General features: G+C 52.7%; 47 protein-coding genes and 2 pseudogenes (1 of these 49 running past the window's edge). 18 read left to right on the top strand and 31 right to left on the bottom strand.

Annotated features, from left to right (window positions below):
- Positions 1-551: 551 nt before the first annotated feature.
- The 4 genes and pseudogenes from QZ280_RS01400 to QZ280_RS01385 all read right to left on the bottom strand — a co-directional run bounded on the left by QZ280_RS01400 (position 552) and on the right by QZ280_RS01385 (position 2,588).
- Positions 552-710 carry an EscU/YscU/HrcU family type III secretion system export apparatus switch protein gene (locus tag QZ280_RS01400; RefSeq protein WP_293440408.1) on the bottom strand — a complete coding sequence of 53 codons (159 nt, stop codon included), beginning with the start codon at positions 708-710 and terminating at the stop codon, positions 552-554.
- Positions 649-1,632: pseudogene (locus QZ280_RS01395) on the bottom strand (EscU/YscU/HrcU family type III secretion system export apparatus switch protein). Before QZ280_RS01395 ends, QZ280_RS01400 begins: the two are co-directional and overlap by 62 nt.
- Before the next feature lie 7 nt (positions 1,633-1,639).
- Positions 1,640-2,281, bottom strand: coding sequence for a flagellar biosynthetic protein FliR (locus tag QZ280_RS01390; RefSeq protein WP_293440406.1), 642 nt, complete (start codon positions 2,279-2,281; stop codon positions 1,640-1,642).
- Positions 2,226-2,588 carry an FHIPEP family type III secretion protein gene (locus tag QZ280_RS01385; RefSeq protein WP_293440404.1) on the bottom strand — a complete coding sequence of 121 codons (363 nt, stop codon included), beginning with the start codon at positions 2,586-2,588 and terminating at the stop codon, positions 2,226-2,228. Before QZ280_RS01385 ends, QZ280_RS01390 begins: the two co-directional genes overlap by 56 nt.
- On the opposite strand from QZ280_RS01385, the gene QZ280_RS01380 reads away from it, so the two are divergent.
- On the top strand, positions 2,521-2,910 hold the full coding sequence (locus QZ280_RS01380; RefSeq protein ID WP_293440416.1) for a hypothetical protein: 390 nt from the start codon (positions 2,521-2,523) through the stop codon (positions 2,908-2,910). The two genes, QZ280_RS01385 and QZ280_RS01380, sit on opposite strands and share 68 nt — an antisense overlap.
- Before the next feature lie 110 nt (positions 2,911-3,020).
- On the opposite strand, the gene ubiB is transcribed toward QZ280_RS01380, so the two are convergent.
- Positions 3,021-4,556 (bottom strand): 2-polyprenylphenol 6-hydroxylase, encoded by a 1,536-nt coding sequence (gene ubiB, locus QZ280_RS01375; protein WP_293440402.1) that lies wholly within the window; start codon positions 4,554-4,556, stop codon positions 3,021-3,023.
- Positions 4,557-4,559: 3 nt separating this feature from the next.
- Positions 4,560-5,312, bottom strand: a complete 753-nt coding sequence (gene ubiE, locus QZ280_RS01370; RefSeq protein WP_293440400.1) for a bifunctional demethylmenaquinone methyltransferase/2-methoxy-6-polyprenyl-1,4-benzoquinol methylase UbiE — start codon at positions 5,310-5,312, stop codon at positions 4,560-4,562.
- A gap of 100 nt (positions 5,313-5,412) precedes the next feature.
- On the opposite strand from ubiE, the gene mutM reads away from it, so the two are divergent.
- The 8 genes from mutM (at position 5,413) to QZ280_RS01330 (ending at position 14,636) form a co-directional block, all read left to right on the top strand.
- The gene (gene mutM, locus QZ280_RS01365; RefSeq protein ID WP_293440398.1) at positions 5,413-6,264 is read left to right on the top strand and encodes a bifunctional DNA-formamidopyrimidine glycosylase/DNA-(apurinic or apyrimidinic site) lyase; all 852 of its coding nucleotides are present in this window, start codon (positions 5,413-5,415) and stop codon (positions 6,262-6,264) included.
- 64 nt (positions 6,265-6,328) lie between these two features.
- Positions 6,329-7,105: an enoyl-CoA hydratase gene (locus tag QZ280_RS01360; RefSeq protein ID WP_293440396.1), complete on the top strand. Its 777-nt coding sequence runs from the start codon at positions 6,329-6,331 to the stop codon at positions 7,103-7,105.
- A 97-nt stretch (positions 7,106-7,202) separates the two neighbouring features.
- The gene (gene rpsT / locus QZ280_RS01355; RefSeq protein WP_293440394.1) at positions 7,203-7,466 is read left to right on the top strand and encodes a 30S ribosomal protein S20; all 264 of its coding nucleotides are present in this window, start codon (positions 7,203-7,205) and stop codon (positions 7,464-7,466) included.
- Positions 7,467-7,991: 525 nt separating this feature from the next.
- Positions 7,992-9,368, top strand: coding sequence for a chromosomal replication initiator protein DnaA (gene dnaA / locus QZ280_RS01350; protein ID WP_293440392.1), 1,377 nt, complete (start codon positions 7,992-7,994; stop codon positions 9,366-9,368).
- Positions 9,369-9,472: 104 nt separating this feature from the next.
- The gene (dnaN, locus tag QZ280_RS01345; RefSeq protein WP_293440391.1) at positions 9,473-10,591 is read left to right on the top strand and encodes a DNA polymerase III subunit beta; all 1,119 of its coding nucleotides are present in this window, start codon (positions 9,473-9,475) and stop codon (positions 10,589-10,591) included.
- A 9-nt stretch (positions 10,592-10,600) separates the two neighbouring features.
- Positions 10,601-11,707: a DNA replication/repair protein RecF gene (gene recF, locus QZ280_RS01340; protein ID WP_293440390.1), complete on the top strand. Its 1,107-nt coding sequence runs from the start codon at positions 10,601-10,603 to the stop codon at positions 11,705-11,707.
- Positions 11,708-11,797: 90 nt separating this feature from the next.
- Positions 11,798-14,215: a DNA topoisomerase (ATP-hydrolyzing) subunit B gene (gene gyrB, locus QZ280_RS01335; RefSeq protein WP_293440388.1), complete on the top strand. Its 2,418-nt coding sequence runs from the start codon at positions 11,798-11,800 to the stop codon at positions 14,213-14,215.
- A 55-nt stretch (positions 14,216-14,270) separates the two neighbouring features.
- Positions 14,271-14,636, top strand: coding sequence for a PaaI family thioesterase (locus QZ280_RS01330; protein WP_293440414.1), 366 nt, complete (start codon positions 14,271-14,273; stop codon positions 14,634-14,636).
- Here QZ280_RS01330 and QZ280_RS01325 read toward each other — a convergent pair.
- Positions 14,633-15,829, bottom strand: coding sequence for a hydantoinase/carbamoylase family amidase (locus QZ280_RS01325; RefSeq protein WP_293440386.1), 1,197 nt, complete (start codon positions 15,827-15,829; stop codon positions 14,633-14,635). The genes QZ280_RS01330 and QZ280_RS01325 overlap by 4 nt on opposite strands.
- A 96-nt stretch (positions 15,830-15,925) precedes the next feature.
- Between QZ280_RS01325 and QZ280_RS01320 the strand changes: the two genes are divergently transcribed.
- Positions 15,926-16,585: a histidine phosphatase family protein gene (locus QZ280_RS01320; protein WP_293440384.1), complete on the top strand. Its 660-nt coding sequence runs from the start codon at positions 15,926-15,928 to the stop codon at positions 16,583-16,585.
- A 12-nt stretch (positions 16,586-16,597) separates the two neighbouring features.
- Positions 16,598-17,644 carry a saccharopine dehydrogenase gene (locus QZ280_RS01315; RefSeq protein ID WP_293440382.1) on the top strand — a complete coding sequence of 349 codons (1,047 nt, stop codon included), beginning with the start codon at positions 16,598-16,600 and terminating at the stop codon, positions 17,642-17,644.
- Here the strand turns inward: QZ280_RS01315 and QZ280_RS01310 are convergent.
- From QZ280_RS01310 to QZ280_RS01290, 5 genes are read right to left on the bottom strand one after another with little or no spacing between them, the layout of a single operon-like run.
- Positions 17,641-18,372 (bottom strand): SDR family NAD(P)-dependent oxidoreductase, encoded by a 732-nt coding sequence (locus QZ280_RS01310; protein WP_293440380.1) that lies wholly within the window; start codon positions 18,370-18,372, stop codon positions 17,641-17,643. The genes QZ280_RS01315 and QZ280_RS01310 overlap by 4 nt on opposite strands.
- The gene (locus tag QZ280_RS01305; protein WP_293440378.1) at positions 18,369-18,932 is read right to left on the bottom strand and encodes a DUF3833 family protein; all 564 of its coding nucleotides are present in this window, start codon (positions 18,930-18,932) and stop codon (positions 18,369-18,371) included. The genes QZ280_RS01310 and QZ280_RS01305 overlap by 4 nt, the downstream gene beginning before the upstream one ends.
- Positions 18,933-18,936: 4 nt before the next feature.
- Positions 18,937-20,184, bottom strand: a complete 1,248-nt coding sequence (locus QZ280_RS01300; RefSeq protein WP_293440376.1) for an MFS transporter — start codon at positions 20,182-20,184, stop codon at positions 18,937-18,939.
- Positions 20,184-20,936 (bottom strand): DUF1365 domain-containing protein, encoded by a 753-nt coding sequence (locus QZ280_RS01295; RefSeq protein ID WP_293440375.1) that lies wholly within the window; start codon positions 20,934-20,936, stop codon positions 20,184-20,186. The genes QZ280_RS01300 and QZ280_RS01295 overlap by 1 nt, the downstream gene beginning before the upstream one ends.
- Positions 20,933-22,234, bottom strand: coding sequence for an FAD-dependent oxidoreductase (locus tag QZ280_RS01290; protein WP_293440374.1), 1,302 nt, complete (start codon positions 22,232-22,234; stop codon positions 20,933-20,935). Before QZ280_RS01290 ends, QZ280_RS01295 begins: the two co-directional genes overlap by 4 nt.
- Before the next feature lie 236 nt (positions 22,235-22,470).
- Here QZ280_RS01290 and QZ280_RS01285 point away from each other — a divergent pair, with 236 nt between their 5' ends.
- Together QZ280_RS01285 and QZ280_RS01280 are read left to right on the top strand one after the other, a co-directional pair.
- The gene (locus QZ280_RS01285; RefSeq protein WP_293440372.1) at positions 22,471-23,010 is read left to right on the top strand and encodes a sigma-70 family RNA polymerase sigma factor; all 540 of its coding nucleotides are present in this window, start codon (positions 22,471-22,473) and stop codon (positions 23,008-23,010) included.
- Positions 23,011-23,015: 5 nt separating this feature from the next.
- Complete coding sequence (locus tag QZ280_RS01280) at positions 23,016-23,663, top strand: ChrR family anti-sigma-E factor (RefSeq protein ID WP_293440370.1); 648 nt, start codon at positions 23,016-23,018, stop codon at positions 23,661-23,663.
- Here the strand turns inward: QZ280_RS01280 and QZ280_RS01275 are convergent.
- The 5 genes and pseudogenes from QZ280_RS01275 to QZ280_RS01255 all read right to left on the bottom strand — a co-directional run.
- Positions 23,660-23,959 (bottom strand): annotated as a pseudogene (locus QZ280_RS01275) (nuclear transport factor 2 family protein); the annotation flags it as partial. The gene QZ280_RS01280 and the pseudogene QZ280_RS01275 sit on opposite strands and share 4 nt — an antisense overlap.
- A 40-nt stretch (positions 23,960-23,999) precedes the next feature.
- Complete coding sequence (rmuC, locus tag QZ280_RS01270; protein ID WP_293440368.1) at positions 24,000-25,166, bottom strand: DNA recombination protein RmuC; 1,167 nt, start codon at positions 25,164-25,166, stop codon at positions 24,000-24,002.
- Positions 25,166-27,010, bottom strand: a complete 1,845-nt coding sequence (mutL, locus tag QZ280_RS01265) for a DNA mismatch repair endonuclease MutL (RefSeq protein WP_293440366.1) — start codon at positions 27,008-27,010, stop codon at positions 25,166-25,168. Before mutL ends, rmuC begins: the two co-directional genes overlap by 1 nt.
- Before the next feature lie 112 nt (positions 27,011-27,122).
- On the bottom strand, positions 27,123-28,445 hold the full coding sequence (locus tag QZ280_RS01260) for an ammonium transporter (protein WP_293440364.1): 1,323 nt from the start codon (positions 28,443-28,445) through the stop codon (positions 27,123-27,125).
- 24 nt (positions 28,446-28,469) lie between these two features.
- Positions 28,470-28,808 carry a P-II family nitrogen regulator gene (locus tag QZ280_RS01255; protein ID WP_072629553.1) on the bottom strand — a complete coding sequence of 113 codons (339 nt, stop codon included), beginning with the start codon at positions 28,806-28,808 and terminating at the stop codon, positions 28,470-28,472.
- A 244-nt stretch (positions 28,809-29,052) separates the two neighbouring features.
- Between QZ280_RS01255 and QZ280_RS01250 the strand changes: the two genes are divergently transcribed.
- On the top strand, positions 29,053-31,251 hold the full coding sequence (locus QZ280_RS01250; protein ID WP_293440362.1) for a transglycosylase domain-containing protein: 2,199 nt from the start codon (positions 29,053-29,055) through the stop codon (positions 31,249-31,251).
- Between the two features lie 17 nt (positions 31,252-31,268).
- Here QZ280_RS01250 and QZ280_RS01245 read toward each other — a convergent pair whose 3' ends face one another.
- From QZ280_RS01245 to QZ280_RS01235, 3 genes are all read right to left on the bottom strand, one after another.
- Positions 31,269-31,874, bottom strand: a complete 606-nt coding sequence (locus tag QZ280_RS01245; RefSeq protein WP_293440360.1) for an ABC transporter substrate-binding protein — start codon at positions 31,872-31,874, stop codon at positions 31,269-31,271.
- Between the two features lie 2 nt (positions 31,875-31,876).
- Positions 31,877-32,638, bottom strand: coding sequence for a VacJ family lipoprotein (locus tag QZ280_RS01240; protein ID WP_293440358.1), 762 nt, complete (start codon positions 32,636-32,638; stop codon positions 31,877-31,879).
- Positions 32,639-32,816: 178 nt separating this feature from the next.
- Entirely contained in the window at positions 32,817-34,748 is a 1,932-nt protein-coding gene (locus QZ280_RS01235) for a lytic transglycosylase domain-containing protein (RefSeq protein WP_293440356.1), read from the bottom strand.
- 152 nt (positions 34,749-34,900) lie between these two features.
- On the opposite strand from QZ280_RS01235, the gene dapA reads away from it, so the two are divergent.
- Positions 34,901-35,773: a 4-hydroxy-tetrahydrodipicolinate synthase gene (gene dapA / locus QZ280_RS01230; protein ID WP_293440354.1), complete on the top strand. Its 873-nt coding sequence runs from the start codon at positions 34,901-34,903 to the stop codon at positions 35,771-35,773.
- A gap of 181 nt (positions 35,774-35,954) precedes the next feature.
- Here dapA and QZ280_RS01225 read toward each other — a convergent pair whose 3' ends face one another.
- Together QZ280_RS01225 and QZ280_RS01220 are read right to left on the bottom strand one after the other, a co-directional pair.
- Complete coding sequence (locus QZ280_RS01225) at positions 35,955-36,335, bottom strand: hypothetical protein (protein ID WP_293440352.1); 381 nt, start codon at positions 36,333-36,335, stop codon at positions 35,955-35,957.
- Positions 36,336-36,551: a hypothetical protein gene (locus QZ280_RS01220; protein ID WP_293440350.1), complete on the bottom strand. Its 216-nt coding sequence runs from the start codon at positions 36,549-36,551 to the stop codon at positions 36,336-36,338. It abuts the gene before it with no gap.
- A gap of 727 nt (positions 36,552-37,278) precedes the next feature.
- Between QZ280_RS01220 and QZ280_RS01215 the strand changes: the two genes are divergently transcribed.
- Positions 37,279-37,950: a hypothetical protein gene (locus QZ280_RS01215; protein ID WP_293440348.1), complete on the top strand. Its 672-nt coding sequence runs from the start codon at positions 37,279-37,281 to the stop codon at positions 37,948-37,950.
- Between the two features lie 59 nt (positions 37,951-38,009).
- On the opposite strand, the gene QZ280_RS01210 is transcribed toward QZ280_RS01215, so the two are convergent.
- The 7 genes from QZ280_RS01210 to QZ280_RS01180 all read right to left on the bottom strand — a co-directional run bounded on the left by QZ280_RS01210 (position 38,010) and on the right by QZ280_RS01180 (position 46,575).
- Positions 38,010-39,317 carry a pitrilysin family protein gene (locus QZ280_RS01210; RefSeq protein WP_293440346.1) on the bottom strand — a complete coding sequence of 436 codons (1,308 nt, stop codon included), beginning with the start codon at positions 39,315-39,317 and terminating at the stop codon, positions 38,010-38,012.
- A complete protein-coding gene (locus QZ280_RS01205; protein WP_293440344.1) occupies positions 39,314-40,672 on the bottom strand; it encodes a pitrilysin family protein in 1,359 nt (452 codons plus the stop codon). Before QZ280_RS01205 ends, QZ280_RS01210 begins: the two co-directional genes overlap by 4 nt.
- A gap of 88 nt (positions 40,673-40,760) precedes the next feature.
- The gene (locus QZ280_RS01200) at positions 40,761-41,270 is read right to left on the bottom strand and encodes a DUF3035 domain-containing protein (RefSeq protein ID WP_293440342.1); all 510 of its coding nucleotides are present in this window, start codon (positions 41,268-41,270) and stop codon (positions 40,761-40,763) included.
- A gap of 99 nt (positions 41,271-41,369) precedes the next feature.
- Complete coding sequence (lspA, locus tag QZ280_RS01195) at positions 41,370-41,843, bottom strand: signal peptidase II (protein WP_293440340.1); 474 nt, start codon at positions 41,841-41,843, stop codon at positions 41,370-41,372.
- A 22-nt stretch (positions 41,844-41,865) separates the two neighbouring features.
- The gene (gene purH, locus QZ280_RS01190; RefSeq protein ID WP_293440338.1) at positions 41,866-43,455 is read right to left on the bottom strand and encodes a bifunctional phosphoribosylaminoimidazolecarboxamide formyltransferase/IMP cyclohydrolase; all 1,590 of its coding nucleotides are present in this window, start codon (positions 43,453-43,455) and stop codon (positions 41,866-41,868) included.
- Between the two features lie 12 nt (positions 43,456-43,467).
- The gene (locus tag QZ280_RS01185) at positions 43,468-45,216 is read right to left on the bottom strand and encodes a heparinase II/III family protein (RefSeq protein WP_293440336.1); all 1,749 of its coding nucleotides are present in this window, start codon (positions 45,214-45,216) and stop codon (positions 43,468-43,470) included.
- A gap of 87 nt (positions 45,217-45,303) precedes the next feature.
- On the bottom strand, positions 45,304-46,575 hold the full coding sequence (locus tag QZ280_RS01180) for a transcription antitermination factor NusB (RefSeq protein ID WP_293440334.1): 1,272 nt from the start codon (positions 46,573-46,575) through the stop codon (positions 45,304-45,306).
- Between the two features lie 80 nt (positions 46,576-46,655).
- Here QZ280_RS01180 and QZ280_RS01175 point away from each other — a divergent pair, with 80 nt between their 5' ends.
- Entirely contained in the window at positions 46,656-46,835 is a 180-nt protein-coding gene (locus QZ280_RS01175) for a DUF1674 domain-containing protein (protein WP_293440332.1), read from the top strand.
- Between the two features lie 4 nt (positions 46,836-46,839).
- Here the strand turns inward: QZ280_RS01175 and QZ280_RS01170 are convergent, their stop codons facing one another.
- Together QZ280_RS01170 and dapB are read right to left on the bottom strand one after the other, a co-directional pair.
- Positions 46,840-47,190 (bottom strand): dihydrodipicolinate reductase, encoded by a 351-nt coding sequence (locus tag QZ280_RS01170; RefSeq protein ID WP_293440330.1) that lies wholly within the window; start codon positions 47,188-47,190, stop codon positions 46,840-46,842.
- A gap of 113 nt (positions 47,191-47,303) precedes the next feature.
- Positions 47,304-48,113 (bottom strand): 4-hydroxy-tetrahydrodipicolinate reductase, encoded by an 810-nt coding sequence (gene dapB / locus QZ280_RS01165; RefSeq protein WP_293440328.1) that lies wholly within the window; start codon positions 48,111-48,113, stop codon positions 47,304-47,306.
- 83 nt (positions 48,114-48,196) lie between these two features.
- Between dapB and rbfA the strand changes: the two genes are divergently transcribed.
- Positions 48,197-48,516 carry the 5' portion of a 30S ribosome-binding factor RbfA gene (gene rbfA, locus QZ280_RS01160; protein WP_293440326.1) on the top strand. It continues 103 nt past the right edge of the window, so the window shows 320 of its 423 coding nt (coding positions 1-320); the start codon lies at positions 48,197-48,199; its stop codon lies off the right edge, out of view.

The raw sequence follows: 48,516 nt of genomic DNA, 5'->3' as shown, positions 1-48,516 counted from the left end.
GTCGCTGCTGAAACGGGTTCTAGTGTTATCAACCGAGAGCCGCAAGAGGTTTTTTCGCTGTTTCTGCAAAAAGTTTTATTTTTGTTTTTATTGTTTTAAATCAAATAATTAATCTAAGCTTTATTTTCTGCTACTGCCTTACCTCCTGCCTTTCTTAAGGCAGACTGCTACATCTAGTGGCTCCGATGTGAGTCGTTGCCAAATGCTGTATTGAGTGTGTCTAGCTTTTCATTAACCGTGAAATCACGCTCTTTCGACCAAAGACCTTGCGCAATGAAGGTTTTTGGATTTCCACCTGTGCGCGCACTCTTGTTTGTTCACGTCATATCACTTCAAGGTTCTGACCAACCCAGGTTGCCAAATAAAATCTCCGTTTAGAAGATGAGACGGATGAACACCCGCAAACTGATCGAGCGCATCTTTGTTCATTTCACCTAACCTATCACGCATGGCGACAAGTTCGGTTTCCTCTGCTCACAATTTTGCAAATTTTTGCATTTCTAAATCAAAGCTTAGATCAACAAGCGCTTTGAGGTCTGACCATTTATCCTTCACCATTTCCGCGTGCTCACCTCTCTTAAGGCCTCGGCAAAACGAATCGCAGCGGCGACGGCTTCATAGTGCTCCGGGTTGATCTCTTGTCCGATTTCAACAACCGCAAAGATTGCACACGCTGTGGGTGGGTTCGGAATGTAACACGACTTTGGCATCTCTCGCTACTTCTTTGATACGCAAAGCGACATCGTCCACCCATTTCGCAACACAGATCGGTGCAGCAGACCGTGATACTTCCTACTTAAGGGCAACGGCATAATGGTTCGGGTTCACAATGACGACGTCTGCGGTTGGGACGTCGCCCATCATTTGGTTCATCGCAACGTCTTGAGCGCGCGAGCGTCGCGCCTGTTTGAGATGCGGATCGCCTCCGCTTTTCTTAGCTTCGTCTTGCAGCCCTTTATGCGACATTCGATTTTTTTGCTGATGTTCCTAAATTTGCCATCCGTAATCAATGATCGCGATGACTGTCGCGATGAGAACTGCAAGGCTTAGGAATGATGTCACCAAATATAATAGGACTAAAATAGCACCACCTTCACTCGCTGCCGAGGCTCCTACAATTGTGTCGAAATTCGCATTTAGAAACAGACCCAGGCACAACAAAAAACCCAAGATTTTCACAAAACTTTTTGCAAACTCAAACAACCCTCCCCGGCCAAACTTATTCTTGACGTTCTTTGGTATCGAGATGCGAGATGCTTTGGGTTTCAATTTGCTAGAAGTAAACAGCAAAGTCTGTTGCTCTAAAAGTGCTAGAACGATCAACGCAGCGGGCACAATCGCCATTAAGCCAAAAAATTGCCCAGCACCCAGCAAAAGCGGTGCGAACAATCCAAGACTAAAGTGTAAACTGGGCTCGCGACCGAGCGCATTAAATAAACCAATTTGTAATGTGGCACCAAACGAAGAGACGCTTATACCGCCCAAAACCGCCAAAAGCACCCAAATGCCGCAGTAAGATAGGGCGACATTTACCTCGTTTGATCTGGCGACCTCTCCTTTCTTGCGGGCATTATCCAACTTTTTCTGAGTTGGATAATGACTTTTGTCCGCGGCATCATCTTGCTCTGCCATCGGTTGATCACACCGGGATTAAAAAAAGCCAAAGAATAAAAAAGGGGGCCGCAAGTGAGAATGCCAATTGGAAGCCCCATGCAATCTGCGCGATGCCAGCTTCGGAAAAGATGGAAATGTCAGGTAACTGACCGGTCGGGCGAATCGTGTAAGATTCGATCAAATATTGAACGGCACTCACATGCAGGCCGAGCGAAAGCGCCAAAGTCAACCCAACCACCGTAATGACATGGCCAAGTGCGGGCAAAGGTTCTGCACCTGCGGATCCCAAAATCTGGGACAACGACGTTGATTGTGCAGCTATTGATCCTGCAGTTTGCAAACAAAAAACGGAAACTCTGGGCATGAGGCCGAACCACAGACCAATCCCGATGGCCGCACTCAGCCAGTTCGCGCCAGCCAAGCTATTTTGTGAAACACCATGCACAACCGAGAAACCGATCAAAGACATGCAAACCGACATGACGAGTTTCCCGCGCGCGGGGATCGACGCTTCGCCCAAGGCGGGCAGTAAGGAGACCGATGCAGCGACGCGAAACAGGACAAGGAAGAAACTTAGTGCATATGGCACCCAAAGTTCTGGGCCAAAGAACTCATGCCACGGCAACACCGGCGATTGCGAGGACCGCTTCGGTACAAATCTCTTCAAATGACAGGACTAGCGCGGCAATCCGCCGCGCTGAAATGGCTGTCCGCAAAAATCGTCTTCGCTGCGTTGATGTAACAATCGCAGGCGTGACACCCCTCTCGGTTTGCTCCGATACTTGGTCGCCCACTGAGGCGACAAGCTTGCTAAACAGATCTGGTGGCAACGCAATGTTCGCGATGCCTTGCTCTGTTTCAAGTTGGTAAGTGCTGAATGTTTGTTCCCACTCAGGTGCAAGCTGGATGAGCGGAATTGTTCCATCTTTTCGTTTTAAACTAGCAATAGGCTGGAGACCCAGAGCCTGTCGCACAAACTCGCAGGTTGCCTCACGATGGCTGGCGGTGGAATTGGGTCAATGGGTCGGCATGGATGTTCGCGCAGAAAATGAAGGCTTTTTCGATGGCAGTGACATTGAGCTCATTGCGCCCGATCGTACGGATGCAGATCAACGCATTTTAGTTGTACGTTATAAAACCGGCGGCATCGCGACCAGAGAGAACATCGCAGCCTCAGGCACCGACTTTAGTTGGGATGGTAACTTCGCTAACGATGTGGAAGCCCCGCATGGCACCTACATCTTCAGAGTTGAATCATTCAATAATGGAACATCGCTCGCAACTGAGAGCGATTAAGCCTACAATAGAGTGCGTGAATCCGTCATTGAAAATGGCGAAACCATGCTGATTCTAAAAGGCGGAATTTCTGTCGCACCAGGTAAAGTATCCGCTCTTCGCAGTCATAATTAAGACAGCAATGTTTGAACGCCGTTGAATGCCAAAACACTCACAATTCCACCTGCTACAAACCACAAGCTCCGGCTTATTGTTTTGCTTGGTTCGTAAGTTGGGGGTTGTTCTGATTGCTTGATCAACACGGCTTCCACCAAACTGGGTAACCGTGGGCCAAATCGCGCAAGAACTTGCGCCGTTTTCGATAGGTCACGCGCTACAGCAAGCGGACCGATGCTACCTTTGATATACTCTTCCACTACAGGTCGCGCGACCTGCCAAATGTTCATATGTGGATCCAACGATCGCGCCACGCCTTCAACCACAACCATCGTGCGTTGCAGCAAAATTAGTTCAGTGCGCGTTTCCATCCCAAAGCGTTCCGTGACATCGAACAGGTAGTTCAACAAACGCCCCATCGAAATATGGGTCGCATCCATTCCGAAGATGGGTTCACCCACCGCCCGCAGAGCGCGGGCGAATTCTTCAACATCACGGTCCGCGGGCACATATCCCGCCTCAAAATGTACTTCTGCGACACGTTTGTAATCACGACGGATAAACCCGAACAAAATCTCGGCATAAACACGGCGCGTATATTCATCGATATGCCCCATGATCCCGAAATCATAAGCTATAATATCGCCATTCGGAGCCACCTTAAGGTTGCCCTGATGCATGTCCGCATGGAAAAAACCGTCACGCAGCGCATGCTTCAAAAACAGTTCCAAAACGCGCGCAGCCAGAACAGCACGGTGATGACCCGCAGCATCAATCGCATCGTTGTCACCTAAAGGGACACCATCTGCCCAGCCAAGCGTCATCACGCGACGGGCCGACAAATCCCACTTTATCGCAGGCAAAGTAAAACCCGCATCATCGCCTGTATTGGCAGCAAATTCTGACGCGGCAGAGCTTTCTAAGCGAAGATCCAGCTCTCCCAGAACGACACCTTCGAAATGCGTTATGACCTCGATAGGACGCAAACGACGCGAAGCGGGTGAGAGTAATTCGATCATTTTAGCGGCCAGATAAAAAGCGTCGATATCTTTACGAAACGCTTTTTCTATCCCGGGTCTCAGCACCTTTACGGCAACGATTTCGTCCGTGCCGGCAATCTTTGCCTGATGAACTTGCGCGATTGAGGCTGCAGCAACAGGTTCACTGAACTCAGAAAACACTTGTCCCGCAGGCAAACCCAATTCTTGCGCGACAGTTTCTTTCGCCACCTCAATCGGGAAAGGTGGAAGTTTGTCCTGCAAAACACGCATTTGCACCGCGAGTTTATCGCCTACCATATCTGGTCGTGTCGACAAAACCTGTCCAAATTTGATGTAGGCAGGTCCAAGTGCGGTCAACGCGCGCGGCGCGGGTGGCATGTTTACATCGCCCTTGTAGCCGAGCCATTTGAACGGCCATCCCAAAGCGCGCGCCAAAATACGCAAAGGGCGCGGCGCGTCCATCGCATCCAGCACGACACCCATCGCACCAGTACGTTCCAAAGTCGCACCAGTTACTACGAGACGCCAAATGTTATGCGGTCCGCGCATCGGCTAGATTTTCCAACCGGAATGAAGCGCCGCAATACCCATCGTCAGATTGCGGTACTTTGCATTTTTGAAGCCTGCCTTTTTCACCATATCAAGGAAAGTATCCTGATCAGGAAACTTGCGAATTGATTCAACAAGGTATTGATAACTATCCGCGTCGTTCGCAATCAGTTTTCCCATAGGCGGGATCACGTTGAAGGAATAGCGATCATACGCCCATTGCATCGCAGGGTTTGGAATTTGCGAAAACTCTAAAACCATCAAGCGACCTCCGGGGCGCAAAACGCGAAATGCTTCGTTCAACGCTTCTTGGGGACGGGTCACATTTCGGATGCCAAAACTAATTGTGTAAACATCGAAACTGTTGTCCCCAAATGGCAACGCCATCGCATCACCAACAACCCAATCAAGCGAATCGACCATCGCGCCAGCTTCAGCCCGCTTACGACCCTCAATCAACATAGGCTCTGTCAGATCGAGCACAGTCGCATGACCACCACCTGCGCGTTTCAAAAAGCGGAATGAAATATCACCAGTCCCACCTGCCACATCGAGCAACTTCTGACCCGCGCGGGGTGCAAGCCAATCCATCATCGCATCTTTCCAAACGCGGTGAACGCCCATCGACATAACGTCGTTCATAATGTCGTACTTGGACGCCACAGAATTGAACACGCCTTGCACGCGCCCTGCTTTTTCAGTCTCAGGTACTGTTTGAAAGCCGAAATGTGTGGTCTCGGAAATCTGATCGCTCATGAAGACGCCCATCCTTTTATTTGACCTTCGTTATAGAGCGCTGCACACACGATACAATGCGCCCTTTTGGCTCGCTCACTGCAATGGAAGGGGATGTAGAATGCCAGAACTACCTGAGGTCGAAACTGTGCGGCGCGGTCTTGCCCCCGTCATGGAGGGCGCGCGTATCGCAAAAGCTGATGTGAATCGGCCCAATCTGCGCTGGCCCTTTCCCGACCAGATGAGCGAGCGTCTAACAGGGGCAAAAATTGAGCGCTTGCGCAGGCGGTCCAAATACATTCTTGCGGACCTCGATACCGGCGAATCGCTTCTGATCCATTTGGGAATGTCGGGGCGAATGTTGATTTCTGGCGCAAAGATTGGCCAGTTCACCCATGATCATCCACCTGCTGAAAAACATGATCATGTAGTTTTTCATATGGAAAATGGCGTGCGTGTAACGTTCAACGATCCCCGCCGCTTCGGCGCGATGGATTTGCTAGACACAAAGGCCGCTAACAGCCACAAGCTTTTGTCTTCAATTGGGCCTGAACCACTCGGGAATAGCTTTGATGAGGCGTATTTGATCGAGGTGCTCAAAACCAAAGGTAGCCCGATCAAAACCGCGCTTTTGGATCAAAGCATCGTCGCAGGCTTAGGAAATATCTATGTGTGTGAAACGCTTTACCGTGCGCAAATCGCGCCAAGCCGCAAAGCGAACAAGATTTCCAAACCCCGTGTTGCCAGCCTCGTTCCGATTATAAGACAGGTGTTGAGTGATGCAATTGAAGCAGGTGGATCCTCGCTTAAGGACTTTCGCCAAGCCAGCGGCGATTTAGGCTATTTCCAGCATAGCTTTGACGTCTACGGGCGCGAAGGGGAACCCTGTAAAACCGTTGATTGCGGTAACACGATCAGGCGTATCGTGCAGTCGGGTCGCTCGAGTTTCTATTGCCCCACCTGCCAAAGATAGCTTGAAACGCGCCGTGCACATGGTAATCAATCAGATCTGAGCGCAACAACAGTGAGCGAACCAAATGGCCTATGAAACGCTGATCGTCGAAATCGAGGATCACGTCGCCCTCATTCGTATCAATCGCCCCGAGGCGATGAATGCTTTGAATTCACAAGTCTTGAGCGAGCTGAGCACAGCACTTTTGGATGCCGACAAGAATGACAAGGTGCGCTGCATCGTGTTGACCGGCTCCGACAAGGCCTTTGCTGCTGGTGCAGATATCAAGGAAATGTCTGAAAAGACGTTTGTTGATATGTTCATGTCCAATTTCTTTGCAGACGAAGGCGACATAGTGCGCGCGACTCGCAAGCCGATCATTGCGGCCGTTGCAGGTTATGCGCTTGGCGGCGGCTGTGAATTGGCAATGATGTGCGATTTCATCATCGCGGCAGACACTGCAAAGTTCGGTCAGCCTGAGATCAACCTTGGTGTTGTTGCAGGAATCGGCGGCACCCAGCGCCTTACGCGGTTTGTGGGCAAGTCCAAGTCGATGGACATGCACCTCACTGGTCGCTTCATGGATGCAGAAGAAGCAGAACGCAGCGGACTTGTGAGCCGCGTTGTTCCTGCGAAAAAGCTCAAGGAAGAAGCGCTTGGAGCTGCCCAGAAGATCGCGGAAAAGTCTGTTTTGACTTCTATGGCCGTCAAAGAAGCTGTAAATCGCAGCTATGAGACGACCCTCAGCGAGGGTATTCTGTTTGAGCGTCGGTTATTCCATTCCCTCTTCGCGACTGAAGATCAAAAGGAGGGTATGGCCGCATTCCTAGAGAAGCGCCAAGCGCAATTTCGTGACAAATAATCACCCAAGACCTTGGGGCCTGTTGACACAAAGCTGAGTCGGCCCTAAAGACCCAAATTCAAGATGAAACCGAACCCAAACAGTGGGACGATGATATATGGCTAATACGCCTCAAGCAAAAAAGCGCGCTCGTCAGAACGAAGCACGCTTTCAAGTAAACAAAGCGCGTCGCTCGCGCATTCGTACTTTTCTGCGTAAAGTAGAAGAGGCGATTACATCCGGTGACAAAGACGCGGCTTCCGTTGCTCTTCGTGACGCACAGCCTGAAATCATGCGCGGCGTGACCAAGGGTGTTTATCACAAGAACACAGTGGCGCGCAAAATGTCCCGTCTCTCTGCTCGCGTCAAAGCAATCGGCTAAGCACAGCGTCAAACGCTGGTCTTACAAATAATCTAAGCGCCACCTGTTATGGGATGGCGCTTTTGTCGTTTATACGGTTCTCTGGCCGATTCTCCGCTGGGTTTTGGAAAAATTCAGTCAGTCAATATGACTCCATTTGCACCACTGCATTTTCAATTCGATCTGTTGCATTTACCCGTGAAAAGAGATTCTTTTCGACCATTCAATGAGTCAAGTTAATAGATAAGTTGCCGCGCCGCACAACGACTTGCTATCAATGCAGAGCGACTCATGTTGGCCTGAGAAATCTCGGAGTGGAACGAAGCAGCGTTGCGACCCAAAGTGCGGTCTCACACTGGATTCACCAAACTTCCTTATGTTTCTGGCACGTCACGCAAAGCACATGTAGGTGGATGGGACCCGCCGATATGCTGAGCATTCGAGTTTTGTAAGGCTTTCCGAAGCTACGCGAAATCGACATGACTTTCCGTGGTGCTGCTCGCCCACAGAAAGTCGCGAAAGAAGTTTGGGAAAGAAAGAATTCAAATGACGCTCGACGACTGGGGACAATTACAAGACATTCTTCGGGCATCCGTAGGTAAGAACAACTACACCAACTGGATTGGCCCTTTGTCGTTTGTAGGCGCGAAGAATGGCGTGGCAAGCTTTAGTGTTCCAACGAATTTTCTCGGGAACTATGTGTCACAGAACTTTGGCGACATGATCGTCTATCAGGCGCAACAGGCCGGCCACGATATTCAGCGCGTCCACTTCGCTGTGCTCAAAGCCAACCCTGCGGATACCAGCAAGCAACACGCTGCGATCGCTCCCAAACCAGACACTCATACGCCTGCGCAAAAATTCTCCAGGATTCCTGACTCTCTAGCAGGCGCTCCGCTCGACAAGCGATTTACCTTCGACACATTTGTCGTTGGCAAACCGAATGAACTTGCGCATGCTGCTGCCCGCCGTGTCGCAGAAGGTGGCCCAGTGACGTTCAATCCGCTTTTTCTATATGGCGGTGTTGGCCTTGGTAAGACGCACCTAATGCATGCAATCGCGCATGAACTTCAGTCTGCGCGCCCTGATCTTAAGGTTCTTTATCTCTCCGCTGAACAATTTATGTACCGCTTTGTGCAAGCACTGCGTGAACGCAAAATGATGGACTTCAAAAGCCTCTTTCGCGCGGTTGACGTGCTCATGGTTGACGACGTTCAGTTCATTGGCGGAAAAGATAGCACTCAAGAAGAATTCTTCCACACGTTCAACGCGCTCGTGGATCAAAACAAACAAATTATCATCTCCGCAGATCGTGCGCCTGGTGAAATCAAAGGGCTTGAGGATCGCATCAAATCGCGTCTGCAATGTGGTCTTGTTGTCGACCTGCACCCAACGGATTACGAACTGCGCCTTGGCATTCTCCAGTCGAAAGTCGAGATTCAAAAAGCCCAGTATCCGGGCCTGCATATCGACGAAGGCATCATCGAATTCCTCGCGCACCGCATCAGCACCAATGTCCGCGTACTTGAAGGTGCACTGACTCGTCTCTTTGCCTTCGCCTCTCTTGTGGGTCGCGAAATCACTATGGATCTCACGGTCGATTGTCTCTCCGACGTGCTGCGCGCGTCCGAGCGTAAAATCACCGTCGAAGAAATTCAGCGACGCGTGTCAGAGCACTACAATATCCGCCTATCGGAACTCATCGGCCCCAAGCGCGTGCGTAACTTTGCGCGTCCGCGTCAGGTGGCGATGTATCTATGCAAGCAGCTGACTAGCCGCTCTTTACCAGAAATCGGGCGTCGCTTTGGTGGCCGCGATCACACGACGGTCATGCACGGCGTGAAGCGCATTGAAGAGCTGAAAATTCAAGATGGCCAAATCGCGGAAGACATCGAAATGCTGCGTCGCGCGCTTGAAGAATAGGCAACCGTCCTAACAAACCCTCGCGCCTTTGTTAGAAAGGGCTTGAGGGATGCACCGTTTCAGGTAATTTGTCGTTTCGACACGTCTTTCTAGGAGCGAGACACATGAAAATGAGCATCGAACGCGCAACGCTGCTAAAAGCCGTCTCGCACGCCCAATCTGTGGTGGAGCGCCGCAACACAATTCCAATTCTTGCAAACGTGCTGATCGAAGCGGAAGGTAACGACGTACGTTTCCGCGCAACGGACCTCGATATCGAAGTTGTCGACAAGGTTGAAGCCTTGGTCGAGCGCGCAGGCGCGACCACAGTTTCTGCAACAACTTTGAACGAAATCGTGCGCAAATTACCCGATGGCGCGCAGGTTACATTGAATGATGATGGCACCTCCGGCCGCCTCACGATTGAAGCGGGTCGTTCGAACTTCTCTTTGGCAACATTGCCAAAGGAAGACTTCCCTGTGATGGCAACCTCCGAGTACTCTGCAAATTTCTCAGCACAAGCCAGCGTTCTGCGGCGCTTGTTTGACAAATCCAAGTTTGCGATTTCCACCGAGGAGACGCGCTACTATCTCAACGGTGTCTATATGCACATCTCTGACGCGGAAGGCGGTAGAGTTTTGCGTTGTGTCGCAACCGACGGCCACCGTCTTGCGCGCATTGATGCTGACTTGCCAGAGAACGCATCCGAAATGCCTGGCGTAATCGTACCGCGCAAAACTGTCGGTGAATTGCGCAAGCTTCTGGATGAAGACGACATGCAAATCGCCGTCTCTGTATCGGAAACCAAGGTACGTTTTGCGACGCCCGAAATCACCCTAACCTCCAAGGTTATCGACGGGACCTTCCCCGATTACACGCGCGTGATTCCACAGGGCAACACGCGCAAGCTGGAAGTTGACGCAGCTGACTTCGCCAAAGCCGTAGATCGCGTTGCAACTGTTTCATCTGAGCGTTCGCGCGCCGTGAAACTTTCGCTTGATGAGGACCGTTTGGTGCTCTCGGTTAACGCCCCTGATAGCGGTGCTGCGGAAGAAGAATTGGCCGTTGCCTACGGTGATGAGCGTCTTGAAATTGGCTTTAACGCCAAATACTTGCTCGAAATAGCCAGCCAGGTGGACCGCGAAAATGCGGTGTTCCTCTTTAACTCTTCCGGCGATCCGACGTTGATGCGTGAAGGCAATGACACAAGCGCTGTCTACGTCGTCATGCCGATGCGCGTTTAAAGCCAGCCGATGCTCGCCATAACCGAGCTTACGCTTTCACATTTCCGCTCGCACAAGCTGGCCCGCATTTCATGTGGGCCTATGCCTGTTGCGATCTTCGGCCCGAATGGCGCTGGTAAGACCAATATCTTAGAGGCGGCTTCCCTCTTTTCACCAGGTCGCGGGATGCGGCGCGCCAGTGCCGAAGACATGACACGCCGCCCCGAAGCACTGGGGTGGAAAGTCACAGGTCTCCTTCAATCAAAAGACCAAGCCCATGAGATCGAGATGTGGTCCGAGAATGGCAGTGCGCGCAGTACCAAGGCCAATTCAAAGCCCGTTCCACAGAATCGACTGGCAGAACTCTCCCGCGTGTTATGGCTCATCCCTGCGATGGATCGCCTTTGGATCGAAGGCGCTGAAGGGCGCCGTCGCTTTCTTGACCGTATGGCACTTAGCTTTTTTCCGAACCATGCTGAAGCATCACTCACCTATGAAAAAACCATGCGCGAGCGCAACAAGCTGCTGAAAGAGAACGTGCGCGACCCAATGTGGTACAGTGTTCTCGAAACTCGCCTTGCTGAGACGGGTGCTGTGATCCATGAAAATCGCGTCCACACGTTAACCTTCCTTAGTGACGCTCAGGCGCGGGCCGAAACCCCCTTCCCCACTGCTGATCTTGAATTGATCCACGCAGAAGACGCTATGCCCCTCGATAGCGCTGATCTGAAAGACGCCTTTGAGGCCAGCCGCTCTCGTGACCTCGCCGCAGGTCGTACTCTGGTCGGTCCTCATCGCGCGGATCTGTACGGGGTGTTTACTGCCAAGGGCGTGCCCGCCAAAGATTGCTCAACGGGTGAACAAAAAGCGCTACTGATCTCCCTCATCCTTGCGAATGCGCGTGCGCTGGCTGGGCAAATCGGGGCACCGCCCATCCTTTTGCTTGATGAAGTCGCAGCCCATCTTGATACGACCCGTCGCGCAGCATTATATGCGGAGATATCGGCGCTTGGCGCACAAGCTTGGATGACAGGCACTGGCGCAGAGCTTTTTGACAGCCTATCGAGCCAATCTGTCCATCTTGAAGTAACCGAAAATGATGGCATTAGCGAAACCAATATTGTCCGCCAAGGTTAGGCTTTGCGCAGCACACAAAATATAGCTGTTGCGCGTGACAATCCCCCCAAAGTTTAGTATAAAACTCCCAAATAAAGAGGGGGTTTTCGCATGTCCGAGACCGAGCAGAGCAACGCCGAATATGGTGCCGATTCCATCAAAGTTCTCAAAGGCTTAGAGGCTGTACGCAAACGCCCAGGCATGTACATCGGCGACACCGATGACGGCTCTGGTTTGCACCACATGGTTTATGAAGTCGTGGACAATGGAATTGACGAAGCGTTAGCTGGTCATGCGGATGCTGTGAACGTCAAAATCCATGCTGACTCGTCGGTTTCAGTCAGCGACAATGGCCGCGGTATTCCTGTGGGCATTCACGAGGAAGAAGGCGTTTCAGCGGCTGAGGTCATCATGACCCAACTGCACGCAGGCGGCAAATTCGACAGCAATTCCTATAAAGTGTCTGGCGGTCTGCACGGTGTTGGCGTCTCTGTTGTGAACGCTTTATCCAACTGGCTTGAGTTGCGCATTTGGCGTGACGGTAAAGAACACGTCGCACGATTCGAGCATGGTGATACCGCTAAACATTTGAAAGTTGTCGGCGATGCAGGCGAGCGTACTGGCACAGAGGTGCGCTTTCTCGCTTCCCTCGATACCTTTTCTAATCTGGAATACGTCTTCGACACTCTTGAAAAACGCCTGCGCGAACTCGCCTTTCTAAATTCCGGTGTACGTATCATACTTGAGGACGAACGCCCCGCCGAGCCACTGCGCACAGAGCTATGTTACGATGGCGGCGTTAAGGAGTTCGTTAAATATCTCGACCGCTCCAAATCGTCCGTTATGCCTGAACCAGTTTATATGATCGGTGAAAAAGACGACATCGGCGTTGAAGTCGCGATGTGGTGGAACGATAGCTACCATGAAAACGTATTGCCCTTCACCAACAATATTCCTCAGCGCGATGGCGGCACGCATATGGCGGGTTTCCGCGGCGCGCTGACACGTACGATCAACAACTACGCGGCCTCCAGCGGTATCGCAAAACGTGAAAAGGTAAACTTCACGGGTGACGATGCACGTGAAGGTCTCACTTGTGTGCTGTCTGTCAAAGTACCTGACCCAAAATTTAGCTCACAGACGAAAGACAAGCTCGTCAGTTCCGAAGTACGTCCTGCAGTTGAAAGCCTTGTGAACGAAAAACTTGCCGAATGGTTTGAAGAAAATCCGAATGAAGCCAAGATCATCGTTGGCAAGATTATCGAAGCCGCACACGCCCGCGAAGCTGCCCGCAAAGCGCGGGAATTGACACGGCGCAAAACGGCGATGGATGTGAACTACCTCGCAGGCAAGCTCAAAGATTGCTCAGAAAAAGATCCGTCCAAAACTGAAGTTTTCCTCGTCGAGGGTGATTCAGCTGGTGGTTCTGCGCAGACGGGCCGTGATCGTCAGACGCAGGCTATCTTACCGCTAAAAGGTAAGATTCTCAACGTCGAACGCGCGCGTTTTGACAAAATGCTGAACTCCCAAGAGATCGGCAACCTTGTCATGGCGCTTGGCACAGGGATTGGGCGCGACGAGTTTAACATCGAAAAACTACGCTACCACAAGATCGTCATTATGACCGACGCGGACGTCGATGGCGCGCATATTCGCACGCTTTTGTTGACCTTCTTCTACCGTCAAATGCCGGAGCTTATTGAGGGTGGATACCTCTACATCGCGCAACCTCCGCTTTATAAAGTGTCGCGCGGCAAGTCCGAAGTTTACCTCAAAGACCAAGCCGAGATGGACGAATATCTGATTGAGCAAGGCATCGACGATGCTGTTCTGCGTCAAGGTAATGGCGAAGAGATCAACGGCCAAGACCTGCGCCGCATCGTAAATGAGGCTCGTCAGTTGAAGCGCGTTCTTGACGCCTTCCCGACGCATTATCCACGTCACATTCTTGAGCAGGCTGCGATCGCTGGCGCCTTCGTGCCCGGCGTCGTCGATCAGGATTTGCAAGGTACCGCAGATCGCGTGGCCGAGCGTTTAAACCTGATTGCGCTGGAATACGAACAAGGCTGGCAGGGCCGCATCACACAGGATCACGGCATTCGCCTGGCACGCATTTTGCGCGGTGTTGAAGAAGTGCGTACGCTCGATGGTCCGATGTTGCGCTCCGGTGAGGCGCGCAAAACCGGCAGCTTCACGCAAAGCTTGCAGGACGTGTACAACCTGCCTGCTACGCTTATTCGCAAGGATCGCAATCAGATGATTTTTGGCCCGCTTGATCTGCTCTCAGCGATCCTGCAAGAGGGTGAAAAAGGTCTAAGCTTGCAACGCTACAAAGGTCTGGGCGAAATGAACCCCGATCAGCTTTGGGAAACAACGCTGGATCCTGATGCGCGCACATTGCTGCAAGTCAAGATCAACGATGTGGCCGAAGCGGATGATCTCTTTACAAAGCTTATGGGCGATATTGTTGAGCCGCGTCGTGAATTTATCCAACAAAACGCGTTGAACGTGGAGAATCTTGATTTCTGATCCGCTCGACCCAGCCATAGAAGCGAAGGTGCGCGGCAGTTTTGCGAATCAAGCGATGATGGCTTCTCTTGGCGCAAAAATGACTGCTGTGAGCCTTGGCCAAGCCGAGATCACGGCGGATGTTTTAGGTGCCTACACGCAACAACAAGGGTTTGCGCATGGTGGCTTGGTCTTTTCAATCGCGGACAGCGCTGCGGGTTATGCAGCGCTCACCATGGTCCCGCTTGAGAATGAAATCATGACCGCAGAGTTGAAAATCAACTATCTGTCCGCTAGCAAAGGACGGTTGATTGCTGCGGGACGCGTTCTAAAATCTGGCCGGCGTTTGGTTGTTGTTGCAGCCGAAGTTTGGGCGATTGACGGCGAAACACGCAAACATGTTGCGGTTTTGCAAGGCACGATGGTGCCTGTCGCGCTTTAGATCAAACGATCCACGGCGCCCGCCAGGACCTTAAGCCCCATCACAAGATCATCCTCTTTCGTGTCTTCCGCAAAATCGTGACTGATGCCACCAATGGATGGAACAAACAACATTGCTGCGGACATCAAAGCAGACACATTCGTTGCGTCATGCAACGCACCAGACGGCATGACGAGCCATTGCTTTGGGGCATGCTCCTGTGCACTTTGTTCTAAAGCTTCGCGCAAATGCGTGTCCATCGCGACAGGCTCCAACCCCAACAAAGGACCATACTTCAGCGCCATTTCATGTGTATCTGCGATCTCTTCAGCCGTTTCTCTAATCACGCTTTCCATGCGTGCGAGCCGATCCGAATCGCCATCCCGCCATTGCATCGAAAACACGACCTTGCCGGGCACGATTGAGGACGCGTTTGGATGCAAACTGACCTGCCCAATTGTCCAAACCGTTTGCGGCGTCACAGCGTTGCACAAACGTTGGTTCAGCAACGCATTGAATGCGGAGAGCGCTTGAAACGCATCGCGCCGTATCGCCATTGGCGTTGTGCCCGCATGATTTTGCTGACCCTCAAACGCTATTTTCATGTCTCGAATGCCGACAATATCGCTGACTACGCCGACGATATCTGACGTCCCATCCATCACTGGACCTTGCTCGATATGCATTTCGATGAAGCCAGAAAACCTTTGAGGCTCAACAAAAATCTCGCACTTTCCCGCCATCATCGCCCGTGCGTCTCGAAAGGTGATGCCATCACGGTCCATCAACGCCTCCGCAGTTTCCAGATCAAGCGTTCCAGCCCAAATCGCACTGCCAGTAGTCACACCGAAACGTCCCTCCTCGTCTTGAAATGACACGACGGACACGGGCGTTAACCCGTCCTCAAACCGCGCTTTCGCAATTTCCAAGGCAGCCATCACACCCAAAGCACCGTCAAGCCACCCGCCCTCTGGCTGGCTGTCTGTGTGTGACCCAAGTAACAGGCTTTGCCTTTTCGCAATCCCAAACACAGATCCCGCAGGGTCTACATGAACCTCTAACCCACAGGCGCGCAATTCGTTGGCAAGCCACGCACGCGCATCGATATCCGCGGCGCTAAAGGCAGGTCGGATAACACCCTGTCCGATCCCACTGGCACCAAAGCTCCGCAGCTGATGCAAACTCTCTAAAAACCGTTGCGAATTGAGGGGCATATGCTGTCTCCTTTCCCACATTAGGGCCACAGAACGCCTGCCCTTTCAACTCTCGATCTAGAGCGCTACATCTGACCCAAGCGACAAGGAAATGTTATGACAGAGATCACACTTGTACGGCATGGGCAGGCCAATTCTAATAGCACTGACGAGCATGGGTATGACAGGTTAAGCCCGCTTGGCCACGAACAAGCAGCGTGGCTTGGCACACACTTGCGCGACACACATAGAGCGTTTGACAGCGTCTATTGCGGTACTTTGCGTCGTCATATCGAAACGGCTTCTGGCATGCAGGCAGCAAAATATGCGCCAGTTACCCAAGATGCGCGCCTGAACGAACTCGCTTATTTTGACCTGTCCAACGCTTTTGAGGCCTATAGCGGACAGCCCATTCCAAAGCAGCAGGCAGAGTTCGTCGCGCATATGCCACGTCTGTTTGAGGCATGGATGGACGGGCACCTGCAGAATATCCCCGAAAGTTTCGCAAGCTTCGAAGACCGCGTGAGCCAAGCCATCGAGGACATCAGCGCGCGCCGTGACCGCGCTTTGGTCATCACATCGGGTGGTGTCATCGGCTTGATAACACGCCAGGTTCTTAGCCTTGATACTGACAATTACGCGCGGATCTGCATGTCGATCATGAACTCATCGACACATCGGTTTACAAAAATTGGGCCAAAGCTGTCGCTGTCCCAGTTCAACAACATCTCACATCTTGAACAAGTTGGGCGCCATCACGCGCAAACTCATATTTAGAGAGGCTGTTGCATGACACATCTCTGGGTGCGCGCGGAACAGCGCGAAAATGAAGAACGCGTTGGGGTGACGCCTGCTGGCGCTGCCGAATTGCTTAAAGCAGGGGTTCAGGTCACGATTGAGCAGAGCACCGTGCGCGCTATCGGGATTGAAGGTTACCAAGCAGCCGGATGCATCATCGCGCCAGAGAACAGCTGGCCCTCAGCCCCAAGCAATGCCATAATCTTTGGCCTGAAAGAGCTGCCAGAGGACAGCACACGCCTCACCCATTGCCACATTATGTTCGGTCATGCCTACAAAGGCCAATCATCAGGGCGCGTTCTGCTCGATCGTTTCAAAGCCAGTAACGGCACATTGTATGATCTTGAATACCTTGTTGACCAGGCGGGTAAACGTGTCGCTGCGTTCGGGTATTGGGCGGGTTATGCAGGGGCTGCCGTTGCTCTGCGCTGCTGGTTCGCGCAACAAAGGAACGAAACGGCGGGACCTGTAAGCGTTTTCAAAAGTTCCGATGCGCTACTTGAAGATTTGCAAGAACACATGGCTCAGCACGATCAAACGAAACTTAATGCGCTTATCATCGGCGCCCTTGGCCGCGTTGGAACAGGTGCGGCTGACCTCTTTAGTGCACTCGATATTCCTGCAACCAAATGGGACATAGCAGAGACCATCAATGGCGGGCCATTCCCGCAAGTCCTTGAACACGCCCTCTTTTTGAATTGCATCCTTGCGTGCCCCGGCACGCCAGTCTTTGTACCGGAAAGCGCAAAAACTGACGCGCGCAAACTTACGGTGATTGGCGATATTTCCTGTGATACCGGCAGCGACTTATCTCCAATCAAGGTCTATGATCGCACAACAACGTGGGCCGAACCCGCCTTGCGTGTGCATGATGTGCCGCCTCTCGATGTGACTGCAATCGACAATCTTCCCTCAATGCTGCCCGTTGAAAGCTCCGAGGATTATGCGAGGCAATTACTCCCCTCTCTGCTGACCCTCACCGACTTAGCATCAGGTGTTTGGGCGCGAGCAGAGGCGACGTTTCACAAACATCTTTAAGCAAATAGACGGTAGTACATACAATCCGGCATGAACTGGCTTAGGCGGAAGACCCACGAAAAGGCGCGTGGGAAACTTTTCTTGAATCGATCCGAATTCATCAGTTCAAACATCTCATTCGCGGCCTCTACAGGTTCCATTATGAAAGGCATGTTGAAATTGTTTTTCTCGGTCAAACGCGTCTTGATGAACCCCGGATTGGCGAGCTGCACATCGATCCCACTGCCACGTAGATCAGCGTACATGCTTTCTGCCAAAGCCATCGTACCTGCCTTGGACGCCGCATAGCCAATTGCGCCGGGCAAGCCACGAAAACCAGATAGCGAACCGGTGATCACAAGGTGGCCCGAGCCACGTTTTTGCATCATTGGCATCACGGATCCCATCACACGAATGGCGCCCGTGAAGTTAATGTCTGCCATCGCCTCCGCTAGGCTCGCGTCCCAATTTTGCGATGTCATCGGCCAGTAAACGCCCGCCAGGAAGACGACGCCATCGACATCACCGACAGCCTGAGCTGCCACTTCAACGCTTGCGCGATCACTAACATCGACAACCTGCGACGAGACGTTACCGGGCAATTCAGAAACAAGCGCATTTAGCTTATCTTGCGAACGTGCCGAGATGATAACCTCCACCCCTGCACACGCCAGTTGATGCGCCAAAGCTGCGCCTAAACCTTCACTGGCCCCGACAAGCCAATACCGTTTACCCGACCACTCTCTCACGCCACTTCCTTCTTTCTCATTGTTGCAACCAACTCCGCGACCTTGAACCCGAACTTGCGGAACTGGCTACGGTTCACGATTGATCCGTTGGGTGCCAGATACATCCAATCGATCGTATCGAGCACATGCCCACCTGCTTCATCCGGGAGCTTGATGCGATATTTCAACTGCACCGCAGAGCCTGTTTGCGTGCCCGAGCCGGTCCCGATCACATCCGGTGCTTCTGCCCTAATTGCACCGTCATTGCCAAGCGTTAGGTGCCATTCACGGTTCTGTACCGTGCCGCTATCGTAGCGAAACTCTTCACGCATATAGCCTTTGTTGCCATCCCATTCCGCCTCAAAATTTCCCACGAAACGCGATGTGACTCTGCCAGTAGGGCCATAGATTACACCTTCGCATTCAATCGGACCATTCAGGTGCTCACGCAGATCAAACTGGGGATCATTCTTGGCGTAATCCAGTGGGCTTTGCGCTGCAAAATCCAAGTACTTCGTCTTGAGATGGTTGAATACAAGCATAAAAGCTACACCCAGTAACACGTATCCAATCGCTTCCATATCGTTATCCCTTTTCTAGCTGAGTTGTCGCAAGCAACGCGATAGCAAGGCATTTCAACCCGCAAGGCACAGCCGCGTATAGTAACGTCAAAAGCCAAAGCGAGGCTTCGGTATTTTCGCTGCCAGAGGTAAATCCGGTCCGCTCCAACATCGGAAGCAAAACGACAGCCGCAAACGCAAGCGACAGTTTCGACACCAGTGCCCAAAGGCCAAAACCCTCAGCAGCGTTCGGCGCGATTTTTGCCATGCGTGTGGCGAAAGCCGCAGGCAAAAGAGTGAGGTCCGCACCCATCGCAGCGCCAGTAGCGACGCAAACGAGCGCAAACAAAAAAGTGTCGCCAGAACCGAGCGTAATAGCGGAGGCAAAGGCAAAAACAGCAAGGGTCATCGCAACCAAAAGCACGGGCTTAATCCCATATTTATGCGCTAAAATACCCCAAATTGGTGCTGCAACAGCCGCGCTTATGAAGAAAAGTAGCAGCAAAGCGCCTTCTTGACCGGGGGCTGCAAGGCGGCTTTCCACGAAGAAAAGAAACAACGTTGAACTGACCGCGACTGGAGCTGCGTTGACTAAAGCGATCAGAAGCAGTCTTCGCGCCTGTGTGTCTTGAAGGATCACCCGAAATCCGGGTCCCGCATCAGGCTTAGCATTGCCCCATTCGCGGCGCATCAGCAGGACGGCCAACAGACCCAACACTGCGAATGCGATAGCAAAGACCGTGAACTCTGCGTCCATGTAGGGCAAGAAGACAAACGGTGCGATAGATGCGGCACACACACCCAAAAGCGCGCCTGTTTCACGCCAACGCGCGAGTTTTAGGTGACCACCAGCAGCCATCGTATCTGCTTTGTCAACACCTTGGGCGTAAAAGGAAATCGTCAGAAAGCTGAACGCGGAAAACACCAACGTAAGCATCATCACAAACCACAAAACGGGCGAGAACACCGGCGTAATTGCAAACAATCCCAGCATCCCACCGCACATCACCACAACTCCAAGCGCAACGGCCTTTCCTCGCGCGGAGGCTGTCATCGCTGCAAGCTTGCCAAGCAGCGGATCCTGCACCACATCGAGCAAGCGCAGCGCGAATAACACGGCGCCTAGCGCGCCCAGTGAAACGCCAAATTCGTCTACATAAAACTTGGGCGCGTGGATGTAGATCGGCAAGCCCGCCGCCGACAACAATGCGGCAAACACTGCATAGCCACCCAATGCGGATACCCGCGTGTCATGTGAAACAGCCACTACCATCACGAGACTTCGCGCGTGGGTGGTTCTGGTCGGTTACGAAAACCTGCGCCTTTCCACCAAAGTTTCAGTGCTTGCCAATGGATCAGTCCTAACACGCGGCGCGATCCAAACGGGCGTTTCATACAGAACCCAAGGATACTCGCGTTGCTCAGCGGTGCCCGCGGCCCTGTGAGCGTGGCGATCAAGCCACCTTGTTGGCTCGTGTAATCGATAAAAATCCCAACACGCGTTTCGGAAATATCAAAGCGAAATTTGTATCCGCCTTCGATGGGCTGGAACGGAGACACATGCATCAGTTTGCGCGACTTCAAACGATCGCTAGGCGCAATTGGCCGCAAATCATCATGGTAACACAAGTAGCTATGACGATCCCCGTATGTGTTCGTCACCTCAGAGATCACGGCGCAAAGCTGGTCTTGATCGTTATGGATAAGCCAAAAGCAGACCGGATTAAACACATGACCAAGCACGCGTGGTTGGGTCAAAAGGAGAATCGTGCCACTCAACGCGACCTCGTTCGCATTGAGCACCCCACGCACCCATTTTACGCCATGCCCCGCCTTAGGCACGCCTCCATGATCGCAGTCAAAAACTGCTGTTACATTGCGCGCATTGCGGGAGAACAACGAAGGCCTAGCACTCGTCTTGTCCATATCAAGCAATACATAGTCCACGCGATACCGAAACGCATTGGCGATATCACCTTTGCGTCCATGAAACGTGTGGCCAGCAATGTGCTGCGCTTGATTCATTGCGCCGCAATCATCGCAGCTGCGTCATCGCGCAATGCATTTACCACGTTGACCGCACTTGAAAGGCCATCTTCATGAAAGCCGTTTTTCATCCACGCGCCACAGAACCAAGTGTTATTCGAACCATTCAAGGCAGCTACGTCGCGCTGACCATCCAAAGCCGTCAGATCGAATACAGGGTGACGCAATGTCACTTGATCATAGATCAACTCTTCACGGATCGTGCGTGTGGTGTTTAGCGTCACAAAATGCGGATCATTTGCCGGAATCGGCTGAAGCGAATTCATCCAATAGGTCAGATCAATCCGTTCATTAGTTTTGCTTTCGTCCTCTGTATAATTCCATGAGGACCAGCACACCTTGCGCTTTGGCATAACAGAAGCGTCAGCGTGCAAAATGATGTCATTCGGCTGATACGTGATCTTTGCCAACGCAGCACTTTCTGCTTCTGTTGGGTCAGCGAGCAAGCGAAGGCTATCATCGGAATGCGTAGCAAAAATGACCTCATCAAATGCCTCCCAATCTCCGCCCAAAGCTTTAACTCCGACACTTCCATTAACACGGCGCACCGCATCAATCGGACAGCCGAGTCGCAGCGCGACACCTTTAGCACGCAACGACGTCTCGACGCGGCGCACATATTCGGTAGACCCGCCTTTGACCGTGTACCATTGATGTTGGCCTGTCACGCCAAGCAGCGCATGGTTTTTAAAGAAATCCATCATCGCGTAGGCGGGGAAATCCATGATTTTATCCGTTGGTGTCGACCAAATCGCACCAGACAAAGGGGCGAGATAATAGTCACTGAAATATCGACCAACATCGAGATTTTCAAGGAATGTGCCAATCGTCCAATTGAGATTTGCGGCGGCGAGATCATAGCCCTTGCCATTAAAGCGATGGATATCACGCAACATTCGCAAGAAGCGAGGATTAAGCGCATTCTTGCCTTGCGCGAAAACAGCGCGCACTGACGCAAGCCCATACTCCAATCGCCCACCATCGATCGAGGCTCCAAAGCTCATACTTGATGGAACAACTGGCACATCCAGCTCTTCAAAGAGCGCAGCCAAGTGAGGGTAGTTCGCGTAATTGAAAACGATAAAGCCCGTATCTACCGGCTGATTACCACTCGCACCTGCGATGATCGTGCGCGCATGACCGCCCAAGCGCGCCTCTGCTTCAAACACGGTGACGCGGTGATCACTGCCGAGCATGTGCGCGGCACCGAGACCAGATATCCCTGCCCCAATCACGGCAATATTTTTCTGCGGCAGGCTGCCGTTGAGTGTTGGCATTCGTTGAGCTCCAAAGATAGATTGGCTAAGTAGTTATGAGAGAATACGCAGCTTCGCACTATTTGGATGCAAAAGAAGAAAAAAATAACATGTGAGTGATCCACTCCCCTACGCGGCGCGTATCATTAGATATTGTCACACGTCAGTGTCTCGGATTCGATCCATGTACTCAAAATCCGGTACTCTAACCACATTTGGACCGTACGACTTTAAAGACTGGCCAGGACGACAGTGACGTGAATAAGACGAACAACGACTGGACCGCGCAAATTTATGCGATCAGGGACACGCAGGATCAGGCAGCTTTTGCCGAACTGTTCGCCCATTTTGCACCGCGTGTGAAAGGCTTTTTGATGAAAAGCGGCGCGGATGCGTCATTGGCAGAGGAATGTACACAAGAGGTGATGGCCACCATATGGCGCAAAGCACATATGTTCGATCCTAGCCGCGCAAGCGCGGCGACTTGGATTTTTACGATTGCGCGGAATCGTAAGATTGACGCATTACGCAAGCAACGTCGGCCAGAACCGGAAGACCTTCCTTGGGGCCCCGAAGCTGAACCCGATCAGGCAGAAGCCATCGGTTTGAAACAAGAGACAGAACAGTTGGCAATTGCGATCAAGGAATTGCCAGAAAAACAGAGGATTTTGGTTGAGCAAGCCTATTTTGGTGACCTTTCGCATAGTGAAATTGCAGAAATTACAGGCCTCCCACTGGGCACAATCAAATCCCGCATTAGGTTAGCGCTAGAGCGTTTGCGCCACGCAATGAAGTGATGAACATGACAGATACGATTAAACACCACCTGACGCCCGAAATCTTGATGGCGTATTCCGCTGGAACCTTGCCAGAGGCGTTCGGCCTTGTTGTGGCGACCCATGTGTCCATGTGCGATGTTTGTCGCGCGGAGTTGGATAGCTATGACGCTGTTGGCGGTGCTGTGATGGAGGATGCCACGACAGCTGATTTGTCCAGTGATGCGCTGGCCGCGACGATGAAGCTTATTTCTGAGGGCAACATTACGCCAGAAGCGCCGCGTCGTTCAACTGGGACGCTCCCAAGCCCTTTGCAGGACTACGTCGGCGGCGATATTTCCGCGATCAAATGGAAGCCACTCGGTATGGGCGTCAAACAGGCGATGTTGCCAACATCCAAAGCTGCGACAGCACGCTTGCTCTACATTCCTGCAGGTGCTGCTGTACCTGACCACGGACACCAGGGCACAGAAATGACACTTGTTCTTCAAGGCGCGTTTGTGGACGAGGAAGATCGTTTCGCACGCGGCGATGTTGAGGTCGCAAACGAAGATATGGAGCACACGCCAATCGCTGATATGGGCGAGGATTGCATTTGCTTGGCCGTTACCGATGCGCCGCTGAAATTCAACGCGTTTATTCCACGTCTCGCACAGCGTTTCTTGCGGATCTAAATGTCTTCGTGGCAAGCAGAGGCATGCACCACGAGACCTTCTTCATAGACAAACAGCGTGTCTGCGGCACACACGGCGCGGTTATTTAGGTATGTGATCACCACCATCTGATGATCTTTGAAGATATGCTGAACATTGTACTTGAGGTCTGGCTGCTTCTTCAATGCAAGCCCCCAATAGGTGCGCAAAGCTTCTGTACAATAAAGTTCACCAGCGCCAGCCAAGGCTAAAGCTTTGCGAGAGCGAAAGCAAATTTCATTGCTGTAGTGCGATAAAATGCGATCTAAATCGTGGCTGTTCCAAGCGGCCTCTCACTTGAGCGCGAAGGCATCATGGTCAACGCTCAATTTTTGGCCCCGAGTTTGTGATCGTAACAACTGTTGGGTTCGGCTCAGGCGCAAGTTCTTCAAAATCAAAATTATCAAGTCTGCGCGCACGACGCCCCGCTTTATCAGCGCTTATCTTGATCTCTGAAATATCCTTCGCCGCCTGTCCAAAATGGCGATCAAGGTTTTCAACACGCGTGCCTAAACGCTCTACGTCTTTGAACAAATTGCCTAGTTCACGACGGATCGCGCCCGCTTGTTCTTGCATGCGCGAGTCTTTCAGAATGGCGCGCATCGTATTCAAAGTTGCCATGCAAGTCGTCGGTGACACGATCCAAACACGCGCCGCAAACCCTTCGCGTACAAGCTCTGGGAAGTTTGCATGCAGCTCTGCGTAAACCGCTTCCGATGGAAGGAACATCAAAGCACCATCAGCGGTTTCACCGTCTAGGATATATTTCTCTGAAATCGCCTTGATATGCGCCTTTACGGAGGCCCGCATCATGCGCGCCGCCTCGTTCAATTCATGCTGGGTTTCAGCATTGCGAAGTGCCTCATAGGCTTCCAAGGGAAACTTGCTATCTACCACAATCGGACCCGGAGGGTTCGGCAAATGGATCAAGCAATCCGCGCGCTTGCCGTTCGAAAGCGTCGCTTGCCACGTGTAGCTATCCGCAGGCAGCGCCTTTCCAACGATGTCCTTTAGTTGGATTTCCCCAAAGGCCCCGCGCGTTTGTTTATTGCTAAGGATATCTTGCAGGCTCAACACATCACCCGAGAGTTTTGTGATATTATCTTGAGCCTTATCAATCGCTTGTAGACGCAGCTGCAATTCGCCAAGGCTTTGCGCTGTGCGCCGTGCCGACCCTTGCAAGTTCTCGTTCATCGTCCCACTGACTTGGCTCAGGCGCTGCTCCATCAGCTGTAACATATTCGTTTGCGAGGCGGCTTGCGCCTCTGAGACATGGTTCAAACCACCGGCGAGCTGTTGCTGCCCATCGGAAATAGACTGCACACGTTGACCCAACATGCCCATCTGATTGGCCAAAGGTTCCACCAAACGCGCACCACGTCCTGCAGCGCGAAGCGCCATAATCAACAGCACAAAAATCAACAAAAACGCCAACACAGCCGCAATCGCGGCTAACACAAACGGGTCTTCAAAATCAATCGTCATCACGTCCGTCCAAACAGCCGTTCAATGTCAGCGAGCTTTAGTTCCACATAGGTCGGGCGTCCATGATTGCATTGGCCCGAATGCGGCGTCGCTTCCATTTCACGCAAAAGCGCATTCATTTCCTCACCGCGCATACGACGACCAGAGCGTATCGAGCCATGGCAGGCAACACGACTTAGGATCGCTTCGATCTTGGCTTGCACAGCGATGCTTTCGCCCTGATCCGAAAGTTCGTCCAAGATGTCGAGGAGCATGGCCTTTGAATTCACTTCACCCAAAATCGCAGGCGTTTCGCGCACAGCTATTGCGCCGCCACCAAAACGCTCAATGCCGAGACCAAAGCGGTCAAGGTCGCTCGCAATCTCCATCAAGCGCGCGCAATCGCCATCAGAGATTTCGACAATCTCAGGGATCAGAAGTGCTTGCGCTGCAACACCGTTCTCAGCCATTTGGGTCTTGAGTTTTTCATAGACCAACCGCTCGTGGGCCGCGTGTTGATCGACGATCACCATCCCATCGCTTGTCTGCGCGATAATGTAATTCTCATGCACCTGCCCACGTGCAGCGCCCAGCGGGAATTGCTCTGTAGGTGTGTCTTCAATCACGGGCTCGACACGACTAAACACGGCCGCAGTTTCTTCAAACCCTGCTGTCTCAAATCCAGGTGCGTGCGCTGGATAGCTCGCGCGCATAGCCCCCCGCAAGGGACGATCCATCTGATACACGCGCGCGGGGCCAGTTACTTCAGGTCGCATGGCACCCAAAGTCGCATCAGCCAAAGTCGTAGACGCGCGATGACCCGCATCGGCCAAAGCATGACGCAGCGCAGATACAATCAAACCACGCGCCAAACCCGGATCTCGAAAACGCACCTCTGACTTTGCAGGATGCACATTCACATCGACCAATTGTGGATCACAATCGAGGAAAAGAGCCGCAGCTGGATGACGATCACGTGAGAGGAAATCGAAATAAGCGCCACGCAAAGCACCGTAGAGAAGCTTGTCACGCACAGGACGGCCATTCACGAACAGATACTGCGTGACGGCAGAGCCGCGCGAGTAAGTCGGCAGGGCCGAGAAACCCGTCAGGTGCAGACCTTCGCGTTCTGCTTCGATGCGCAGGGAATTATCCGCGAACTCTTTGCCAATGATCTGAGCAAGTCGCCCATGAAGCGCATCAAACAGATCGCCGTTTTCCGCATCCACTCGGAACGTCACGCGACCTTCGCCACCACCCGTCACATCGCGCAGCGTAAATCCGACAAACGGCTCCGCCATGGCGAGGCGCTTGATAACATCTGAAATCGCTTGGGATTCCGCGCGATCCGTGCGCATGAATTTAAGACGCGCAGGCGTGGCAAAGAACAGATCGCGCAACTCAACAACCGTACCTTTGGACAAAGCCGCAGGTTTCACTGGGCTCATAGCACCGCCGTTCACGGCAATCTCATGCGCATCATGCCCCGCTGCACGCGAGGTGATTGTCAGACGTCCGACAGCGCCGAGCGAGGGCAACGCCTCTCCGCGAAATCCGAACGTATGAATGTTGAGCAGATCACTGCCATCAATCTTGGAAGTCGCATGACGTGACAGCGCGAGCGGCAGAGCGTCGGGAACAATCCCGCACCCATCATCAACAACACGGATCAGCGTTTTGCCACCATCAGCATAGGCCACTTCGATCCGATGCGCACCCGCATCAATTGCGTTTTCAACCAACTCCTTAACCGCAGAGGCAGGACGTTCGACAACCTCACCTGCTGCAATACGGTTGATCGCAGCGTCGTCAAGTTGACGAATAACAGGCTGTGTATCGCTCATGTTGGGGGCAAGTTTGCTCATACCGCTACTAATAGCATAGAAGTCGGCGATTCTGCCACGTCTCAAAACGGCGTTAACCAACAAAATAACCCAAGCATTTCTGCTCGGGCTAAGGTCTTAAAAATTAGGGAAGTTAACCTTTCGAGAATTCAGGATAGGCTTCCATGCCCAGCTCGCTCATGTCGAGACCAGTGATCTCGGCTTCTGCGCTGACACGGATGCCGACTGTCGCCTTCAGGATGAACCAAACCACACCAGATACAACAAAGGTAAAGATGCCGACCACGAGGATGGAGTAAAGTTGAACACCAAGGGAGGCTGCATCGTTCGTGAACACTACCGCAATTGTGCCCCAGATGCCTGCGAACAGGTGGACAGGGATCGCACCAACAACATCGTCGATCTTCAGCTTGTCAAGGAATGGAACCGCGAAGACAACAATCACACCACCCACAGCACCGATAAGGGTTGCTACACCAAGGGAAGGTGTCAAAGGCTCAGCCGTGATGGACACAAGGCCCGCAAGTGCGCCGTTCAGAACCATCGTCAGGTCAGGCTTCTTATAGAGAAGCTGTGTCAGGATCATCGCAGTGATTGCACCACCAGCCGCAGCTGCGTTTGTGTTGGAGAAGATGCGGGAGATGTCAGCAATGTTCGCAGCGCTGTCCATATAAAGCTGGGAGCCACCGTTAAAGCCGAACCAACCTAGCCACAGGATGAACGTACCAAGCGTTGCAAGTGTCAGGTTGGAACCTGGCATTGGAACAGTACGGCCATCTTTGTATTTGCCGATACGTGGACCAAGGATAAGCGCGCCAGCAAGGGCTGCCCAGCCACCAACAGAATGTACAACCGTGGAACCCGCGAAGTCCTGGAAACCCATGCCATCAAGGAAACCACCGCCCCATTTCCAGCTTGCCTGGATTGGGTAGATAAGGCCAACAAGGACTATCGTGAACACGAGGAAAGGCCAAAGTTTTATACGCTCCGCCAATGCACCCGACACTATCGACGCTGTCGCCGCGCAGAACATCAACTGAAAGAAGAAGTCGGAACCGACAGAAGCATAAGTCAGATCAGGCTCTGTACCCTCCAAACCAACTGGTTCCAACGCCGTTGGTGAAAACGCACCAAGCACGCCAGTGATCGACCAACCATCGCCCGGGTACATCAAATTGTAGCCGATGAAATAGTAAACAATCGTCGCAAGCGAGAAGAGACCCATGTTCTTTGTCAATTGCATCGTCACGTTTTTACCGCGCACAAGACCCGCCTCGAGCATCGCAAAACCAGCGGCCATGAAGAAGACCAGAAAGCCCGCAACAAGGAACATAAATGTCGTGAAGATAAAGCCGATCTCAGCATTTGTCGGCGTTGTATCCGCCTCTTGTGAAAGCCCCAAACTCGGGAGCATCACTAACAGCGCGGTTGCACTCAAAAGTGTCGTCTTTTTCATATCCGTATCCTTCAAAATGCGCGCTTAGATCGCGTCGTTATTTGTTTCGCCTGTGCGCACGCGCACGGCCTGTGCCACGTCGAGCACGAAAATTTTGCCATCGCCGATTTTGCCAGTACGCGCTGTATTTGTGATCGTCTCAACCACTTGGTCGGCCATGTCGGCACCAATGACGATTTCCAGCTTAACTTTTGGCACAAAGTTCACGGCATATTCCGCACCGCGGTAAATCTCTGTATGCCCGGATTGCGCGCCGAAGCCTTTTATTTCTGTCACCATCATGCCGCGCACGCCAATATCTGTGAGCGCTTCACGGACGTCCTCCAGCTTGAATGGTTTGATTGTTGCTATGATGAGTTTCACTTGAAAACCTTTCGTAAGTGCGAGGGTCGAATCCCTCGGATCCGCCTACAGCAGAACGCGCATGAGGATGAGTTGGAAGAAAGTCGCCCAGCATTAGAAGAGTTTTTGAGGTAAAAAGCCTAAAAATTAGTCTTAAATATTTATTTGCCTATTTTTTAATCAAATATGTTTTGCAAATCTATGCTCAACATCTTCGGCGCGACACGGTATCATCGGAACGAAGAGATCCGAGCAGGTTCATTAAATGGTTCAAAAGAAACGCGGGAAATCTCCGCTTGTCGCTGAAAGGCGATATGGCAGAGCAAAACCTGCGAAGAAAAAAGTAGTAAAACCACGCAAGAAACGCGCGGCACGCAAGCCAATGCGCGGCCCAATTGGCTGGATAGTCACGCTGTTTCGCTGGATCGTTCGGCTTATCTGGGGCTTCACTTGGCGTATTGGGTTTGTCACCGCTGTCATTCTCGGCCTTGCGATCACTTATTTCGTCCTACAACTTCCCGAAGCGAATGATCTTCTTGACGGTCGCGCGCGCGGCTCCGTTACTTTGATGGACCGCAATGGCGAGGTCTTCGCCTGGCGCGGCGATCAATTTGGCGGTGCTATCACCACTGACACCGCCTCCCCGCATCTCACGAACGCGATCATCGCGACGGAAGACAAACGCTTCTATTGGCATCTTGGCGTTAGTCCCCGCGGCATCGCGAGCGCAGTGCGCATTAATCTTCGTGAAGGGCGCGGACCTTTGTCTGGTCATGGTGGTTCAACAATCACCCAACAGACCGCGAAGCTACTGTGCCTCGGAGTGCCCTATGACAACAAAACATGGAAAAGCGAAAAAGAATACGAGGCCGATTGCCGACGCACGACCATGTGGCGCAAAGCCAAAGAAGCACTGTTCGCAATGGCGATGGAGGTCAAATACACCAAGGACGACATCCTCAACATCTACATGAACCGTGCTTTCCTTGGCGCTGGCGCACGTGGGTTTGAAGCTGCGAGCAAACGTTACTTCGGCAAATCAGGCGCGGATATCAATGCGGCAGAGGCAGCAATGCTCGCAGGTCTATTGAAGGCACCAACACGCTATGCCCCCACGAATAATCTACAACGCTCGCAAGAGCGCGCCTCCGTCATAATCGGGCTTATGGCTGATCAGGGATACCTTAGTCAGAAAGATTCAGACATCGCACGCATTGCGCCTGCACAGCTTTCTGAAGCGGCCCAAGCCAAAGCAGGTGGCGCCTTTGCAGACTGGGTCATGGATAGCGGACCAGAATTCTTTACCCGCGACACCACAGAAGACGTGATTATCAAAACAACGCTGGATCGCCGCCTGCAAGCGGGTGCCGAAGAGGCGTTGACACACATCTTCGACAATAAAGTACGTGAAGGAAGCAAAGCCCAAGCGGCAATTGTTGTTATGAGCGCAGATGGCGCCGTGCGCGCGATGGTCGGCGGACGCAACACCAAGGTTTCTGGAGGTTTCAACCGTGCAACGCACGCAATGCGTCAAACGGGATCGGCTTTTAAACCATTCGTCTATGCAACTGCGCTAGAACTGGGCCATAGCCCGAATGAAATAATCATTGATGCGCCTTTGACGATCAACATCCCCGGCTCCGGCCCTTGGATTCCGAAAAATTACACAAAGGAATTCAAAGGCGCGGTGACTTTGACCGATGCTCTGAAAGATTCGCTCAACATTCCTGCTGTAAAGTTGTTAGAACTTGTGGGGCGAGAAAACGTGCGCAAAGTTGCTAGCGATTTTGGCATTGATAATGATCTTGCAGCAGGCCCCGCACTTGCGCTTGGTGCGTCAGAAAGCACTTTGATCGAGATGACAGGCGCTTACGCCGGCATTCTAAATGGTGGATCGTCTGTTGCTCCTTACGGTCTCGTCGAGTTGAGCTTGCTCGGTGATAGCGAACCTTTGATGGGAAGCGGAGGTGGAATACGCAACCGCGTGATCCGTGATGAGGCGGCAGGAAAACTGATCTACATGATGGAACGTGTGGTGAGCCAAGGCACGGGTCGTCGCGCCGCCCTTCCTGATCGCGAAGCAGCGGGCAAGACTGGCACGACACAAGCCGCGCGCGATGCTTGGTTCATCGGCTTTACTGCGGATTACGTTGCAGGGGTGTGGATGGGCTATGACGACAACACGCCGCTCACGGGCGTGACAGGCGGCGGCCTTCCCGCTGAAATCTGGCGCGAGGTTATGGTCCGTGTACACGAAGGCTTGCCGTCAAAACCACTGCCAATGATCGCCCCTACGCCTGTGCGTCAGCAACCTCAACAACAACGACGCAATGGTGAATTCGAACCGATCCCGACAGATGGCGTCGCCGATACGGTTTTACAACGCGTCCTCAGAAGCTTGGGCGGCAGCCACGGACCAGTTACGCCTCGCAGGCAGCGTAAAGAGATCATCATCGACAGATAAAGAGCTATAGCCGAAGCTTACTTAGCTGTCCGTAGATCAGCGATCATTTTATCAAGATTACCGCCGCGACGATCGATCATCGCACCGATTTCCGTGCGCTCAGTGAGTAGCAGGTTGATGCCCTCAATGAACATATTGAAGAACTTGTCGCGTCCCGTGCGATTGGACACGAGGAAAGTCACAGTGAATGGCGCTTCGTCACGTAGAAACGCAGTCGTTGTCACCTCGAACCAGCTTTTCACAGGACGCACGCTTTTAGCTTCCAAGCGTCCGCCAATAAACTCACGGAAGCGCGCGCCGTATTTGCGCGAAATATAGGTCTGGAACTCGGCCGAGAATTTCTTTTTCTGCGCACCGCTAGCACGGCGACCATCATTGCCCATCGCATAAGCCGCGATATAAGACGTATCACCGTATTTCGCGAAGATGCGTTTGAAATCTTTGTACATCGCTTGCTCAGATTTTCCCGATGCAATGACGCGATTGATCTCGCCAACAAGAGCATCGACCAATTTCTTCGCGCTTACCGTGTCCAGAGCCGCGGCTTGTGTTGGCGCGACTGTAAACGTGGCGAGCGCTGCTCCGATAAGGCCTGTGGCCTTGCGTCGTGAAACTTGTGTCATGCTCAGAACCCTTCTGTATTCAGATCAAACGGGTTGATCTCTTCTGCAGCGTCGCCATCGCCCAACTGGAACCGACGGTTCTGCATAAAAATGCTGCGCGCTTGGCTGTAGCTGTCCGCACTGTTGTAAAGTATAGAATCGAGCGTCTCGGCGTAGCGCCCGCGATCCCCCACCTTTGACGCGACTCCTGCCGCAGTACCAATGTATTTATCCGGGTTCGGCAAAACATAGCTCAAAGGATTGGTGAAGAGATCAACAGCCTTACCGAGTGCGGCTCGCTCCGTGGACGGGCCAACAATCGGTAGTTCGATATATGCGCCTTCTGGCACACCCCAAACATATAGTGTTTGACCAAAGTCGCCGCCAATCTCATTGAGATCAAAATCTCCAGCAACATCGAACAAACCTCCAAACCCAAGGGTCGAGTTAAAAACAAAGCGCATAGAATTGCGGAACGCGCCTTCCACATTGCCCTGCAATAGGTTGTTCACAATTGTGCTTGGCAAGCTCAGGTTAGAGGCGAAGTTGCCAATACCGTCTTCAAGATCATCAGGGATGATCTTGGTGTAGCCGACTCCAACGGGCCGAGCCATCGCCTTGTCCAAAGCATGGTTTAACTCATGCGTTTGCCTGTTATTCGCTTCGTAAGGATCAAAAACGTTGCCCTCAATTTGCCCCGGCCCCGGCTGCGCACAACCGGGAACGAGCGCCGCAAGCGCCAAAAGCAACGCAAGGCGCGTCCAAATCGAAGTCAATAACGTCACAATACCCACCAGCGATAAACTCTTAAACGTCAACTAATATGCCTTGATCGAAGAACCACTGCAAAAGCACCTAAATCCTCAGGTTGTAACTCTGACGTGACAATAATTACAAAAAACCTTCATCAAGCATCGCATATTCCAAGAGCGAGTTGAAGCGTTCGACGAGCTCAACGCTGAGCTAACGCATCTGAACGAGTTCTTTAGAGAACGGCTTTGGCAATGGGTCCTGCCCCAAACGCGCACGATAGATTGGCAGACTTTCCGTCACCCGCATCGCGTAGTTGCGCGTTTCGCGGAAAGGAATGTGTTCAATCCAATCAACGATCTCAATCTCGCCCTTACGAGGATCGCCGTAAAGTTCCATCCACCGCACTGGCCGACCAGGGCCCGCATTGTATCCGGCAGAAATCATCACAGGGTTGCTGCCAAATTGCTTATACAAACGCGCCAGATAAGCCGTTCCAAGCTGCGCATTATAGCGCCAATCGCTTGTAAGCTTTTCTTTTGCATAATCGATGCCAAGTTCGCTTGCGACGTTTTGGGCTGTCGCAGGCATCACTTGCATCAACCCTCGCGCGCCTGCACCAGAGACGACGACTGGATCAAACTCGCTTTCACGGCGCGCAATGGCGAGCGCAAATTCCGTCGCAATTGGATGCGTCGACTTCGCAAGATCATGAACAGCATAATACGGTGCAGGGATTGTCACACCGCCGCTCGCCGCGCGTTTGCCAATCATAACAGCTATATGCGGTTCATTGAGATCAATCGCAACCTGACCAAGCTGTGCAGCTTCAAGCGGGCTCAGGCTTTCAGTGAGATGGGTGAAGAACCGCTCCGACACCGTTAACTCACCCGCTTGCAACGCAAGAACTGCCGCTTGGAACACTGTCGATCCCAAAAAGCTCGCGCTGCGCCAATCTGGCAAGGACGCTTGTCCGCCAAGGCTTTTGTCAAAACCAACTCCCGCGCGCTCAGCCGCAAGCAATCCATAAAAGCTCGACTGGTATTTTGCTCCATCCAAATAAGATGCTTTTGCAGCTTTCGCATTGCCCAAAGCCTCTTGCGCGCGACCAACCCAATAGCCAGCACGGCCCCGCGAAATCGGGGTGACTACAGCACCTTGATGCGCTTGCAAATGCGTCAACGCTTTCGCAGGATCATTCAGAAACCGCAGAGAGATGTAGCCGCTTAGCCATTCGAGATCTGCGAAGGACGAGCCTTCAAATAGATGATGTTGGCTCGCCAAGGCATAGGCTTCTTTGTAATCTTTATTGCGCATCAACTGACGCGACAAAAATCGGCGTCTATTCGCCCATTGCTCAGGCTCACCCAAGGTTTTCGCACTTTTGCTTGATGCCAAAGCCAGCTTTATCGCATCTTCTTGGCGGCCTTTGCGCGAACGCCAAACGAAACGCTCGAACGAAAGACCAGGATCGTTTTGCAAGTTTGCAGGAACAGAGGCGACCAAAGCATCCGTTCCCTTCACCCGCGCGCGCAAACCTTGACGCGCTTTCGCGAGCTTTTGATAGCCCTCAGGCACCAGAGACAACATCCGATCCGTGTCACTTTTCCAATCCTTCCACAGCAGCATATCAAGGCGTGCGATGTGGTGTTCCGCCAGCAAATCGCCGTGCTCTTTCAACATCTGCGCGTAGATTTGCGGCCCAATCGCCATACTGCGCCACGCAAGAACAATGCCCGCGTCCGCACTACCCGAATTACCACTTGCCTCTAAAGCACGCGCATGCGCCAAGGCACCTTGGGCAGTTTGGGGCAGATCTTCCTTAAAAAACAGTAAGATATCAGCATTGCTTGCGTCCAGCATCACAGGTTCACTTTTGCGACGCAGCCAATCCAAACCCGGCCAATCAGGGTTGAGGTCCAGAAACAACATCACCTCTTCAGGCGTGCCAAAGCCACCGCGCAAACGATGCCATTCGATCAAGTCATAAGCGATGGGGCTTACGCCACTGGCAATCGTGCGTGCGCTTGTCCAATCGCCCACTTTCATCGCCTCATAGGCGCGGGTGAGTTGAACATGACCGTCCGCGCGCGCAAAAATCGGAGCGCACAGCGTAAAAAAAAGCAAAAGGGCTAAACGCATCATGGCTTGCAATTCGTTCAATGACAAAGGATAGACACCGCACAACCTAGCCTCTGTAGCGCTGGCCGCAATTCATAATTGCACACGTGCATGTTCTCTTGGGCTGTTTTTTTGCATCCGGACCCTGCGTCCGCCAACACGAAGAGGAGCGTGTCATGTTTAAAGGCTCAAACGTCGCATTGATTACGCCGTTCAAGAACGGCGAGCTGGATTTGGATACACTGAAAAAACTTGTCGAATGGCATGTTGGTGAAGGCACGCACGGACTTGTTCCTGTTGGCACCACCGGCGAAAGCCCGACGCTAACCCATGATGAGCACGATAAAGTCGTCGAAGAAGTTGTGCGCGCCGCTGCCGGTCGCCTGCCTGTGATTGCGGGTGCAGGTAGCAACAACACGCTCGAATCCATCCGTCTTGCGCAAAGCGCCGAGAAAGCGGGTGCCGATGCGGTTCTTGTGGTCACGCCGTATTATAACAAGCCAACGCAACGCGGCTTGATCGCACATTATACCTCGATTCACGACAGCACGAATATCCCGATCATCATTTACAATATTCCAGGCCGTTCCGTCGTTGATATGACGCCTGAGACAATGGGCGAATTGGCCAAGCTAGAACGCATTGTTGGCGTCAAAGACGCAACAGGCGATCTTGCACGCGTGCCCTTAACGCGTCTCACATGTGGTACGGATTTCATCCAACTCTCCGGTGAAGATGCAACAGCGCTTGGCTATAACGCCCATGGTGGTCTCGGCATGATTTCGGTCACCGCAAACGTCGCGGCGAAGCTTTGCGCACAAATGCAAGCGGCGACGCTTAAAGGTGATTTCGCCAAGGCGCTGGAAATTACCGATCAATTGATGCCGCTTCACAAGGCCATCTTCACAGAGCCCGGCCTTGTTGGTGCAAAGTATGCGATGTCCAAGTTGGACCTGTGCAGCGATGAAGTGCGCTCACCTTTGGTTGGCCTTATGGGTGAGACCAAAACAATGATCGACGCAGGCATGGCCCACGCTGGCTTGATCTAGCAACGGACGCTTAGCACTATTTTCCCTTGCGGTATGCCGCAGGGGAACACCCGTAGACCCTCTAAAATTCTAGGTAAAAGTTAGACCGCGTCAGAAACCCTGACTGCGCCATGACCTTTGCCACGCTTTCATCCGTGCCGCGCAAAAGATCTGCTGCATGCTCCATCCGAAACCAATTCACCTACTGCGACACATTTATTTCTTGCGTTCGTTTAATGGCAACCGACAGCGCACGCACCATCACATGAAGACGTTGCGACAAACGTTGCACTGACAGATCAGGCTCGAGATACAGCTGCGTCGACATCAGCAGCTCTCGCACCTCTTGCTCTAATTTCACATTATCATCGCGCTCGCCCTGCAATAACGCCTCACTCTTCGCGCGTGGCGCGGACATCATTGAGGGCAGCACAAAGATGAAGGCAAGCAATCCAATAAAAAACGGGATCGAGGCGAGCGAGATCAGCGTCTTCGCATTGCGTCCCTCGTTGAGCATGGAATCAAGCGCTATCACTGTATCAACCAGCAAGATCTCTAACAGCAAAACCATGCCACGCAGCATCTAGTTGGACACCCTTTGCGAGACATCGAAATAGGCGTGGATCAAATAATCTGGCCCGCGACGCCAAAGCGCGACAAAATAGAACAGATAGCTGAGCGTTATCACCCAATCGAGCGCATAGATCGGTTTGGGCGACAGTAGCACGATTGCAATCACGATAGATGCAATGCTCAGGTGCAGCAGCACCACGCGACTGAACCGTTCTTTCGGCATCATAAACGCTGCGAACCCAAAATAAAGCAACGCCCAACAAGCAAAGGCAACGTGCGCTGGATCAAGGCTAACTGTTCCAATCCATAACCAAATCGCAACCTGACCAAGAGCGAACTGAAACTCAGCAAAGCGAATAAAAATGCGAATAACACCGTCGCGCTACGACTTCCCCGATCAAGGCGAAGGATCAACGCCGCAATCGCACCACCGAGCAGTGCGGTCAGAATAGACAATGGTAAAACCAGCCGAGCCGTGTCCTGCATATGTCCTCTTTCACGTTTGAGCTGTCCTAGATAAATTTCAGGACATGTTTTGCGGCCTCCAGCGATTGCGAGACCCTCGTTTGCGCAGCACTCGATTTGGTATGACGCAAACATATCGGAGCTCGACATGAAACGAATAATTCACATTCTTTGCCTCAGTTTACTGATTGGCGCGGGGCAAGCGCACGCAGAGGATCAAGTCATGGGATGGCAAAAATCAAAGTGAAAGACGCTCAGAAAGACCGCCCCATTAAAGAGTCTGTCGGGTAGCCGGCTTAGAACGATGGGCCTATGAGACGCATCCAATCCAACGGAGTTTGGGGTGGGTGTGGACGCCGAAAAAAGGCGACGCCGCTTGAGGTACAGCACCCTTTGGTCGCTCTATCGCATGGCATGTACGGCAATGAGCTCAACCAAAACTGGCTTACTGAAGCTCTGGTCACCAAAAGGGGTATATCGTTGCTTCGTTGAGCCATCCTGGCACGTCGACTTGGCTGCGTGACACGGACGATGCGCGGCAATTGTGGGAACGTCCGCACGATGTGTCCCGAGTAATCAGCCATTTGTTAAGCGACGACACCTTCGCGCCGCGCATTCATCCAAAGAACATATTTATGGGCGGACATTCCCTTGGAGGCTGGACGGCGGTGTGGCTTACCGATGGGCTGTATGATGGCGACAAGGTCAAAACCGATTGTGCAACCGATCCGAGCGAGTTGATCTGCAAAATTGGTGAAATGTGGCGTATCGCGAAAACCGAAGAGGACATTGTGTCGATGGAACAAGATCTGAGCGATCCTCGCATCAAAGCGATTGCGGTCTTTGATTTGGGAGGCACGCAGACCTTCGCGCCCGAAACCCTCGCTATCATCAAGACCCCACTTTTGGTGATCGGTGCGCCAAAGCCATCAATGGGATCCCTTGATCTTTATCGCGAAAGTCGCGCATTGGTCGCTTCATTACCCAAGGATAATGTGCGCTACATCGAGCCTGCAAGCCTCACGCGTTTCGATTTTCTAGGGGTTTTTACAGAACGCGGTACGAACATCTTAGAGGACGAAGTCCGGGCGACGGCAAGCTGTGTGAAGGCGGCACAGACGAGCATATCGCGAATCACGCGCTTATCTCGGACGCTGTAATCAGCTTCTTCGCCAACCTTTAAAACACCGAGAACCCCCCGTAAAAAGGGCGCTCTTTCTTACTCCAAACCTTCGGGTTTACCCACGACAGTAAAGTGCAGATCATCCGGCAAATACACGTCTTTGATCACACGGTTGATCTCTTTCAAGGTCACCGCATTCACATTGTCGTTGCGCGTGTTGATGTAGTCTTTCGACAAACCCTGCATCTGCATCCCAACAAGAATGTTCGCGATCGGACCATTGCCGTCAAAGCGTAATGGATAGGCACCAGTCAGATAGGTCTTAGTCACATCAAGTTCTTCTTGCGACACGCCTTCGTTGACCAAACGCGCCCATTCATCCTTGATCACATCAATCGCAGCGCCGACACGGTCATTGGCAGAAGCCACTTGCCCCACCACCAATTCCGCATGATCACGTGCGGAGAGAAATGAATAGACACCGTAGGTCAGGCCGCGCTTATCGCGTACCTCTTCCATCAAGCGGCTGTCTAAACCGCCCCCACCAAGGATGTTGCTTGCAATAAAGGCCGCAAAGAAATCAGGGTCGTCCCGCTTGATCCCACGATGGCCAAACAGCGCAACCGATTGTGGCGTCTCGTAAGGAACAACGGTGATTCCAGGCTTAAGCCCGAACTCGACACGCTCTGGCATCGCCGTACCCGTTTCGGGCAAATCTTCGAGTAAGGTGTCCATCAACGCACCAAGTTCTTCGGCTGTAATATCACCAACAGCACTGACAAACACACGGTCACGCGCCATCGTATCGCGGTGCGCATTCTGGATGTCTTTGCGCGTTAGACTTTCGATAGACACTGCTGTGCCACTTAAAGTGCTGCCATAGGGGTGATCCCCGAATGCCGCCTTGTTGAACGCAGTTTGCGCGATTTCATTGGGGTCTTTGAGATCAGATTGCAGGATAGAAAGCACCTGCCCTTTGACACGATCAATCGCAACTTGATCGAAATTCGGGGCAGCCACTGCACCCTTCAATAGCGCAATCGCCGCGTCACGGTTTTCGCTGAGCATGCGCGCGGAAACGCTGACTGAATCGCCGGAGGCGTCGAAGTTGAAGGAGGCCGCAAGCTCATCCACTTCACGCGCAAATCCGCGTGCGTCCAGATCGTCCGTACCCTCTTCAAGCAAAGCCATCATCAAATTAACAGAGCCACGTTTTCCTGCTCGATCCAAAGATGCACCACCTTTGAAACCAAGGCGCAAAGACATGAAAGGTATCGTGTGATCCTCAACAAGCCACGCTTTGAAACCCAGTGGCGAGGTCACTTCTTGGACATCAATATCCGCACGAAGCGGCGCGGCAATGATCGTCACTACTGTAACTAAGCTATAGAAAAATTGTTTCATTGCACTGCCTCCGCACCAGATGTGAGCCATCCTGTCACTGATGATTTCTTATTCAACACGTCTCGCATGGCCGTTTTGATATTATCCTCTGTGATGCCTTCGACTACGTCTGGCCACACAAGAATGTCTTTCACTGTCAAACCCGAAGTCAAAGCACGCCCAAAACGATTAGCCAAACCCTGCACATTGTCTTTCGCGTAAACTTCGCTTGCGCGCATCGCGCGTTTAATTCGGTTTAGGTGATCCAGATCGATTGGCACCTCCATGAACTCAGCAATCACGCGGTCCATCGCCGCCTCTGCATCGTTGAGACTGACACCTTCAACAGGCACGATAACAGTTGTGAAACTCGCATCATCCAAAGAAGTGCCGCGATAGAATGCGCTGGCAAACACGGCGATTTTCTCTTCGAACTGGAGTTTTTGCGACATGAAAGATGTCTGACCATCCCCCAAGAGATTGGCCCCCAGCATCAAAGCTGCGGCAGTTTTTTGATCCTCACTGTCGCGTGCAGGCGCGAGGTAGGAGCGACGCACATAGGGTTGCGCGACGCGTGGGTCTTCAAATAAAATGCGACGCTCTGCATTGTGCAAAGGCTCTTGCGGGCGTACGCGTGACTCCAAATCTGGGTTTGCAGCAAGCGGTCCGTAATGACGCTCGGACAGCTCTTTAACTTCCTCTGGTGTGACATCACCAGCAACAATCAGAATTGTATTGTTGGGCGCATAAAACTGCTCATAATACTCAAGTGTATCTTCCAGCTCCAACGTTTCCATTTCGTGACGCCATCCAATGATCGGCACACCGTAGCGGTGGTTCATGTAAAGCGCGGCATTCGCTTGTTCACCAAACAACGCACCGGGATCATTCTCAGTGCGCTGGTTGCGTTCTTCGATGATCACTTCACGTTCCGTCAGAATATCCGCTTCCGTGAGGCGCAGATTGACCATACGATCCGCTTCCATCTTCATCATCAGTTCAAGACGATCCGAGGCTACGCGCTGAAAGTAGGCCGTGTAATCATATGACGTAAACGCATTGTCAGAGCCGCCATTCACGGCGACTGTTCTGGAAAACTCGCCTGCTTCCATAGTGTCCGTGGCTTTGAAAAGCAGATGTTCCAGAAAATGCGCGACGCCGGAAACACCCGGTTTTTCATCCGCAGATCCAGCGCGATACCACATCATGTGCACAACGACGGGGGCGCGGTGATCTTCGATCACGACGACTTCCATACCATTGTCCAAATTGAACGTGCTGACCTGATCATCCCAGCGCACCGTTTCTGCAAACGCGCTCAAAGGGGCGGAAAACAGCGCCAGCACGGGCACTGCCAAACGTAGTCCAAAACGCATTGTATTTCCTCACGCTGGGTCTGTCTTTGTCTCAACCTACGTGCCGCGGGCGATGTTTCAAGCGTACTGACAGCTTCGTGAGAGAACTTTAATTCGCGGGAGGCGCAGTCGGTGTCTTTCGTCCAACTCGACGATACATCTCGACGGTTTTCTGAGCATCCAATGTTTGACGCTTGTATACGCTACCATAACGATCCGTTTTAAACAGGCGAATGTTGGAGAAACGACCACGACGCTTGCGAAATTCTGCATCTTCCACAGCAGTTAGTTCACGAATACCGGCGGGCACCCCGAAGCGCGAAGCACTCGCGATCAAAGCCGCATCGGTGCGCGCGGGGCCTTGTGCGTCCAATAAAGAGGGACGACCGCCAAGCGCTGCGACCGCGTCTTTCTTCGGTGTGGCATCCGCAAGATTTGCCTGATCAGGTGTTGGTACTGGCAATGCGGTATAATTGTCAGGTGTTTCCAAAGACTTATTTGGAATAATATCAAACTCTTCCGGTCCCGCTGCGGGATCGTTCAAGTCGCGCAGGGTCGTATCGCCACACGCTGAAAGGCTCAGGGCCAAGATAAGGATCAAACTGCTCGCCGGTCGCATGGTTAAACTCCGCTCCGTTATCAGTGCTTTTAACCTATAGAATCAGCGGCGTCACCTAGGCTTTTTCAATGCCCGCGAAACTGCGCCGATTGTATGGGGTTAAGCCTCTTCCTTAGTGTCGCCCGCAAAAAGTACCATGCCAAACGCACCCGCAAAGATCGCGATATCGGCGATGTTAAAAGAGAACGGGTTTGTGAAGCCACAGCAGCTCATGTTGAGAAAGTCAGCGACGGCACCGTAGAGAATACGGTCAATAATATTTCCCAGCGCACCACCGATCAAAATGCCGGCGCTGATCAAGCCGATCTTGCCGAATTCTTCCTTACGCAAACAATAAAGCACAAAAGCAATGATGATGATTGCAATGCCTATCAGGATCCAACGCGTTGAATCACTGTCACCCGAAAAGAACCCGAAGTTTATGCCGTAATTCCACGCCATGCGCAAATTAAGCACAGGAGGCAACACGTCAATGCTGACTTCTTCGCGCAGGTTCATCCAATGAACCACGAGATATTTGCTCGCTTGATCCGCGAGAAATACCCAAAATCCTGCCCAAAACACCAGACGCATTTGCGTCCTCCTTTAACGTTTCTTAATGGCGGAAATGGCGCATACCCGTAAACACCATGGCCAGCCCAGCTTCATCAGCTGCTGCAATCACTTCATCATCGCGCATAGACCCTCCCGGTTGTATAACGCACGAGGCACCCGCAGCAGCCGCTTCCATCAAACCATCCGCAAACGGGAAGAACGCGTCAGATGCGACAGCAGATCCAACGCTCAACGGCAACTCAAGTCCAAGTACCTCTGTCATACGTTCTGCCTTTTTCGCGGCGATCAACGCGCTATCAAGACGGTTCATCTGACCCGCGCCAACACCAACAGTTGCGCCGTCTTTTACATAGACAATCGCGTTCGATTTCACGTGTTTTCCAACCTTCCAAGCAAACAGTAAATCACGCATTTGTTCATCAGTCGGGGCAAGCTTGGTCACCACTTTCAGATCATCCTTACCGACAAACCCAACGTCTTTGTCTTGAACCAACATCCCACCTGCGACTTGGCGATAGGTCAGACCACCAGCGCGATTGTCAGGTAGACCATCAGTGGTCAGCAAGCGAAGGTTCTTCTTGCTCGCAAACACAGCACGCGCGGCATCGGAAGCGCCCGGCGCGATGACGACTTCGGTAAAGGTACCGACAATCTCGTTCGCCGTTTCCTCATCAAGCGGCTGATTTAGGGCGACAATTCCACCAAACGCAGAAGTGCGGTCGCAATCAAACGCACTTTTGTACGCCTCAATCAGCGATCCACCCAAAGCGACGCCACAGGGATTCGCATGTTTGATAATAGCACAGGCTGCTCCGTCGGCAGGGTCAAATTCCGCCACCAATTCAAAAGCAGCATCCGTGTCGTTGATGTTATTGTAGCTCAGCTCTTTGCCCTGGTGCTGTTTCGCCGTCGCAACGCCCGCGCGCTCTGTTCCATCAGTATAGAACGCAGCTGTTTGATGTGGGTTCTCTCCATAGCGAAGGGTCTGCGAGAGCGTTCCAGCAAAAGCTCGGCGGCGCGGAGCGACCTCGCCCAGCGCGTCCGCCATCCAAGTCGACACAGCCGCATCATACGCACCCGTGCGCGCGTAAGCCCTTTGTGCCAGCTTTTGGCGAAATGTATAGGTCGTTTGACCGTCGTTCGCATCCAATTCAGACAACAACCCAGCATAGTCTTCAACATCCACAACCACGCTCACAAACGCGTGGTTCTTCGCAGCAGCACGGATCATCGCAGGGCCACCAATGTCGATATTCTCGATACAGTCTTCGTAGTCGCCACCTTTCGCCACTGTCTCTTCAAACGGGTAAAGATTAACAACCAGAAGATCGATCGCGCCAATGTTATGCTCATCCATCGCGGCCACATGCGCATCATTATCGCGCAGCGCCAGCAAGCCACCATGTACCGCAGGGTGCAGCGTTTTCACGCGTCCATCCATCATCTCTGGATAACCAGTCACTTCCGCAACATCACGTACTTCAAGGCCAGCATCACGCAACGCCTTGGCACTTCCACCAGTCGAGAGAAGTTCAACTCCACGAGTTGACAAAGCCTGTCCCAGCTCGATCAAGCCTGTTTTGTCAGACACAGAAAGCAAAGCGCGGCGGATCGGAGAAAGGTCAGTCATGAGGGCATCGTCCTATGATAAAAATTGCGGTTCATCATCCGGTACAAGATCGCGCACACCAACCGCAGTGTCCTGCGTTTTGGAAAGCGACCACCGAATACGCGTCGCATAGTCCATTGCGCGCCCAGTTAAAACGATCTGTTTTGTCGCGCGCGGCTGAAGTCGCCCTTTTTCAAGGTAAACGCTTGGCTCAAGGCTAAGATTTGCGACGTCATCATGGCGAAACACCCAAAGTTCGCCACTTTTTTGTGCAATCAACGCGGCCGTGTCCCCCATATCCAGCGCTACATCGACCTCTGGGTGCAGATGAAAGCGGATCGAGAACGCAACGCCTTGCAGGCTAAACTCATCCATGCGCTTGTCAAAGCGCTTCTTGGAAGCATCTTTCATGGCAAGCAGCATATCCTCACCCGCAAGACCACGCCCGTTGAAGGTCAACTCCAACGTGCGCGCATGGGTCAGACCATGTGTGCTGTCATATCCATCGTGGCCCGCTTGCAAACGGACGCCATCCGGGGCGTCACTCACTTGCACGGGGACATGCTTGGGACAGTCGACCAGCAGCTCTAATTTCCGTTTCTTGCTACCGCGCGCTGCAAAACGCACGCTGGAGTAGCCATCAATAGAAAGCACAGAATGCGACTGCGTCGCACGTCCTGCGCTGCGCCAATCCTCACCAAAAACCTTGCCAGACCCGCAATTCACGATCAAAGGGCGTCGCCCTGACGTCATCTCAAACGCGAGAGTTGAGGCATGTGCATTGTGCGAGGAGACATCCTTCGGCGGTACGCTGGCATCCACAATCAAGCTTGTACGCCCACCTGAGAGGCGAGCAAATCCCATAGACAAACCGTCTGGTGCCGTGTGGCGCACTTCAGAATTGGAAAGGGCTTGATCCAAGCGCCCATCCACACCACGACCACCGCCATGAAAGCGCGCAAGGCTACCATCGGCATGGCGCAATGTCCGCAAGGTTGGCGCGATGCGTTCAATCGCATCAAGATGTTCTTGCAGCGGTATGATCCCCGCCTCGCGCAAGCTGACTGCGGCCCAAGTGATAAGTGTAAAGATCTCAAGCAGCTCTTCAGGGTTACGCGTAGGAATCCCGCCTTCCGCATCGATCTGATCAGTGCACGCGCGCGCCAAGGCTCTGACTGCCGGATTTACATGCGCCTCCATGCCGCTGAGAGACAGACCAGCATAGATCATCCCAGCCAAGGCCTCGAACCGTGCGAGCCCCGGTTCGGTTTTATGCAAACGACGCGCTAAAAATTTCGTTTGTTGCGTGAGGGAGCGATAAAATTGCTCTGACGCATTCGCCTCTTGCCCTCTCAACAAAAACGACGCGTGGTTTATCCAGCGGATCAAACGGCGCCCTGTAAGTCCGGGCACCCAGCCTGGTCCTTTGCCGCGACCATAAGTCACGATCCAGTCCCAAACCCAAGTTTGCGCAGCTTCACGCGCCTCCAGATCACCAACCACGGCCAAATCATCAAGCCAACTAAAGCCATGCGCATCTTGCGCAAACGCTGCATCAGGAGCAGGAATTTTCCATAGGCTTGTCTTGGGCGCTTCTACTAGATGCCCCGCGAACATGATGTTTCCGGCACAAAGCTGACGACCCTTTGCAAAGCTGCCAATAGTGCGTGGTTCAGGTTGCGACACAAATCTTGTCGCCGCCGTTTGACGAGTGACAAGCCGCGCGTGAACGCGGTGCATCGCACGGGTTGCCCGCACGGACCATTTGCTACCTTTAGACATCTGCGCTGCCCTATGCGCTCTTGTGGCGCGGTGATTAATATCACCTTATTGCGAGAGCAGCTAAGAGTCACCGCTGAAAATCATCGCTCAAAGCGGTTTGCGCAATAGTGCGATATAGAAGCCGTCCATACCGCCCTGCTCTGCCCAATAATCGGGTCGCAGTCGCAATCCACCCTCTTCGGTGATCCATGCCTCCTCGATCCCATCGCGCTTCAAGGCCTCGCGATCAATCTCCAGCTCTGGATGTGTCGCAAGAAGATCCTCGATTTGGCATTCGCCCTCATCCGGCAAAAGCGAACATGTGCAAAAAACCAAGCGTCCACCGGGTTTCAGAAGCGTGATCGCATGGGAAAGCATTTGCGCTTGCAGCTCGATCAGCTCCCCAAATTCCGAACCGTCCTTGACCAAAGGTAAATCTGGGTGACGTCTGATCGTACCGGTCGCGGAACAGGGCGCATCAAGAAGGATTGCATCGTATTGACCGCTGGTCTCCAAAGCGTCACCAACAACCAACTCAGCGGACAATTTTGCGCGCTCCAAATTTTCACGCACCCGCTGCATGCGTCGATCAGAGCTATCAACAGCCGTAACATTGGCCCCACTTGCCGCAAGTTGCATGGTTTTACCGCCGGGCGCACAGCACAGATCGATGATCGCTTCGTCACTTTGTGGTTTAAGAATTTGCACAGGCAAGGCCGCCGCTGCGTCCTGAACCCACCAATCGCCCGCGTCATAACCGGTCAAAGCAGACACTTGCACTGCTTCTTTGATGCGGACTGATCCGGTTGGCAAAACCACGCCATTAACCGCCTCTGAAAGAGCCTGCGCATCAACCTTTGGCGTCAAATCTAGCGGCGCACCCGCGAAATGCATACGCTCGATATCACCGATGCTCTCATGGCCATATGCTTGCGAAAGCGGGGCGCGCAGCCATTTTGGCAAACGCGGAACCCGCAGTTTCGCCCATTCCTCTGGACCCTTGTCGACGACTTTGCGCAAAACTGCGTTGGTCAAGCCCTTCATCTTTTCAGTGCGCTTGTTGGCACCCACGCTGCTGACTGCATCATTCACAACACCATGCGCGGCACCGCCTGTGCACAGCTCATAGGTCGCGATCCGCAGGACATTATGAACCGCAAGGGGCGGCGGCTTGCGCAAAAACGGCTTCATGATACGATCTACGCGTTCCAGTGAGCGCAGCGTTTCAGACGCAAGTCGTTGTGCGCGCGCACGATCATCGTAGGCAAGCCGCAGCATGTAAGGGGCACCCAGCGCTTCAGACAGCATTTTGCCCTCACCAAGCACTTGTTCCAGCAATCCTGCCGCTGCGCGTCGCGCAGCTACACCGTTATCTGCCATTTAAATCGCCTTTGCACTGCTTGCCGACCCTGTCTCGCGGCGTATATCAAGGGGATGACCCCTTGGAAAGGAGCGCTGAGATGGCCGACATAGAGAACAACGATCTGCCTCCCGCCGCCCAGCGCGCCTTGGCTGAAGCAGAGGAACGTCGCAAGACCGCAAAAGTGCTAGATCTCGCGCCGGAACTCGGTGGACGCAATGGGCCTGAGCCCGTGCGCTATGGTGATTGGGAGAAAAAGGGAATCGCAGTCGATTTCTAACGGCTTAGCGCAGCTTGAACTCAGCGGACTGACCTGTGCCCTCATCAGACGTGAAGCGGACTTTGCCGTTCGACAAGCCAACCTCTTGGCAATTATAACCTAGCTCCATGCCCCCCCAATTTAAGTTGCGACAGAAATAGCCGTTTTGCCAAGTCCATTGACCATTCACATCCCATATCGCGCCGCGACCTTTGATGCTGCCTGCGGAAGACACTTGGAGCTTTACCAAGGGGCGTGTGAGCATTTTGCCCTGCACCAGTTTCACGAACTCGGTCTTGTAATTGATCTTCGTGTAATTGGCTGCAAACGCGGGTGTGGCAACCAGAGCAATGGCAAGTGCGCTGAGTCTAAACATGAAACAAAACTCCTTCGATTTACAAACCATACGCCAAGACGGCCAGACTGGATCAAACTTCTACGCGTTGCCGCTGCTAATCTAGCTAGGCTTTTTGCCAAATTTAAGAAAATTCAAAGACCAAGCACATCGAGCATATCATATTCGCCCGGTGCCTTACCTTGCCCCCAAAGCGCCGCTTTCAGCGCACCGCGTGAGAAAACACGCCGATCTGTGGCCATGTGGCGGATCACAATCCGCTCGCCAGAAGCTGCGAACAACACGTCATGCTCGCCGACAATATCACCACCTCGAATAGCAGTGAAGCCAATGTCGCCGCGCTTGCGCGCTCCGGTGATGCCATCACGCCCGCTGTCGCGCACGTCCTTGAGATCAACACCGCGCCCCTCGGCTGCGGCTTCACCAAGCATGAGTGCGGTGCCAGAGGGCGCATCTATTTTCATATTGTGATGCGCTTCGATCACTTCGATGTCGAAGTCTTCATCAAGCGCAGCGGCGACTTTTTTCGTCAGCTGGGTCAGCAAATTTACCCCAAGACTCATGTTGCCCGCCCGCACAATAGTGGCGTGCCGTGCAGCAGCGGTGAATGCAGCCAAGTGATGATCCTCGAATCCCGTTGTACCGATCACATGAACAGCGCGCGCTTGCGCGGCGAGGCTCGCAAAAGCGACGCTCGCATCCGGAGAAGTGAAATCAATAACCGCTTGTGCCTTGGCAAACACCTCCAAAGGGTCATCGGTGACCTGCAAACCAACCTCAGCCCCCCCCATGGCAACGCCAACATCGCAACCAACCCAATCGTGCCCGGGACGTTCCAAAGCGCCAACAAGATGCGCGGCATCGCTTTCCTGAATGGTCTTGATCAACATCTGCCCCATACGGCCAGAGGCACCAGTCACAACAATTCCAGGCGTTTCAGTCATCGCAATATTCCTTATCTCGTTACCCCTTCTTAACCCGCGCACAGCAGCTTGGCAAAGGCGGCAAGAGCGCTTAAGTGATGCTCATGGCTAAGAAATCATACTCCAGCGGCTCCGGCCCATCGCAGCGCCAACTTCGGGTTGGCGAATTGATCCGTCGTGGTCTGTCCGAAATCCTGCAACGTGGCGATTTGCATGACGCTGATCTCAACCGCTTGTCTGTGACAATAGGTGAGGTGCGCGTGTCCCCTGATCTACGTGTTGCCACTGTTTATGCACTACCGCTTGGGGGAGAAGGCAAAGACGATGTGATCGGATTGCTCGCCAAAAACAAAGGCGAATTGCGCCAGTTGATCAACAAAAAGCTCGCTTTGAAACACTCCCCTGACATGCGCTTCCGCCTTGA

Source organism: Planktotalea sp. (assembly GCF_018607995.1).
GTDB lineage: Bacteria > Pseudomonadota > Alphaproteobacteria > Rhodobacterales > Rhodobacteraceae > Planktotalea.
Note: the sequence above shows the minus strand (reverse complement) of the source record. Positions and strands in the feature narration are given on the sequence as shown.

Excerpts from the sequence above, each read along its gene's own strand:
- QZ280_RS01400 (WP_293440408.1), bottom strand. The coding sequence starts at position 710 with ATGCCAAAGTCGTGTTACATTCCGAACCCACCCACAGCGTGTGCAATC.
- QZ280_RS01380 (WP_293440416.1), top strand. The coding sequence starts at position 2,521 with ATGAGCGGAATTGTTCCATCTTTTCGTTTTAAACTAGCAATAGGCTGG.
- ubiB (WP_293440402.1), bottom strand. The coding sequence starts at position 4,556 with ATGCGCGGACCGCATAACATTTGGCGTCTCGTAGTAACTGGTGCGACT.
- ubiE (WP_293440400.1), bottom strand. The coding sequence starts at position 5,312 with ATGAGCGATCAGATTTCCGAGACCACACATTTCGGCTTTCAAACAGTA.
- mutM (WP_293440398.1), top strand. The coding sequence starts at position 5,413 with ATGCCAGAACTACCTGAGGTCGAAACTGTGCGGCGCGGTCTTGCCCCC.
- QZ280_RS01360 (WP_293440396.1), top strand. The coding sequence starts at position 6,329 with ATGGCCTATGAAACGCTGATCGTCGAAATCGAGGATCACGTCGCCCTC.
- rpsT (WP_293440394.1), top strand. The coding sequence starts at position 7,203 with ATGGCTAATACGCCTCAAGCAAAAAAGCGCGCTCGTCAGAACGAAGCA.
- dnaA (WP_293440392.1), top strand. The coding sequence starts at position 7,992 with ATGACGCTCGACGACTGGGGACAATTACAAGACATTCTTCGGGCATCC.
- dnaN (WP_293440391.1), top strand. The coding sequence starts at position 9,473 with ATGAAAATGAGCATCGAACGCGCAACGCTGCTAAAAGCCGTCTCGCAC.
- recF (WP_293440390.1), top strand. The coding sequence starts at position 10,601 with ATGCTCGCCATAACCGAGCTTACGCTTTCACATTTCCGCTCGCACAAG.
- gyrB (WP_293440388.1), top strand. The coding sequence starts at position 11,798 with ATGTCCGAGACCGAGCAGAGCAACGCCGAATATGGTGCCGATTCCATC.
- QZ280_RS01330 (WP_293440414.1), top strand. The coding sequence starts at position 14,271 with ATGATGGCTTCTCTTGGCGCAAAAATGACTGCTGTGAGCCTTGGCCAA.
- QZ280_RS01325 (WP_293440386.1), bottom strand. The coding sequence starts at position 15,829 with ATGCCCCTCAATTCGCAACGGTTTTTAGAGAGTTTGCATCAGCTGCGG.
- QZ280_RS01320 (WP_293440384.1), top strand. The coding sequence starts at position 15,926 with ATGACAGAGATCACACTTGTACGGCATGGGCAGGCCAATTCTAATAGC.
- QZ280_RS01315 (WP_293440382.1), top strand. The coding sequence starts at position 16,598 with ATGACACATCTCTGGGTGCGCGCGGAACAGCGCGAAAATGAAGAACGC.
- QZ280_RS01305 (WP_293440378.1), bottom strand. The coding sequence starts at position 18,932 with ATGGAAGCGATTGGATACGTGTTACTGGGTGTAGCTTTTATGCTTGTA.
- QZ280_RS01300 (WP_293440376.1), bottom strand. The coding sequence starts at position 20,184 with ATGGTAGTGGCTGTTTCACATGACACGCGGGTATCCGCATTGGGTGGC.
- QZ280_RS01295 (WP_293440375.1), bottom strand. The coding sequence starts at position 20,936 with ATGAATCAAGCGCAGCACATTGCTGGCCACACGTTTCATGGACGCAAA.
- QZ280_RS01290 (WP_293440374.1), bottom strand. The coding sequence starts at position 22,234 with ATGCCAACACTCAACGGCAGCCTGCCGCAGAAAAATATTGCCGTGATT.
- QZ280_RS01280 (WP_293440370.1), top strand. The coding sequence starts at position 23,016 with ATGACAGATACGATTAAACACCACCTGACGCCCGAAATCTTGATGGCG.
- rmuC (WP_293440368.1), bottom strand. The coding sequence starts at position 25,166 with ATGACGATTGATTTTGAAGACCCGTTTGTGTTAGCCGCGATTGCGGCT.
- mutL (WP_293440366.1), bottom strand. The coding sequence starts at position 27,010 with ATGAGCAAACTTGCCCCCAACATGAGCGATACACAGCCTGTTATTCGT.
- QZ280_RS01260 (WP_293440364.1), bottom strand. The coding sequence starts at position 28,445 with ATGAAAAAGACGACACTTTTGAGTGCAACCGCGCTGTTAGTGATGCTC.
- QZ280_RS01250 (WP_293440362.1), top strand. The coding sequence starts at position 29,053 with ATGGTTCAAAAGAAACGCGGGAAATCTCCGCTTGTCGCTGAAAGGCGA.
- QZ280_RS01245 (WP_293440360.1), bottom strand. The coding sequence starts at position 31,874 with ATGACACAAGTTTCACGACGCAAGGCCACAGGCCTTATCGGAGCAGCG.
- QZ280_RS01235 (WP_293440356.1), bottom strand. The coding sequence starts at position 34,748 with ATGATGCGTTTAGCCCTTTTGCTTTTTTTTACGCTGTGCGCTCCGATT.
- dapA (WP_293440354.1), top strand. The coding sequence starts at position 34,901 with ATGTTTAAAGGCTCAAACGTCGCATTGATTACGCCGTTCAAGAACGGC.
- QZ280_RS01225 (WP_293440352.1), bottom strand. The coding sequence starts at position 36,335 with ATGCTGCGTGGCATGGTTTTGCTGTTAGAGATCTTGCTGGTTGATACA.
- QZ280_RS01220 (WP_293440350.1), bottom strand. The coding sequence starts at position 36,551 with ATGATGCCGAAAGAACGGTTCAGTCGCGTGGTGCTGCTGCACCTGAGC.
- QZ280_RS01210 (WP_293440346.1), bottom strand. The coding sequence starts at position 39,317 with ATGAAACAATTTTTCTATAGCTTAGTTACAGTAGTGACGATCATTGCC.
- QZ280_RS01205 (WP_293440344.1), bottom strand. The coding sequence starts at position 40,672 with ATGCGTTTTGGACTACGTTTGGCAGTGCCCGTGCTGGCGCTGTTTTCC.
- QZ280_RS01200 (WP_293440342.1), bottom strand. The coding sequence starts at position 41,270 with ATGCGACCGGCGAGCAGTTTGATCCTTATCTTGGCCCTGAGCCTTTCA.
- lspA (WP_293440340.1), bottom strand. The coding sequence starts at position 41,843 with ATGCGTCTGGTGTTTTGGGCAGGATTTTGGGTATTTCTCGCGGATCAA.
- purH (WP_293440338.1), bottom strand. The coding sequence starts at position 43,455 with ATGACTGACCTTTCTCCGATCCGCCGCGCTTTGCTTTCTGTGTCTGAC.
- QZ280_RS01185 (WP_293440336.1), bottom strand. The coding sequence starts at position 45,216 with ATGTCTAAAGGTAGCAAATGGTCCGTGCGGGCAACCCGTGCGATGCAC.
- QZ280_RS01180 (WP_293440334.1), bottom strand. The coding sequence starts at position 46,575 with ATGGCAGATAACGGTGTAGCTGCGCGACGCGCAGCGGCAGGATTGCTG.
- QZ280_RS01175 (WP_293440332.1), top strand. The coding sequence starts at position 46,656 with ATGGCCGACATAGAGAACAACGATCTGCCTCCCGCCGCCCAGCGCGCC.
- QZ280_RS01170 (WP_293440330.1), bottom strand. The coding sequence starts at position 47,190 with ATGTTTAGACTCAGCGCACTTGCCATTGCTCTGGTTGCCACACCCGCG.
- dapB (WP_293440328.1), bottom strand. The coding sequence starts at position 48,113 with ATGACTGAAACGCCTGGAATTGTTGTGACTGGTGCCTCTGGCCGTATG.